Source organism: Brevundimonas sp. NIBR11 (genome assembly GCF_027912535.1).
In the GTDB taxonomy this organism is placed as follows: Bacteria; Pseudomonadota; Alphaproteobacteria; order Caulobacterales; family Caulobacteraceae; genus Brevundimonas.
The window spans coordinates 2,217,069-2,274,739 of the sequence record NZ_CP115465.1; the positions used below are offsets into that span (position 1 = coordinate 2,217,069).

Here is a 57,671-nt window from a genome sequence, read left to right on the forward strand (position 1 = left end):
TCATCGTCGGTGCCAATGACGACGCGGTCGGGACGTTTGAAGTCCTCAATCGCAGCGCCTTCGCGCAGGAACTCGGGATTAGAGACCACGGCGAAGTCCGCTTCCGGATTGACCCGACGGATGATGGCCTCGACCTCGTCGCCCGTGCCGACGGGGACGGTCGACTTGTTGACCACGACGGTGAAGCCCTGCACCAGACCGGCGATCTCCTCTGCGGCGGCGTAGACGTAAGACAGGTCCGCGTGGCCGTCGCCGCGCCGCGTGGGCGTGCCCACCGCGATGAAGACGACGTCCGCCGACCGGATCGCCTCCGCGCCGTCGAGGGTGAACGACAGGCGGCCGGCCTTTACGTTGTCGGCGACCAGGGCCTCGAGACCCGGCTCGAAGATCGGAATCTCGCCGGCGTTCAACCGCTCGATCTTGGACGGGTCCTTGTCGACGCAGACGACGGTATGGCCGAAGTCGGCAAAACAGGCCCCGGACACCAGGCCCACATAGCCCGTGCCAATCATCGTTACGCGCATTCAAATCATCCCCAACGACAGCGGCCTGCCATAGACCAGTCGGCGGGGCGGCGCAAAACGTCGGCGTCCACACCCCGTTAAGCCTGTCCTCTTACCCGATCTTGAGCCTCGGCGAGGCAGTGTTCGTTCATGACCGACAGCCCGTCTCTCAGCTATCGCAACTCGCTGACCGAACGCCGTCGTCGGGCGCGGACTCCGTTCCGCGCCGCCCGCCGCGAGCGCGAACGCGTCCGCCTGCTCGGCCAGGCCGTCGATCTCGTACGCCCGGAAGAGGTGCTGCACCACGTCGAGGCGTGGGTCGAGGCGCGCCGCAAGGTGATCATCGCCAACCACAATCTGAACAGCCTCGCCCTGATGCAGAAGGAGCCCCGGCTGGCGCGCTTCTACGCCCGGGCCGATCTGGTCGAGGTCGATTCCACGCCCCTGATCCATTTCGCCAAGCTGCTGGGTCTGCAAGGCAAGGCGTTTCACCGCTGCACCTATCTGGACTGGCGCGATCATTTCTGGAGCCTTGTCGATCGCAAGGGATGGCGCGTCATGTACATCGGCGGCGCCCCCGATGTGGTCGAGCGCGCGCGCGGTCGCCTGGCTTCGGAATATCCGGGAGCGGACATCCGGGCGCGGGACGGGTTCTTCGTCGCCACGCCGGGCTCGCGGGACAACACGGTCGTGGTCAATGAAGTGAAGGCCTTCGATCCGCACATCCTGTTCGTCGGCATGGGCATGCCCCGTCAGGAGCTGTGGATCCTGGACAATCTGGACGCCCTGCCCGACTGCGCCATCTTCTCGGTCGGCGCCGCCTTCGACTACGAGGCGGGCGAGCAGAGGGCCGCGCCGCGCTGGATGGGACGGATGGGGGTCGAGTGGCTGTTCCGCCTGGTCCATGACCCCAAGCGTCTGGCGCGGCGGTATCTGATCGAGCCGTGGAGCCTGAGCCACCTTATCGTGGCCGACCTTTGGACGGCGTTGCGGGCCAAGCGACTAGGGCGCACAGCCTAGACGGCCGCCAGCGGGCCGGTGGTGATCGCCACCCGCCCGGCCCGGCCCGTCGCCTGGATCACCACGCGGGTGTCGCCTTCCAGGCGTACGGCCGAAAGCACATTGGTGGCATAGGCGCCGGTGTCGACGCCGATGCGCCGCGCATCGGAGTGAACGGCTTCGGTCGGCGTATGGCCGTGCACGACCACCTGTTCGAACGGAGCCGGGTGATCGAGGAAGGGCTGGCGGATCCACAGCAGGTCTTCGGGTGACTGCACCGGCAGGGCGACGCCGGGTCGCGCGCCCGCATGACAAAAGAAGTAGTCCCCGATCGAGACCGACAGTTCCTGAGCGGCCAGCAGTTCGCGATGCGAGTCCGGCAGGGCGTCGCCGAGCGCGCGCGAGGCTTCGGCCCAGGCCCGGGCGTCGCCGCGCATCGGCGGCGGCGCGACGCCGTACGACACCAGGGTGTCCCGGCCGCCGTAGTCGCACCACGATGGCCCGACGAGGGGGTCGTGAAGGAAGGCCTCCATCCGCTCCTCGTGGTTGCCTTTGATGAAATGGACCTCCAACGCCGGGTCGGCGGCGAGATTGCAGAGCTGATTCAGGACGCCTTTCGAGTCCAGGCCGCGATCGACGTAGTCGCCGAGAAAGACCACGACCTTGCGTGAGGCCTCGGCCGCATGGAGGTCGGCGCGGATGGCCTGGATCAGCCGGTCGGCGAGATCCGACCGCCCATGGATGTCGCCTACCGCCCAGATGACGCAGTCCGAGGGCGTGCGAGACGTCCTGCGGGCCGGTCGGTTGGGAAAGAAGCGCGAGAGCATGGAATTCACATGCCCGCTCGCCTCACCGCGTTCAAGCTGTGCGAGACCCCAGGGTCAGGGTCGCCGGACGGCCGGCCTGGGCCGAGGACGTCAGCCAGATGTCGAAGGCGCCCGGCTGAACCGTCGGTGCGCCGTCGGCGCCGACGTATTCCAGCATCGCGCGACGAATGGTGAAGGTCACGGTCTGCGTCTCTCCGGCCGCCAGCGCCACCTTGCGGAAGTCGCGCAGACGCCGGCCCGGCTGGGTCAGATCGGCGACGCGGTCGCGGATGTAGAGCTGCACCGTCTCGACCGCATCGCGGTCGCCGCCGTTGGTCACCTCGACCGAGACCTCGACTTCGCCGGTCCAATCCAGGGTCGCTTCGGCGGGCGTCACCTCTCCATAGGCCACCGCGCCGTAGGTCAGGCCGTGGCCGAACGGATAGAGGGCGGTGTTGGTCGTCTCGCGATAGCGGGCGACGTATTCCTGGGACGCCAGGGCGTTGTTGGCCGGACGGCCGGTGACCTTGTGGTCGTAGCTGAAGGGCTGCTGGCCCGAGCGATGCGGGAAGCTGACCGGCAGGCGGCCCGACGGCGAGGCCTTGCCGAAGACGATGTCGGCGACGCCGTTGCCCATCTCTCCGCCCAGGAACCAGGTGACGACGATGGCCTGGGCGTTCTTGACGGCGCCCGACAGCTCCATGGCGCGGCCGTTGCGAAGCAGGACCACGATTGGCTTGCCGGTCGCGGCCACGGCTTCGGCGAGGGCGCGCTGGGGCGCCGGGATGTCGATCTCGGTGCGCGACTGGGCCTCGCCCGACATGCGCGAGCTTTCGCCCAGAGCCAGGACCACGACGTCGGCTGCAAGCGCGGCCTGCACCGCCTCGTCGATCCCGCCCGCCAGCGCCTCCTCGACGCCGGAACCGCGCGAGATACTGAGGTCCTGCGGGTCGGCCATGGCGGCCCGGAAACCGGTCTCCAGCGATACGCGGGTGTTCTCGTCGCCCCAAATGGTCCAGGGGCCGAAAACATTGTCGACGTCGTCGGCAAAGGGCCCGATCAGCGCGATCTTCTGGCCCTCGCTCTTCAGCGGCAGGAGGTCGCCCTCGTTCTTCAGAAGGACGATGGATTTGACGGCGGCCTCACGGGCCAGGTCGCGGTGCTCGCGCGAACCGACGACCAGACGCTCGCGCACCGGATCGCAGCCACGATAGGGATCGTCGAACAGGCCGAGCGCCGCCTTGGTCATCAGGACCCGGCGCACGGCCTGATCCACGCGAGCCATCGGCACGTGTCCCGTCTCGACCAGGTCGGGGATGTGTTCGAGGAACAGGCCTGACACCATGGACATATCCATGCCGGCCAGGAGGGCGATACGGGCGGCGTCCCGACCGTCGGCGGCGAAGCCGTGGGCGATCAGCTCCTGTTCGGCGGTGTAGTCCGAGACGACGAAGCCGGTGAAGCCCCACTCGTCGCGTAGGATGTCGGTCAGCAGATACGGATTGCCGGACGCCGGAACCCCATTGAGGTCGTTGAAGGCCGTCATCACCGACAGGGCGCCCGCGTCGAACGCGGCCTTGAATGGCGGCAGGAAGGTCCCCCGCAGCGTCGCCTCGGACATATCGGTGGAATTGTACTCCATCCCCGCCAGACCGGCGGAATAGGCGGCGAAATGCTTGGGCGTGGCCAGCAGCGCGTCGCGGTCGGCCAGACCCTTGTCGCCTTGGAAGCCTTGGACGCGGGCGATCGCCAGGATCTCGTTCAACAGGACGTCTTCGCCCGCGCCTTCGACGCCGCGACCCCAGCGCTGGTCGCGCGCCACATCGACCATGGGGGCATAGGTCTGGTGGATGCCCGAGGCCGCGCCTTCCAAGGCCGCCGCCCGCGCCGTACGCCGGGCAAGGTCCGGATCGAACGCGGAGGCCTCGGCCAAAGGAACCGGAAAGACCGTCTTCAGGCCATGGATGATGTCGGCGGCAAACAAAAGGGGGATCCCCAGCCGGCTTTCCTCGACCGCGATGGTCTGGATGCGGCGACCCGCCTCGGCGCCCACGCCGTTGAACAGATTGCCGACCGTGCCATCGCGTATCATCTGCGTCACGCGCGCGGGGTCTCCCTGACCGTCCAGCGGGTTCACATTCATGGGCCGGAAGCGGAAGGGATCGCCCAGCAGGTTCAGCTGGCCGGCCTTCTCCTGAATCGTCATGCGGGCGATCAGGGCGTCCACGCGGTCCAGGTCGGCCGCTTCCTTGGCCGCGGCGCCGCGCGGAGCCGCCACCATGGCCGCGCCGAACGTCGCCAGCCCGGCGGCGGCGGCCAGAATGGCGCGGCGATCAGGCGTGCGGGTGTCCATCATCGTCTGCTCTTCAGTCATGGGCGAACCGATAAGGGGGGATCAGGGCGAAGTCAGGTCACGGCGTGTTTCGCCGGGAAACGCGCCGTTCCGACCATGGATGAGCGGTCTTGTAAACGGTTACTTCGCTTCAGGCGGCAATCGGCACGGATCAGTCGCGGATGAAATGAGGCACGAACTGCGAAGTGTTGCTCGTGATCCGACCCGTGTCATCGCGCACGGACATGCCTGCGGGCTCCTCACCCACGACCCAGGATCCGACGATGGCGTAACGGCCGCCGAACATCGGCGGGGCGTGGACGGCCTGGACGATGGCGCGGCCGTCATAACCGCCGTCATTTCCATGTTCGGTGTGTTCGGGTTCGACGATCGTGACGTTGTCGCCCTCGCGCGAGAACAGGGGTTTGCGCACATGGGCGACCGACAAGGCCGAGGCGCGCGGATCGTCCTCGAAATAGGCTTCCAGCAGGTTGGGGTGCCCCGCGTGGCGCTCCCACAGCAGCGGCAATATGCCTTTGTTGGACAAGATTGACTTCCACGCCGGCTCCAGCACCAGAACGTCTGCGGTCGGCAGGGGCTGGGCGTAGTCGTCGCGCAGCATCTGTTCCCATGGATACAGTTTGAACAGGGCCTGGATCAGCCAGTTTTCCTCGTCCACGAACCGGCCGTCGGCGTTCAGGCCGATGTCGCCGATGGCTACGAATTTTGGATCCAGCCCCGCCTGTTTCGCCAGATCCTCGAGGTAGAGCACCGTCTGGCGATCCTCGACGAAATCCGGATCGGACGAGAAATGCACGAAGCCGCTGTTCGGGAATATCTGGCGGAAACGGGCGACAAGTTTTTCGTGCAGGCTGTTGAACTGGTCGGCGTCGGCCGGGATCGAGCAGTCCGCGATCCGGTCCTCCAGCCACAGCCACTGAAAGGCGCCGCTCTCGTAGATCGAGGTCGGAGTGTCGGCGTTGTACTCATAGAGCTTGGCCGGGCCCGTCCCGTCATAGGCGAAGTCGAACCGGCCATAGAGGGACGGATCGCCCCGCTTCCAGCTGTCGGCCACGTAGTCCCGGAGCTTTTCCGGGATATCGAGTTCAGCCATCAACCGTTCGGACTTCACCGCCTCGTCGACCAGGTCGAGACACATCTGGTGCAGTTCGGCGGTCGGGTTCTCGATACCCGCCTCCACCTGCTCCAGCGTGAGAGCGTAGGCGACGTCGTCGGTCCAGTAGGGCTCGCCCGAGATATGATGCCAGGTGAAGCCCAGACGCTCGGCCTTCGCCTGCCAGTCCGGGCGTTCGGGGAGGATGAGGCGATCCATGGTTGCGGCGGTCAGCCCGGCTCTTTCTCGCCCGGCGTCCCTTGGCCGATGCGCGGCGTCACAACCGTCACATCCGATTGCGTCAGGCGGGCCAGAACGTCGTCGGCCGAGGAGTGGCCCGGCAGGATGCCCGCCTCCTTCAGCTTGGCGTCGAGGTCGGCGCCGGTGCGCTTGTCTTCGAACTCCTGGCCGACGCGCAGCCGTTCCTCCTGCACCGCCTGGCGCTGCTTGATGCGTTGCAGACTGTCGGCGGCCGAGCCGATGCGTGAATGGGCGCCGGCCGATTGCAGGGCGACGGAGGTCTGGGCGCGCTGGACGCTCTCGTTGACCTTCACGATGTCGATTTCGCGACGCAGGGTCTCGATCTTCTGGTCGGTCGAGGCGATGGCGGTGCGCAGGCGGGTCTCCGCCTCCTTCATGCCCTCGATCAGCGGGCCGCGCGTGCCGATCTCGGACTCCAGCTCGGCGATGCGAACGGCCACCTCGCGGGCGAGATCGGTCTTGCCCTGACCGAGGGCAGAGCGGGCCGAGCTTTCGTATTTGGCGATCTGGTCGCGAAAGGAGGTCAGCTCGTTCTCGGCCATGCGGCGGCGAGCGACGAGGCCCGCGAGGTCGTCGCGGGCCTTGCCCTGGGCGGTGTCGGCGTCGCGGATTTCCTGGTCGAGAATCTTCAGGGCGTTCTGGTCGACGACGGACTGGGCCGCATCATGGGCCGTACCGCGGAACAGGGCGGAGAGTTTGGACAGCATGGACATGGGTATCAGGTCTCCGGTTCAGGCGGCGAAAGTGTCGCGCAGGGACGTCGCATCGATGGCGTTCTCGGCCAGGGTCCGCAGTTCGATCAGGATAGTCTGAAGCGTCGTCTTGGACGACAGCTCGCCCATCAGCTCGTAGACGTCCTGATCCCCGACCGTGGTGATGGCGAAGTTCGACAGGGGCACCACGCGCTGGGCCTTCAGCAGGAACTCGTTGAACCGGGCGGTGTCCGACTGCTCCGACACGGGCCACAGCAGAACCGAACAGACGATCTGGGCGCCGCCGACCGAAAGGTAGATCGGCAGATCGCCGTATTCGTGCATGGTGACGAGCAGCACCGGATCGGCCCCCTCCAGCACCCGGGCGGTCAGCTCGCCCTCGCGGACGAGCGAGGTCTCCTCCAGCGCCGCCTTCACGGCGGGAACGGTCCAGGCGGTTTCGATGACGGCGTCCATGTGAGGATCGGCTCCGGTTGACGAAGAAGAAGTGGGACGGGGACGGCGGGGCGCAAGCTCGGGTCCGCGCGTCGAGTCGGTGACGATGGCGTGAACGGCGGCTCGGACATCGTCTCGGCAGGCTTGTGGCACCCAGAACTCGAGCTTGACCTGACCGGCGTCGCGACGCGCCTTTCGCCAGGCGCGGATACGATCCGTGCCAGAGGCGGGCTGAGGAATGTCGGCGGCTTCCGTCATGTACATGTAACGCGTAACATGAACGCTTGACGTGCGGCAAGCGGGATGCGAAATTTCATTCGTGGCTGCGACAATCGCAGCGTAAAGACCGGACCATGTTCAAGCGTCTCTTCGGCGGACAGCCTGCTGCGGAACCGGCCAATCGGCTGGCGGTGGTGAGGAACATCACCGTGGGCCGGACCGTGTCGCTGGACCCTCTGGCATGGCGCCGCCTGCAGCCGGAGACGGTGTTCAATCTCGACACCGACGCGCTGGAGATCACGGCGCAAGGGACGATCGTATTGGACGGCGGCCAGACTGTGCACCGGTTCTATACCGACGAGCACGTCATGCTTCAGGCCATGAGCGACGATGCGACGGGGGCCGAGGCCTATGACTTCTCCCTCTTCATCCCCTGGACCAGCGCCTATCCGCCTGGCGAGCGCGAGCGCCGCCTCTGGCGCGACCGCCTGTCGGAGCCGGTCTTCGACGGCACGCCGGAAGAGGTCGGGGTCTGGCCGCGTTTCTGGTTCGCCGAAAGCGATGCACGGCAGCCGCCGGTGACGATGTGGGAGTCCCTCTGGGACGACCGCACGGCGACCGTTCCCTACGGCCGGATCTTCCAGACCTGCATGCTCTACGCGCGCGAACTGGCGGGCGGACGCGAGCTGATGCTGGCGCTGGAGATGGAGCCCGAAAAGGCCCCCGGAAAATCCGCCGACATCTCGCACGAGATCATGGTCGGCATCCCCCTGGAAGTCGGCGAGTTCACGGCGTGAACCGCGCCGCAAATCTGGAGCACTGAGACGATGGACTGGTTCGCATTCCAGACGGGGGCCACGGCCTTCGTCATCGCCTTCGCCGCGGCGGGCGTCTTCACCTTGGCCTTCAAGCTGATCTACCAGTGGGTGACCCCGTACCATGAGCGAACCCTGATCCGGGACGGCAACCCAGCGGCGGCCATCGCCCTGGGCGGCGCCCTGATCGGCTATGTCCTTCCGCTGGCTTCAGCCCTGTCGCACACGGTCAGCCTGACGGAGTTCGCCGCCTGGGCGACCCTGGCCGGCGTCATCCAGATCGTGGTCTTCGTCATCGTGTCAAAGCTGGCCTTCAAAAACCTGGCCGAGCGGATCGAGAAGGGCGAGGTCGCCTCGTCCATCTATCTGGCCTCGATTTCCATCTGCGTCGGCTTGCTGAACGCCGCCTGCATGACAACGTGAGGGCGACCATGAGTGACACCCCCTCCCCCGCCGCGCAAGAAACGACGACCATCCGCCGGATGAAGCGGTCGAAGACGCTTCAGATCACCAGTCTGATGGCGACGGCCTCCTTCTCCCTGGCCGCCTGTGGTGCGCCCCAGGTCGCCGTGCCCGAGCCGGAACCCGCCCTGGCCTATACCTCGCTGGACGAGTGCAAGGCGGCCAACGACATCACCGACGCCGAGTGCGACGCCGCCGACGCCAATGCCCGAGCCCAGGCCGCTGAGACCGCCCCCCGCTATGCGACCCAGTCGGAATGCGAAGGCCAGTGGGGTCCGGATCAGTGCCGTCCGAACCAGCAGGGCGGCGGCTCGTTCTTCACCCCGCTTCTGACCGGCTTCGTCATCGGCCAGTTGCTGAACGGCGGCGGCTATCGCGGCGGCGGCGCCCTGTATCGCGACCGCGACGGCAACTACCAGAACGGCTACGGCGGCGGCTATCTGAGCCGCGACTACCGCACGGGGCGTCAGGTCGCCAACGGCCGCGACTACGGGACCGACGTCGCGCGTCAGGCCCCGAGCCGCGTGCAGAGCCGCACCACCGTCGTCTCGCGCGGCGGCTTCGGCGGCGGCGGCCGGGGTTACGGGGGCTGAAGCCCTCTCCCGGAGGGAAAGGGAAAAGCCTAGTGCCCGCCCGTCTTCGGGGCTGCGCCGATCGCATGCACCGGCGCGCGCGAGGCGGCGACCGCGAACACCACCAGCAGCACATAACCCGCCAGCGGCACGAAGAACGCCGGATTGATCGTTCCGGCCATGTCCGCCACCCGACCCGCGACGAGCGGCAGGACCGCCCCGCCGATGATGCCGAATACCAGAAGCCCCGAGGTCGCGGAGGCCGGCGCTGTCGAACGCTCCAGCGTCAGGGTGAAGATCGCCGGGAACATGATCGAGTTGAACAGGCCGACGGCCAGGGCGGCGAAGGCCGCTGTCGCCCCGCCTGTCTGGGTGACCACCAGGCAGAGCACCGCCGCCACGGTCGTGAAGACGGCCAGCAGGGGGGCGGCAGGAATGCGGGTCAACAGCGCGCTGCCCGCGAACCGCCCCATCAGGGCGCCGGCCCAGTAGAGGGCGACCAGACGACCGGCGTCGGCGGGCGAAAGGCTGAGAATGCTCCGGGCTTCGAGGAAGTTGGTCATCAGACTGCCGATGGCCACTTCGGACCCGACGTAGATGAAGATGCCGATGGCGCCGAAGATCGCCCATTTCGACTTGAGAGCTTCGAAGGGCGAGGCCCCCTTCTCAGTCGACGCCGAGGTGGAAAGCTTGGAACGGATCAGCCAGATGAAGCCGCCCAGAAGGGCGAAGAAGATGGCCAGGCCGATGAAGACGGTGTCGATGTTGGCCAGGGTCTGGGCGCGCAGCGTCGGATCCAGCACCGGCGTCGCGGCTTCGACCGGAGCGGCGGGCGAGAGGGACGGCGCCAGGCCGCCGATGTAGTTCTGCAGGAAAATCAGCCAGCCGACCGCCAGACCGATCGCGGCGCCCAGCGGGATCCAGCCCTTCAGATCACGACGCAGACCGCCCAGCAGGGCGCCGGCGACCAGGCCAAAGACCACGCCGAGGCCCAGCAGGATCAGGGCGCTGAACGACCCCAGCGCCGTCACCCCGCCCGCGACGAAGATGCCGCCCGACAGCATGACCGTGGCGCCCAGCAGCGGTCCAACCACCGTGCCCAGGGAGTTGAACGCCTGAGACAGAACCAGCCGGAAGTGCGAGCCCTTCTCCGAACCGAGGCTTGCGGCCAGCGGATTGGCCGCGACCTGCAGCAGGGTCACCCCGCCCCCGATCACGAACAGGGCGATCAGCACGCCGGGATAGAAGTCGAGAATGGTCGACAGCGGCACGATCAATGCCCCCAGCACCATGACGCCCAACGCCCCTACGATCGATCGCGCATAGCCCAGTCGCGCCAGGACAAAGGCGGCAGGCAGGGCGAAGACGCCATAGGCCGTGAACCAGGCGAACTGTGTCAGCAGGGCCTCGGTGAAACTCAGCTCGAACACGCCGCGGACCGCCGCGACCAGCGGGTCGATCAGCGAGGTGGCGAATCCCCAGGCGAAGAACAGGGTCGTCACATAGGCGAAGGCGAGACCCGTGCCTTTGGCGGGGGTGGTCGTGGCGTCGGTCATCCTGGCTCCGTTTCCTCTCGGGCGTTGGCCGCCCGTAACCGCTTCATCCCATGCGTCGCCCGGCTGGGCCGCGCCGTCCAGTCCGATCTTCTGCCGCGTAACGAAAAGTGGCCTGACCGGACGCCGACAGGACAGTGGACGGATGGCCTGTCGGGTGGTCTGGTCCGTCCATGACCACGCCCTTCCCCCCTCCCGTTCCAGAACCCGGCCCCGAATGGTGGCGGGGTGCGGTGATGTATCAGATCTATCCCCGCTCCTTCGCTGACACCAACGGCGACGGTATCGGCGACTTGCCGGGGATCACCGCGCGTCTGGACCACGTCGCCTCGCTGGGCGTGGACGGTATCTGGCTGTCGCCCTTCTTCACCTCGCCGATGAAGGACTTCGGCTACGACGTTTCCGACTATGTCGGGGTCGACCCGATCTTCGGCACGATCGACGATTTCGATCGACTGATCACCCGCGCCCACGTGCTCGGTCTGAAGGTCATCATCGATCAGGTCTACGCCCACACCTCCGACGAGCACGCCTGGTTCCAGGAGAGCCGACGCAGCCGGACCGACCCGAAGGCGGACTGGTACGTCTGGGCCGACGCCAAGCCGGAGGGATCGCCGCCGTCGAACTGGCAGTCAGTGTTCGGGGGCCCGGCCTGGACCTGGGACGCGCGGCGCGGCCAGTACTTCATGCACAACTTCCTGGCCTCACAGCCGCAGCTGAACACGGCCCTGCCGGAGGTTCAGGACGCGCTCCTGGACGCCGCGCGGTTCTGGCTGGATCGCGGCGTGGACGGCTTCCGCTGCGACGCCCTGAACTTCGCCATGCACGACCCGGCCTTGACCGACAATCCGGCCGACCAGCGCCCCGGCAAGCGGACACGGCCGTTCGACTTCCAGCGCCACGACCACAACCAGTCCCAGCCCGGCATTCTGGATTTCGTCGGCCGCCTGCGTCGCCTGACCGACAGCTACGACGGCGACCGCTTCCTGCTGGCCGAGGTGGTGGGCGAGAAGGCGAACGAGGAGATGAAGGCCTATACCGCGCCGGGCCGGATGCATTCGGCCTACGGCTTCCTTTATCTCTACGCCGACCGGCTGACGCCCGAACTTGTGGTGCAGGGGCCCGCCCTGTGGTCGGGCGCACCAGGCGAGGGTTGGCCGTCGTGGAGCTTCTCCAACCACGACGCGCCGCGCGCGGTGTCGCGCTGGGCCGAGGGGAGGGATTCCAAGGCCTATGCCGAAATGGCCCTGCTGCTGCTGATCTGTCTGCGCGGCGACGTCTTCCTGTACCAGGGGGAGGAGTTGGGCCTGCCGCAGGCCGAGGTGCCGTTCGAACGCCTGGTCGATCCCGAAGCCATCGCCAACTGGCCCGAAACCCTGGGGCGCGACGGCGCCCGCACGCCGATCCCGTGGAAGGCGACGGCCGATTTCGCGGGGTTCTCGACCGTCGAGCCCTGGCTGCCGATCGATCCGCGTCACCGCGATCTGGCGGCGGACGCCCAAGACGCCGACCCCGCCTCGACCTTGCATCTGGCCCGCCGGATCATCGCTCTGCGCCGCGCCCATCCCGCCCTTCGGCTGGGGTCGATGACGGTGCGTGAAGCGACGGCAGACCTGCTGGTTTTCGAACGGGTCTTCGAGGGCGAGACCCTGCTGTGCGTCTTCAACCTGGGCCACGCCGGCCTCGACTGGACCGCGCCGTCGGGGTGGTCGGTGGTCGAGGCGGTGAACGCGCCCGACCCGAACGCCGGCTGGCTCGCGCCCATGGCCGGGCTGATCCTGTCGCGCGACTAGGCCCCGACGAACGGAGGCGCCCCCCTGGGTGCGCCTCCTCCGGCTTCTGCGGATCAGTCCGGATTTAGAAGAGGACCTTGATCGTGCCTACGACGCGGCCGTCGTAGAGGTCGGAGTTTTCAACGTCGGTGTCGTGATAGCGAAAATCGGCCACGAGATTGTCGGTGAGAGCATAGCCGACGCCGACGTTCCAGGTCGTGTAGTCGTCGCTGAAGTCCAGGAACTGTTTGCCGATTGCGCCCGAGACCGTCCACTTGTCGGCCGGAGCGAACGCCACATTGCCTTCGACGTAGGTGGCTTCGTCATCGAAGCCGAAGAAGTCGGGCGAATAGTAGACCGCGGCTCCGGCGGTGACCGGGCCGATCGCCCGCGAGGCTGCGGCCTTGAACTCGACATAGCCATAACCTGCGTCGGGGATCGAAGGCGAGTTGACGTAGGTGTATCCCACAATCCCGAAGTCGACCGCGAAGCCCTCGACCTCGGTGCGATAGCCGCCATAGAGGTCGATTTCGGCGTCCGTGTCGTCGCCGAAATCGACGTTGGAGGCCCACGCCCCGACGTAGAAGCCGCCGTTCGTGAGATCGACGCCGACTTGCAGCGCCGGATCCTCGCTCGTCTGGCTGACGCCTCGGAACACGTAGTCGGATGTCAGCGCCGCGTTGAAGGCGACGTCGATGTCCTGGGCGGCCGTCGCGCCGGCGGCCGTGAGCGTGGAAAGGGCGGCAGCCATCGCCACGCAGAAGGCATGTGATCTCATCTCGGTATCCCCGTGAATGTGTTGGATCGTCAGGTGATCGCCGGGCACGTGGGAGGACGCGCCCGGCGGGGTTGTCAGTGTTCCAGGGCCTCGCCGTGGAGGGTGGTGTCCAGACCTTCGGCCTCCTGGGCATCCGTCACGCGCAGGCCCGTCGTGAACTTGCAGATGATCAGGATGACGAAGGTGCCGACGGCCGAATAGGCGATCGTCCAGGCCAGGCCCAGGGCCTGGGTGGGGATGTTGGCGCCTTCGCCCAGGCTGTTGATCGCGCTCGAGGCGAACACGCCGGTCAGAAGCGCGCCGATGAGGCCGCCTGCACCGTGGATGCCGAAGGCGTCCAGCGAGTCGTCGTAGCGGAGCAGCTTCTTGATCCACACCGAAGAGATGTAGCAGACCGGTCCGGCGATCAGGCCGATGATGACCGCGCCCTTGGGATCGACAAAACCGGCTGCCGGGGTGATGGCGACCAGACCGGCGACGACGCCACTGAGCATGCCGATCAGCGAGACCTTCTTCTTCTCGATGACCTCGACGATCTTCCAGGTCAGGGCGGCGGCTGCGGCGGCCAGAATGGTATTGAGCAGAGCCACGCCCATGAGCTCGTTGGCCGCGCCCGCCGAGCCTGCGTTGAAGCCGATCCAGCCCACGAGCAGCAAAGAGGCGCCGATCATGGTCAGGACCGGATTGTGCGGGTTGATCGGTTCAATCCCATACCCTTTGCGGCGACCCAGGAAGATGGCGCAGACCAGACCGGCCACACCCGAGTTGACGTGCACGACCGCGCCGCCGGCGAAGTCCAGCACCCCGGCGCCGCCGAGGAAACCGCCGCCCCACACCCAGTGGCAGATTGGTGCATAGATCAGGAGCGACCAAAGGGCGGTAAAGAGCAGCAGGGCCGAATATTTGAACCGCTCGGCGAAGGCGCCGGTGATCAGGGCCGGGGTGATGATGGCGAACGTCATCTGGAAGGAGATGAACAGGAACTCCGGAATGCCTGGCAGCAGACTGTTGGCGGTCTGCAGCGTCACCCCGTCCAGGAACAGGGCGTCGAAGCCGCCGACATAGGGCTGGAGCGCCTCGTTGCCGTTGGCGCTGAAGGCGATCGAATAGCCAGCGATGAACCACACCAGGGTCACCACGGCGAAGACGCCGACCGACTGGGTGATGGTGGCGATGACGTTCTTCTTGCGGACCATGCCGCCGTAGAACAGCGCCAGGCCTGGCAGGGTCATCAACAGGACGAGGGCGGTGGAGACCCCCAGCCAGCTGGTCCCCGCCGCGTCGAGCTCAAGCGCCGCCTGGTGACCCAGAAGCGGAGAAGCCGCCGCCTCCTCGGCGGGGGCGGCGGCTTCTTCAGCGGCGGCGACGGTGGTGGCGGCGGCGCCAGAGCCCGAGGCTTCGACGGCAGCGGGGGCGGCGACCTCGGCTATGGGCGGCGTGGGAGCGGCGTCCTGCGCGAAGGCTCCGCCCGCGCAGAACAGGCCGATGGTTAGACAGATAAGGGCCAGAAGGCCTGGTAGACGGTTAAGCAGCTGCGACATGAAAGCATCCCCTCTGTGATCTCGCAGTTGCGAACTGTTTATCGCAACGCGACATCGCGCAAGAGACTATCTGCGATCAGCGCAATTTTCGTGTTTCTGTCAGCTGCGATGAAACGCGATCGGGGATGGATTTACCTTGGCCGTGCCCTCTGAGCACAGCTTCGGCGGATGGCTGCCTGGATGGGAAAAGGTTAACCCCAGTGCATTTGCACCCGATGGGCGGCGGCCCAGTGGATGGCCTTGATGGCGTCGATGATCGCCTCGCCTGCCGCGCGCGTACCCAGGTCTCCGCCCAGGTCGGCGGTTGTGGCGCCGGCGGCCAGAACCGCCGCGACCGCCGCTTCTATCGACGAGGCTTCGTCTTCAAGATTCAGACTGTGACGCAGCATCATCGCGGCCGACAGAATTGCCCCGACAGGGTTGGCCAGGTCCTGACCCGCGATATCCGGCGCCGAGCCATGGATGGGCTCGAACAGGCCCGGGCCCGACTCCCCCAGCGATGCGGACGGCAACAGGCCGATGGATCCGCCCAGCACCGAGATCTCGTCCGACAGGATGTCGCCGAACATGTTCTCCGTCAGGATGACATCGTAGTCGCGCGGCTTTCGGATCAGGTGCATGGCCATGGAATCGACCAGGGCATGCTCCAACTGGACCTGCGGGAATTCCTCGGCGTGGATGCGGGTCACGACCTCGCGCCACAGGCGGCTGGTTTCCATGACATTGGCCTTGTCGACCGAGGTCACCTTGCCGCGCCGTTGCAGGGCGGTCTTGAAGGCGGCGCGGGCGACGCGCTCGATCTCCGGGACCGTATAGATGCACAGGTCCGAGGCCATGCTGTCGGCGCGGGTCTTCTCCCCGAAATAGACGCCGCCGGTCAGCTCGCGGAACACGATCAGATCGACGCCCTCGACGATCTCTTTCTTCAGCGGCGAACGGTGCGCCAGGACCGGAGAAACCTGCAGCGGGCGCAGGTTGGCGAACAGCCCCATGGCCTTGCGGATGCCCAGCAGGCCCTCTTCCGGACGACGCGTTCCGCCATCCCATTTCGGCCCGCCGACCGCGCCCAGCAGGACCCCGTCCGCCGCCAGACAGGCCGCCGTCGTCTCGGGCGGCAGGGGATCGCCGGTCGCGTCAATGCCCGCGCCGCCGATCAGGTGCTCGGCGAACGCGAACCGGTGTCCATAGAAGTCGCCGATGACGCGCAGCACGTCTCGGGCAGCCGTGGTGACCTCGGGACCGACGCCGTCACCGGGCAACAGGACGATGTTGTAGGTCTGGGTATTGGGCATCACGCGGGCTCCGGCGAGTGGGCTTGTTCGTAAGATTCGATGGCGGGCATGGACTTCATGAGCCAGCCCAGGGTGTCGACGCCGTCCAGCAGACACTGACGGGCGAAGGGCTCGACGGCAAACGGGACGGGCGCATGGTTGCCGCGCCGCACCTCTTCGGCCTCCAGATCGATGGTCACGACCTGTTCGGGATCGGCGACCAGATCGTCCCATGTCGCCTGATCGACGACCACGGGCAGGAAGCCGTTCTTGAGCGCGTTCGACGTGAAGATGTCGGCGATCGACGTAGAGATCACCGCCCGGAAACCGTAATCATACAGGGCCCATGGCGCATGCTCGCGCGACGAGCCACAGCCGAAATTGTCGCCAGCGACCAGGATGCGATGCTCGCTCGGATCGATACGGTTCAGCACGGCTTCCGGCCGCGCGGAGCCATCCGCTTCGTAGCGCCAGTCGTAGAAGGCCTTGGCCCCCAGACCCGTCGTCTCGGTCGTCGTCAGGAAGCGGGCCGGGATGATCTGGTCGGTGTCGATATTGGCCTGGGTCAGGACCAGGGTCCGCGACTGCAGCACTTTCAAAGGCTCAGGCATGCGCGGCCTCCGACAGATAAACGCGCGGATCGGTCAGCACCCCGGCCACGGCCGAAGCCGCCGCCGTCGCCGGACTGGCCAGGATGGTGCGGGCGCCCTTGCCCTGACGGCCTTCGAAGTTGCGGTTCGACGTCGAGACGGCCAGCTGGCCCGGCGCGACGAAGTCCCCGTTCATGGCGATGCACATGGAGCAGCCCGGGATGCGCCATTCGGCGCCCGCCTCGATGAAGACGTGATGCAGGCCTTCGGCCTCGGCGTCGCGACGCACGGCCTCCGACCCCGGCACGACCAGCATGCGGACGCCGGCCTTCAGCTTACGGCCCCGCAGCACCTCGGCGGCGGCGCGCAGATCGGGCAGACGGCCGTTGGTGCAGGAGCCGATGAAGACCACGTCCACGGCCTGCGTCGTCGTCGTCTCGCCGGCCTCGAAGCCCATATAGGCCAGGGCCTTGCGGTCGCTGTCCGACTTGGGCTCGGGCACCCTCGAGCCGATCGGCGAACCCGCATCCGGCGTCGTGCCCCAGGTCGCCATGGGGCGGATGGCCGCGCCGTCGATCACGACCTCCTTGTCGAAGACCGCGCCCGGATCGCTCGCCAGCTTCAGCCATTCGGAGGCTGCCGCCTCATAATCGGCCGGCACATGTTTGCGACCGCGCAGCCAGTCGATGGCGACCGCGTCCGGCGCGATCATGCCCGCCCGCGCCCCGGCCTCGATCGACATGTTGCACAGGGTCATCCGCCCTTCCATGTCGAGCGACCGCACCGCTTCCCCGGCGTATTCGATGACGAAGCCGGTGCCGCCTCCGAAGCCCAGCTCGGCGATGACAGCGAGCGCCACGTCTTTGCCCGACACGCCGGGCGTCAGCTGCCCGGTCACGGTCACCCGCATGGCCTTCGACTTCCGCTGCAACAGGCACTGGGTCGCCAGGACGTGGCCGACTTCGGAGGTGCCGATGCCGAAGGCCAGGGCCCCGAAGGCGCCGTGGGTCGCCGTATGACTGTCGCCGCAGACGACGGTCATGCCCGGCTGGGTCAGGCCCAGCTCCGGTCCCATGACATGGACCACGCCCCGGTCGCCCGAGCCCCAGCCCGCCAGTTCGATGCCGTGGGCGGCGCAGTTGGCCTCCAGCCGGTGTACCTGGGCCTCGGCCTCGGCGGTGACATAGGGTTTCCGCCCGTCCGGTCCGGCCGGCAGGGTCGGGATCGAGTGGTCCAGGGTGGCGAATGTCCGGTCCGGACGACGGACCTTCAGCCCCCTCGCCTCGATCTCGGTGAAGGCCTGGGGGCTGGTGACCTCGTGGACCAGATGCAGGTCGATGTAGAGCACGCCCGGCGTCGCGTCGGTCTCCGGCGTGACGACGTGGCGGTCCCAGACCTTGTCGAACAGCGTTTTAGGCCGCGACATACGCGGCTTCTTTCTGAGCCGTCGCCGTGCAGATGGCGATCAGTTCGGCGTCGTCGATCTCGCCGATCTCGTCGGCACGCGTCTTGAAAGCGGCGAAGGCGTCGTTCAGCCGCTCGCCCGCCAGCGGATAGCCCAGCACCTCGGCCCGCTTCTGCACCGCCGTCCGGCCCGAATGCTTGCCCAAGACGAAGAAGCTGCCGGTGAAACCGACGTCCTCGGGGCGCATGATCTCATAGGTGCGGGCGTCGGCGTACATGCCGTGCTGGTGGATGCCGGCCTCGTGGGCGAAGGCGTTGATGCCGACGATGGCCTTGTTGCGGACGATCGGCGTGTCCGTGATCTGGCTCAGCATCCGGCTGGTTTCCAGCAGCTTGGTCGTGTCGATGCCGGTCGTGACGCCATAGCGTTCGGCTCGCACTCGCAGGGCCATGACCACCTCTTCCAGGGCGGCGTTGCCGGCGCGCTCGCCGATGCCGTTGATGGTCGACTCGACCTGACGCACGCCCGCCTCGACGGCCGACAGGCTGTTGGCGACGGCCAGACCCAAATCATTGTGGCAGTGGGCCGAGAAGATCACGTTCGGGAAACGCGGCCGGACCTTGCCGATCAGGAAACGGTACAGCGATGCGATCTCGTCCGGCGTCGCATAGCCGACCGTGTCGGGCACGTTCAGGGTCGAGGCCCCCGCGCCGGCCGCGGCTTCCAGCACCTCAGCCAGGAACTCCGGTTCGGTGCGGATAGCGTCCTCGGCCGAGAACTCGACATCGTGGAAATGGGTGCGGGCGTATTCGACGGAGCGCACCGCCTGGGCCAGGACCTGATCCGGCGTCATCCGCAGCTTGGCGGCGCGGTGGATCGGGCTGGTGCCGATGAAGACGTGGCAGCGACGGCGTTTCGTCCCGCGCAGCGCGCGATACGAGGCATCGATGTCCGCCTCGTTCGAACGCGACAGGGAGCAGAAGACCGGACCGGAATCGTCCTCGGCTAGTTCGCCGACGACGGCGCGGATGCAGTCCTCGTCGCCAGGAGAGGCGGCGGCGAAACCGGCCTCCATGACGTCGACGCCCAGGGCCTTCAGGGTGCGGCCCATGCGAACCTTGTCGGCGGGCGTCATGGAGAAGCCCGGCGCCTGTTCGCCGTCGCGCATGGTGGTGTCGAAGACGATGACCCGGTTCGGGTCGTTGGTTACTCGCTCGATGATCGGACCGCTCACGCCGCCGCTCCATAGTTCTGGGTCGAGGCCGTGAAGCCCACGCGGGTCGCGCCGATCAGTTTGTCGATCTGGCGGCCCAGGTTCTCGGTGCAACGGCCTGCATCGCGGCCGCGAACCTGCATCTGGACGCGGCGCATGGCGCCCTCGTCCGACAGGCTCATGCCGTCGATGTGGAAGCCGCGACGCTCCACGAGACCGATGAGGCGCTGAAGCGAGCCGTCGGCCCGGTCGATCTGGATATGGATGGTGTCGCTCATCAGATGTCTCCTTCGAAGCGCGTGTCGTGAAGCATTTCGGCGTTGTTCTTTCCCGGCGGGACCAGAGGCCAGACGTTCTCTTTGGGGTCGATCAGGACGTGCATCAGGCACGGCCCCGGCGCGGCCAGCAGACGGGCGATGCCGTCGGTGACCTGATCCCGCTGGTTGATCATGAAGGCCTCGACGCCGAAGGCTTCCGCCACCGCGACGAAGTCCGGGTTGTCCGACAGATCGACCTCGGAATAGTTCTCGGCGAAGAACAGCTCCTGCCACTGGCGCACCAGGCCCAGCGAAGAGTTGTCCAGCAGGACGATCTTCAGGGCGACGCCGTAGCGGCGCAGGGTCGCCAGCTCCTGGATGTTCATCATGAAGCTGCCGTCGCCCGAGACGGTGACGACGTGGGCGTCGGGCTTGGCCAGCTTGGCGCCCAGACCAGCGGGCAGGCCATAGCCCATCGCCCCCAGACCGCCCGACGTCAGGTGGGCTTCGGGGCGGGCGAACTCGCAGTGCTGGGCGACCCACATCTGGTGCTGGCCGACGTCGCAAGCGGCGATGAAGCTGTCACCGGCGGTCTTGGACAGTTCGTTCAGCAGGGCCGGCGCATAGACCCCCTCGCCCGGCGCGTCGTAGCGGAAGGCGTTCCGCTTCGCGTTCGAGGTCGAGCGGATGATCCACGGATCGATGGCCAACGCCTTGGCCGAGACACGGTCGGTCAGGGCCTCGATGCCCGCCTTCAGGTCGCCGACGACCGGGACATGGGCGTTCCGCAGCTTGTTGATCTCGGCCGGGTCGATGTCGAAGTGGACGACCTTCGCATGGGGGGCGAACTCGTTCAGCTTGCCGGTCGCGCGGTCGTCGAAACGGGCGCCGAAGACGATCAGCAGGTCCGCCTCCTGCACCGCCTCGTTCGCGGCCTTCGTTCCGTGCATCCCCAGCATGCCCAGGAAGCCCGGCGCATCCGTGCGGATCGAGCCCAAGGCGTTCAGGGTCGAGACGCTCGGGATGCCGGTCCGCTCGGCGAAGTCGCGCAGGGCCTCGACGGCGCCGGCGATCTTCACCCCGCCGCCGATGTAGATCAGCGGACGTTCGGCGGCGCGGATCAGCTGCTCCGCCTCGGCGATGGCGGCGTGGTCGATCGGCGTCGTCTCGTTCGGATAGTGGAAGCCGAAGTCCTCGGTCGTCGTGCCGACCTGGACGTCCTTCGGCAGGTCGACCAGGACCGGGCCGGGGCGACCCGAACGGGCGACGTGGAAGGCCTCTTCGATCACCGCCGGGACGTCGGCCGGGTCGCGGACGACCCAGGAGTGCTTCACGATTGGCAGGGTGACGCCCAGGATGTCGATCTCCTGGAAGGCGTCGGTGCCCATCAGATGGGTGGCGACGTTGCCGGTGATGCAGACCATCGGCACAGAATCCATCATCGCATTGGCGATGCCGGTGATCAGGTTGGTCGCGCCCGGACCCGAGGTCGCCATGCAGACGCCGACCTTGCCCGTCGCCCGGGCATAGGCGTCGGCGGCGAAGGCCGCGCCCTGCTCGTGGCGAACCAGGATGTGCTTCACGCCCGCGCCGGTAAGGGCGTCATAGACCGGCATGATCGCCCCGCCCGGATAGCCGAAGACCACATCCACGCCCAGCCGATCCAGGGTCTGGACGAGCAGCTGCGCACCGCTCCGGGGAGCGGTTGCGGCCTTGGCGCTGATGGCGGTGGCGATGGCGGACATTGCTGTTCTGGGACTGACTTTTTTGCGGTTGAGCTATGCGGCTTCTGCGGTCTTGGGCGCGTGCAGCCAGGCCATCCGTTCGCGCAAGCCCGCGCCGACCGACTCGATCAGATGCTCGCTGTCGGCCTTGACCAGATCGTCATAGGCGCCCTTCCCGGCTTCGTTCTCGGCGATCCATTCGCGGGCGAAGGTCCCGTTCTGGATTTCCGTCAGGATTTCTTTCATCCGGGCGCGCGTCTCGGCAGTGATGACCCGCGGGCCCGAGGAGACCGACCCCCATTTGGCCGTCTCGGAGATGAACTCGTTCATCTTGGTGATGCCGCCCTCGTAGAACAGGTCCACGATCAGCTTCAGCTCGTGGAGGCATTCGAAATAGGCGATTTCGGGCTGGTAGCCGGCTTCGACCAGGGTGGTGAAGCCGCTCATGACCAACTCCTTGGCCCCGCCGCACAGGACGGCCTGTTCGCCGAACAGGTCGGTCTCGGTCTCTTCCTTGAAGGAGGTTTCCAGCAGGCCGCCGGTCGCACCGCCGATGCCCTTGGCGTAACCCATGGCGCGGTCGCGGGCCTTGCCCGACTTGTCCTGTTCGATGGCGAACAGGGCGGGGACGCCGCGGCCGCGGGCGTATTCACGCCGGACCAGGTCGCCCGGACCCTTGGGCGCGACCAGGATCACGTCCATGTCGGCGCGCGGCGTGACCCGCCCGTACAGGATCGAGAAGCCGTGAGCGAACAGGATGGCCGAGCCCCTCTTGGCGTTGGGCTCGACGATCGTCTTGTAGATCTCGGCCTGGGCCATGTCGGGCGTCAGGATGGCGATGATGTCCGCGCCCTTGATGGCCTCTGAGGGCTCGGCCGTCGCTAAGCCGTCGGCCTGAGCATGCTTCCAGCCCTTGCCGCCCTGACGGACGCCGACGATCACGTCGTGGCCGGAGTCCTTCAGATTCTGGGCGTGCGCGCGACCTTGCGAGCCGTAGCCGATGACGGCGATGCGCTGGCCGGCGATGACCCCGGGACGGATATCGTCGTTGGTGTAGATGTCCATGGCTCAGGCTTCCTGCGTCTGACGGTTTTCCGCACGGACCTGTGCCGGCGGCGGGTTGGGAATGGTGACGGCGCCCTGCGAGGCCGAGGCGACCGAGGCGCGGTATTTGGCGAAGACGCCAGTGGCGGCGTTCAGCGGCGGTTGGGTGTGACCTTCGCGACGCGAGGCCAGGTCGGCGGCGACGTCGATGCGGCGCGCCGTGACGTCGATGGTGATGCGGTCGCCGTCGCGGATCAGGGCGATCGGGCCGCCCGCCGCTGCTTCCGGCGACACATGGCCGGCGACGAAGCCGTAGCTGGCGCCCGAGAACCGGCCGTCGGTGATCAGGGCCACATCGTGAATGCCGCGACCCTTTAGGGCGGCGGTGACCTGCAGCATCTCGCGCATGCCCGGACCGCCTTGCGGACCTTCGTAGCGGATAACGATGACATCGCCCTCGCCGACTGACCCATCCTGGACGGCGTGGAAGGCGTCTTCCTCGCTGTCGAACACGCAGGCCGGGCCCTCGAAGCGGTCGACCTTGTGGCCGGTCAGCTTGATGACGGCGCCGTCGGGCGCGATGTCGCCGTAGATCACGGCGTAGGACCCGCGCGGGCTGAAGGGCTCCGCGACGGTCGAGACGACCTGCTGGCCCGGAGTTTCCTCGGCCTCGGCGGCCTCGGCGAACAGGCTGCGGCCCGAGACGGTCGGGGCGTTCACGATCTTGCCGGCCTCGGCCAAGCGCTGGGTGACCAGACGGGTGCCGCCCGACGCGAACAGATGCGAGGCCAGGAACCGGCCGCCCGGCTTCAGGTCGCAGATGACCGGCGTGTCTTCGCAGGCGGTGTTGCAGTCCTCGACGCCGAATTCGATCCCCGCCTCGATGGCGATGGCGGTCAGGTGCAGGACGGCGTTGGTCGATCCGCCCGAAGCCGAGACCGCGGCGGCAGCGTTCTTCAGCGAGGCGCGGGTGATGTATTTGCGGGCCGTGTCGCCGGCGAAGACACGCTCGACGATCAGTTCGCCGCAGCGGTGACCCTGCGCGCCCTTCATCGGATCGACGGCCGGAACGTCGTTGGCGCCCATCGGCGACAGGCCCATGACCGCCAGGGCCATGGCCATGGTGTTGGCCGTGAACTGACCGCCACAGGCGCCCGCGCCCGGACAGGCCGCGCTCTCGACCATCTTCAGCTGATCGTCATCGATCGTGCCGGCCCCGCGCGCGCCGATGGCCTCGAACACCTCCTGGATGGAGATCTCCTTGCCGCCGATGACGCCCGGCATGATGGTCCCGCCGTAGTAGACCAGACCCGGGATATCCATCCGGGCCAGGGCCATGGCGGCGGCCGGGATCGTCTTGTCGCAGCCGACGATGCAGACGACGCCGTCCAGCTGATGCCCCTGCACCGCCAGCTCGATCGAATCGGCCACGACTTCGCGCGAGATCAGCGAGGCCTTCATGCCCGGCGTGCCCATGGAGATGCCGTCGGTGACGACAATGGTGTTGAAGTCGATCGGATAGCCGCCGGCCGCGACGATGCCGGCGCGCACGTCCTTGGCCAGACGATCCAGATGCATGTTGCACGGCGTGACCGACGACCAGGTGTTGACCACCGCGATCATCGGCTTGTCGAAGTCTTCGTCCTGCATGCCGGCGGCGCGCAGATAGCTGCGCGCCGCCGCACGGTTGGCTCCAGCGGTCACGACCGCGCTGCGTCGCTGAGGCGGCGGCGAGGTGTCGTCCGGGGTGAAATCTTGCGTCATTGCAAAAAGGCGTTCCGAGAGAGGGCTCGGATCGGCGCAACAAAAAACCCGCTTCCTTTCGGGAGCGGGTGGCTGCGGTCGATCCTGACTTTGCTTGGGTTCAGGTCAGTCGCATCCACGCCGCTCCGGAGAGCAGGCCAAGGAATACGGTGAGAATAAGGGTGGTCAGGGCGGCGGGCGTGGGGGCAGGACGCGTCACGACGACAGCGCGAGCCGTGCGGCGGATCGAGGTGGTACGGTTCGACTGGCTCACGGCCAACTCCTGGTTACCGCAATATAAAGCCAGAGATCGCTGCGTCGCACAACTGAAAATGGGAAGAATTTTCCAATGTGGGCGCAAAATAGCCGTCCGAGGGCAATTTCGCCCCTCTGGCGTCAGCCGTCGATCAGGCCCTGCAGGATCACGGCGATGCGTTCGCGCAGCACTTCGCACTGCTCCGGCGTGAGTTCGAGGCCGTGCGCAAGATCGCGGCTGACCGACAACCCCATCATGAATCCGGACATCAGGCGCACCCGCACTGCGGCATCCTCGCCTCCGACCCACTCCACGAACGGCTGATAAAATCCTTCGCGCGCCGATTTCTGGATCACTTCCAGCGCCTTCGGCGACGACGACGAGCGCAGCATGATCAAGAGCCACGCCCACTTGCCTTCCTTGCGCGGGCCATAGACCAGATCCTGGGCCATGCGCGCGCCGAAGGTGGCGCGGTCGCCTTCCATCATGTTGGTGCCGCTGCCGCAGTCGTCGATGACGGCGCGGAACAGGTCTTCCTTTGAGCCGAAATACCGGGAGATGAGGGCCGGATCGACGCCGACGTCCTTGGCGATGTCGCGCATTCCGACCTGGTCATAGCTCTCGCCGGTAAAGCGTTTGCTGGCAGCATCCAGAATGGCGCCGCGGGTGGCGGCGGCGTTCCTCGGGCGCTGGCAGACGGCGAAACTCAACGTGATCTCCAATATGACCTTAGGAATGGTATGGCTATGTCATCGACTGTTGACAAGTGCCGCCGACGGACACAAGTAAGTCATCAGGCGATGACCGGGACCTCCTCCCCCGTGATACTGGTCCCGCCCGACAGGGAATTTGCCCCACAAGGGAGATTGCGCGCATGCGCAGGCTGAAGATCATCGCCGTGTCCGTTCTTGTAACGGGCGCGCTTTACGGCTGTTCACAACGTTCGGAAGCCCAGGGGCCGCCCCCCGCCGCGCCGGTCACCGTGGCGGTCCCGCTCGCCGAGCGCGTCGTCGACTGGGACGACTTCACTGGACGATTCGAGGCCACGTCCTCGGTGGAAGTGCGGGCCCGGGTCGGGGGCTTCATCCAGGCGGTCCACTTCCGCGACGGCGACTACGTCCGTCGCGGCCAGCTGCTGTTCACCCTGGACCCGCGTCCGGCCCAAGCCCAGCTGGCCTCGGCCCGTGCCGCGCTGACCCAGGCCCAGGCGCAGCTGACGCTGGCCCGCACCAACCTGACCCGCTCCGAAGGCCTGTTGGCCTCGCAAGCGGTCAGCCAGGCTGAGGTCGACGCCAACAAGGGAGCGGTCGAAACCGCCTCGGCGACCGTTGCCGCCGCCCAGGCCGCCGTCCGCGCGCGCCAGCTGGATCTCGAGTTCACTCGCGTCACCGCCCCGGCCTCGGGCCGCGTGTCTGACCGTCGCGTCGATCCGGGCAATGTCGTCGCCGGCGGATCGTCGGCCGCCGACGTCCTGACCACCATCGTCTCGTCCTCGCCGATCTACTTCGTGTTTGAAGGCTCCGAAGCCCTGCTGCTGAAGTACCAGCGCGACGCCCGCGCCGGCCGTTCGGCCCCGGTCCGCATCCGCCTGCAGGACGAGAGCGACTTCACGCGTTCGGGCACGCTCGATTTCACCGACAACGCGGTCGACGCCTCGTCGGGCACAATCCGCCTGCGCGCTGTGATCCCCAACGGCGACGGCTTCCTGAAGCCCGGCATGTTCGCCCAGGCGCGCGTCGCTGGCGCCGGCGCCTACGACGCCCTGCTGGTGCCCGATTCGGCCATCGGCACAGACCAGGCCCGCCGCGTCGTCTCGGTCGTCAACGCCGACGGTTCGGTCACCCCGACCCCCGTTCAGCTCGGGCCGCTCGTCGATGGTCTGCGCGTGGTACGCTCGGGCATCCGTCCGACCGACCGGATCATCATCGACGGTCTGCAACGCGCCATGCCCGGCATGAAGGTGGCCCCCACGAACGGCCGGATCACCCGGGCTCCACGCCAGGAATCCGTCCCGACCACCTATGCGCCGCCCGCCGCGACCGGAACCTCGGCCGCCGCCCTGACGCAATCCGTCACCGTCGGCGACTGAGGCCAGACGCATGAACATCTCTCGCTTCTTCATCGACAGGCCGATCTTCGCGGCCGTCCTGTCGGTGTTCATCACCCTCGTGGGAATCTTCGCCTATCCGCTGCTGCCGCTCGCGCAGTATCCGGAGATCGCGCCCCCCACGATCACCATCAACACCGCCTACGCCGGCGCCTCGGCCGAGACCCTCGCCGAGACCGTCGCCGCTCCGATCGAACAGGAGGTCAACGGCGTCGAGGGGATGCTCTACCTCTCCTCGTCCTCGACCTCGGACGGCGCGGTGGCCATCACCGTGACCTTCCAGCCTGGCACCGATCTGGATAGCGCCCAGGTGCTGGTCCAGAACCGAGTGGCCCTGGCCGAGCCTCGCCTCCCCGAAGCGGTCCGCCAGGTCGGCGTCATCGTGAACAAGCAGGAGTCCGGCTTCCTGATGATCCTCGGCCTGACGTCTCCGGGCGGCGTGCTGAACAACGACTACGTCGGCAACTACGCCAACTCGGTGCTGCGAGATCGTCTCCTGCGGATCGAGGGCGTCGGTAACGTCACCGTCTTCGGTGGCGGCAACTATTCGATGCGCGTCTGGATCGACCCGGCCAAGGCGGCGGCGCGCGGTCTGAACGCCTCGGACATCATCACGGCCCTGCGCGGCCAGAACATCCAGGCCGCGGCGGGTTCCATCGGCCAGCCTCCGTTCGCCACCAACGCCTCCGCCTTCCAGCAGCCGATCCAGGTCCAGGGCCGTCTGTCCAGCCCGGACGAGTTCGCCCAGATCGTCATCAAGACCGACGCCGAGGGCCGGGTCACGCGCGTCAGCGACGTCGCCCGGGTCGAGCTGGGCGCCCAGGATTACGGCATCCAGGGCTATTTCGACGGCCAGCGCGGCGTCGGCATCGCCATCGTCCAGCAGCCCGGAGCCAACGCGCTCGGCACCGCCGAACGGGTCATCGCCGAGATCGAGAACATCAAGGCCGACGCGCCCCAGGGTCTGGAAATCGGCATCCCCTACAACCCGACGGAGTTCGTGGCCGCCTCGGTCGAGTCGGTCCAGCACACCCTGATCGAGGCGATCATCCTGGTTGTGCTCGTGGTGTTGATCTTCCTGCAGTCGTGGCGTGCGGCGATCATTCCGATCGTCGCCATCCCGATCGCCCTGGTCGCCACTTTCGCGGTCCAGCTGGCGCTCGGCTATTCGATCAACTCCCTGTCCCTGCTGGCCCTGGTGCTCGCTGTCGGCATCGTGGTCGATGACGCCATCGTCGTGGTCGAGAACGTGGAGCGCTATATCCGCGAGGGCCTGTCGCCCAAGGACGCCGCCTACAAGTCCATGCAGGAAGTGTCGGGCGCCCTGATCGCCATCGGTCTGGTGCTGGTCTCGGTGTTCATTCCGACCATGTTCGTGCCCGGTATTCCGGGCATCTTCTATCGTCAGTTCGCCGTGACCATCGCGGCGGCCTCGGTGACCTCTCTGTTTGTCTCTCTGACCCTGTCGCCGGCCATGGCCGCTCTCTTGCTGCGGCCGCACGAGCACCATGACGAGACGGCCGCACGTTCCACCACCCTGTTGGGCCGCGCCAAATATTACGGCGGCTGGGCGGGCCGGAAGTTCAACGAGGGCTTCGACTGGCTGTCGTCCAACTACGGCCGCCTGACCGCGCGTCTGGTGCGGACGGTGATGATGGTGCTGATCGTCTACGTCGGCCTGCTGGGTCTCACGGCCTGGCGTCTGATCGACACGCCGTCGGGCTTCATTCCGGACCAGGATCAGGGCTTCCTGATCGGCGTCATCCAGCTGCCGGCCGGCTCCTCGCTGGAGCGGACCAATGCGGTGATGACCAACGCGCGTCAGATCATCGAGAAGACCGAGGGCGTCGACGGCACCGTGGCGTTCTCGGGTCTGGACGGGACGAGCTTCTCGTTCGGCTCGAACGCGGCGACCATCTTTGTTCGCCTGAACGCCTTCGACGACCGGACCACGCGCGAGACGACGGCGGCCGCCCTGGCCGGCGCCATCACGGGCGCGGCACAAGGCATCCAGAACGCCAATATCTTCGTCATCGCCCCGCCGTCCATCCAGGGCCTCGGCACCGGCAACGGCTTCTCGATGATGATTCAGGACCGGACCGGAGCGGGTTACGGAGCGCTCGAGGGCGCCACCTTCGCCATGATGGGGGCGGCGGCCCAGAAGCCGACCGAGGTGACGCAGGTCTTTTCGACCTACAACACCGCCTCGCCGCGCGTGGACGCCGACGTCGACCGTGATCGCGCCCTGATGATGGGCGTCCAGCCTTCCGACGTCTTCTCGACGATGGGGATCTATCTGGGTTCGTCCTACGTCAACGACTTCAATATGTTGGGTCGCACTTTCCGGGTGACGGCGCAGGCGGAGCCGGCCTATCGCGACGACATGGCCGATATCGCCAACCTCAAGGTGCGTTCGGCCTCGGGCGCCATGGTGCCCCTGGGGTCGGTGGCCACCTTCCGCGAGAGCTCAGGTCCGTCCCGGATCGTACGCTACAACCTGTTCCCGGCGGCCGAACTGCAGGGTCAGGGCGCGCCGGGCGTCTCGTCCGGCACGGCGATCGGCATCATGGAAGACATGGCGGCGTCCACCCTGCCTCCGGGCTTCTCCTACGAATGGACCGGCCTGGCCTTCCAGGAGAAACAGGCTTCGGGCGGCGCGACGATCATCTTCGTGGTCGCGGTGCTGCTGGTCTTCCTGGTGCTGGCCGCCCAGTATGAGGCGTTCACGCTCCCGCTCGCCGTCATCCTGATCGTGCCGATGTGTCTGCTCGCGGCCATGCTGGGGGTGAACGCTCTCGGCCTCGACAACAACATCCTGGTCCAGGTCGGACTGGTGGTGCTGATCGCGCTCGCGGCCAAGAACGCCATCCTGATCGTGGAGTTCGCCAAGCAGAACGAGGACGAGCACGGCCTGGACCGCTGGGACGCCGCCGTCGCGGCCGCCCGGACGCGCCTTCGCCCGATCCTGATGACGTCCTTCGCCTTCATCCTGGGCGTTCTGCCGCTGGTGTTGTCGGAAGGCGCCGGCGCCGAGATGCGTCGCTCCCTCGGGGCGGCGGTGTTCTTCGGCATGATCGGGGTGACCGTCTTCGGCCTGCTGTTCACGCCGGTCTTCTACGTTATCTGCCGGGGCCTGGCCTCGAAGATCCCGCAGCGTCCCTCGGCTCCGAGCGTCACCCCGACGACCGGCGCGCCCTCGGACGAGGCCATTCACTCACAGCCCACGCCGGCGCTTGCAGCGCCGCGCTCGGGAGACGCCACATGACCACGCTTCCCAAGACGGGTCTTTTCAAGACCCTTAGGCTTGCCCCCCTCCTGACCGCGTGCGCAGCCTCCGCCCTGCTGGCCGCCTGCGCGGTCGGGCCGAGGGCGCCCGACACCCCTCTCCCCCCCTCGGCGTCGGGCGCCTTCGTAAGTTCGCCTCTGGGCAGCGCCAACGGCGCGACCACGACGGCGGAGGCGCGCAGCGACTGGTGGCGGCTCTATGCCGATCCCACGCTGGACGGCCTCATCGAACAGGCCTTCGCGCAGAACAACGAGCTGGAAGCCGCCGTCGCCAATCTTCGCGCCGTGCGGGCCAGCCTGTCGGAAGCACGCTCGGGTCTGTTGCCGTCGACGACCACGTCGGCCGCCGCGAGCCGCAGCCGGGCTTCGGCCGCCGTCACCCCCGGCGTTCCCGCCGGTGAAAACGCGCCCGAGATCGACACCTACGACGTCGGGCTCCAGGCCTCCTACGAGATCGACCTGTTCGGCCGGGTCGCCTCGACGATCCGCGCCGCCAACGCCGATGCGGACGCCCAGGCGGCCGCTCTGGACGTCATCCGCGTCTCGGTCGCCGCCGAAACCGCCCGCGCGTATGCTGACGCCTGTTCCGCCAACGCCCAGATCGCGGTCGCCGAACGCACCCTTGGTCTGCAGCAGTCGACCGCCGACCTGACCCAGCGTCTGCTGGAAGGCGGCGCCGGCACACGGCTGGACACCGCGCGCGCCCAGGCCGCCCTGGCCTCGACCCGCGCCCAGCTGCCGAGCCTTCGCGCCGCACGCGACGGGGCTCTCTACCGTCTCGCCACCCTGACGGGCGTCACCCCGGCCGAGGCGTCGCAAGCCGCCCGGTCGTGCCAGCGTCCGCCCCAACTGTCGCAGCCGATCCCGACCGGCGATGGTGCGGCCCTGCTGGCCCGCCGTCCCGACATCCGTCAGGCGGAGCGCGCCCTCGCCGGCGCCGCTGCCCGGGTCAACGTCGCCACCGCCTCGCTCTTCCCGACCATCTCGCTGGGCGGATCGATCGGTTCGACGGCGCTGGAGGCCGGCGATCTCAGCGACGACACCTCCTATCGCTTCTCGTTCGGCCCGCTGATCAGCTGGAGCTTCCCCAACATCCTGGCGACCCGTGCCCGGATCGAGGCCGCCGACGCCCGCACCGACGCGGCGCTCGCGACCTTCGACCAGACGGTTCTGCTGGCTCTTCAGGAGACCGAGACGGCCCTGACGAACTACGCCAACGAACTGGACCGTCGCACGGCTCTCACAGAGGCGCGGGATCAGGCGGCCGACGCCGCCCGTCTGGCCCGCCTGCGACGCGACGCCGGCGCCGACAGCCTGTTCACTGTCCTGGACGCCCAGCGCACGGAAGCCGCCGCCGAGGCCGCCCTGGCCCAGTCGGACGCTCTGGTGACCACCTACCAGATCGCCCTGTTCAAGGCGCTGGCGGGCGGCTGGAACCAAGGCTGACGACGCAATAATAATTGGCGATCTGCCCTCGATTTGGGTCATATCATGCTCTTGATGCATGATCTGACCTCATCTTGGGGAAATCATTTGCGCTGACGCCCGGTCACGGCTTTATATGTTGCCATGCAACAGAAAAGCCCGTCCGGACCCCAAGGGTTCGTCGTTCAACCGCGCCGCCTGCCCAAGGCGGAAGCGTCCGTGCGCGTGCAGGATTTCGGCGAGATCATCGTCAAACCGACCACGGAGAATGTCGAGGTCCAGGCCGGCCGCTGTACTGACTGCGGCGTGCCCTTCTGCCAGAACGCCTGCCCGCTGCAGAACAACATACCCGACTGGCTGGGTCTCTCCGCCGAGGACGAGATGCGCGAGGCCTGGCGCATCGCCTCGGCCACCTCGACCATGCCAGAGATCTGCGGCCGCATCTGTCCGCAGGATCGTCTGTGCGAAGGCTCCTGCACCCTGAATCAGTCCGGCTGGGAAGCCGTGACCATCGGCTCGGTCGAAGCCTTTATCGGCGACACCGCCTTCGATAACGGCTGGGTCGAGCCGATCCGCCCGCTGCATGAGCGCGGCCAGTCCGTCGGCATCGTCGGCGCGGGTCCCGCCGGCATGGCCGCCGCCGACCGCCTGCGCGAACAGGGCTATCAGGTCACCGTCTACGACCGCCATGACCGGCCGGGCGGCCTGCTGACCTACGGCATCCCCGGCTTCAAGCTGGCGAAGCGCGTCGTCCAGCGCCGCGTCGATCGTCTGATCGACGGCGGCGTCCAGTTCGTCACCCACTGCGACGTGGGCAAGGACGTGACCCTGGCCGAGCTGCGCGAGAAGCATGACGCCGTCCTCCTGGCGATGGGCGTCTATCAGGCCCGCGCGCTCCAGGCGCCCGGCGTCGGCCCCGGCTCGACCATCCCGGCGCTGGAGTTCCTGATCCACCAGAACCGCCGCGACCTCGGCGAGCAGGACAACGACACCTGGCACCACGCCAAGGGCCGCAACGTCGTCGTCATCGGCGGCGGCGACACGGCCATGGACTGCGTCCGCACCGCCATCCGTCAGGGCGCCGCCTCGGTCACCTGCCTCTATCGCCGCGACCGCGAGAACATGCCGGGCTCGGCCCGCGAGGTCGCCAACGCGGAAGAGGAAGGCGTCGTCTTCGAATGGCTGGGCTCGCCCAAGGCCCTGATGTCGCGCGATGGCTCGACCTCGGCCGTCCGCGCCGCCCGCATGACCCTGTCCGAGCCCGAGTTCGGCAAGCGCCGCGACATCGTCGCCGTGCCCGGCGGCGACTTCGACCTGCCCGCCGATATGGTGATCGAGGCCCTCGGCTTCCTGCCCGAAGCATTCGCCGCCCATCATGATGATCTGTCCGTGACCGAATGGGACACGGTCGCCGTCGCGCGCGGCGGCTTCGCCACCTCCCTGCCCGGCGTCTATGCGGCGGGCGACGCCGTCCGCGGCGCCTCCCTCGTCGTCTGGGCCGTCCGCGATGGTCAGGACGCCGCCGCCGAGATCGACCGCTACCTGCGCACCCAGACCCAAGAAGCCGCCGCATGACCTGGCTGGACCAATATCAACGCGACCGCCAACGCCTGATCGACGCCGGCGCCTATGAGCCTTCCTCGGAGAAGGACGCCTGTGGTGTGGGCCTCGTCGCCGCCATCGACGGCAAGCCGCGCCGCGAGGTGGTGGTCCACGCCATCCAGTCTCTGAAGAACGTCGCCCACCGCGGCGCGGTCGATCCCGACGGCCTGTCGGGCGACGGCGCCGGCCTGATGGTCGAGGCGCCCCAGGCCTTCTTCGCCGAACAGGTGCGGATGATCGGCCAGACCCTGCGTCCTGGCCCCATCGCCATCGGCCAGATCTTCCTGCCGCGCACCGACCTGGGCGCCCAGGACCGCGCCCGCGCCATCGTCGAGACCGAAGTCCTGCGCGCCGGGTTCACCATCTACGGCTGGCGCCAGACGCCGATCGACCTCGCCGTCGTCGGCTCCAAAGCCGACGCCACCCGGCCCGAGATCGAACAGATCATGCTGGCCGTCCCCGCCGACCTGGCCGATGACGGCGAGACGCTGGAGCGCGAACTCTACCTGATCCGCCGCCGCATCGAGAGCGCGGTCGCGGCCGAAGCCGTGCCCGGCTTCTACATCTGCTCCCTGTCCGCGCGGTCGCTGATCTACAAGGGCATGGTCCGCGCCGAGCTGCTGGATCAGCTCTATCCCGACCTTCTGGATCCGACCTTCCAGTCAGCCTACGCCATCTTCCACCAGCGCTATTCGACCAACACCTTCCCCGAATGGCGGCTGGCCCAGCCGTTCCGGATGCTGGCCCACAACGGCGAGATCAACACGCTGAAGGGCAACCTGAACTGGATGCGGTCGCACGAAATCCGCATGACGGCCCAGGCCTTCGGCGACCACGACGAGGCCGTGAAGCCGGTCGTCCAGGCGGGGGGGTCCGACTCGGCCGCTCTCGACAACGTCTTCGAGGTCCTGGTTCGCGCCGGTCGCCCCGCCCCCATGGCCAAGGCCCTGCTGATCCCCGAGGCCTGGGCCCGCGACGAAGGCTTGATGAAGGCCGAGCACCGCGCGCTCTACGCCTACTGCAACGCAGTGATGGAGCCGTGGGACGGTCCGGCCGCCATCTGCGCCACCGACGGCCGCTGGATCGTCTGCGGCAAGGATCGCAACGGCCTGCGTCCCCTGCGCGCCATGGAGACTCACGACGGCCTGCTGCTTGCCGGCTCGGAAGCCGGTCTGGCCGGACTGCCGGAAAGCCGCATCAAGCGCCGCCTGCCCATCGGTCCCGGCCGCATGATCGTCGCCGATCTACAGACCGGCGTCCTGCTGGACGAGGCCGAGGCGATCGACGCCCTGGCCGCCGACCACCCGTATACGGAATGGCTGGAGAACATGGTCGACCTGGAGCCGATCATCGGCCCCGGGCCGGAGCCGCGCGCCGCGACCGGGGAGGCCCTGACCCGTCGCCAGATCGCCGCCGGCTTCAGTCGCGAAGACCTCGACCTGCTGCTCGATCCGATGATCAAGGACGGCAAGGAAGCGGTCGGGTCCATGGGCGACGACACCCCGCCAGCCGTGCTCTCGGACCTGCCCCGACCGCTGGCCCACTACTTCCGCCAGAACTTCTCACAGGTCACCAACCCGCCCATCGACCCCCTGCGTGAAGCGGGCGCGATGAGCCTGAAGACCCGATTCAAGAACCTCGGCAACATCCTCGCCGAGGAAGAGGCCCAGACGAACGTCTTCGTCCTCGACAGCCCCGTCCTGACCACCGGCATGTACGAGCGGATGCTCGACGTCGTCGGCGCCGGCTCGACCGTCGTGATCGACTGTTCCTACCCTCTCCCCGCCGAGAGCGACCGTCCCGGTGCCGGCCTGCGCGCCGCGCTGGACCGGATCAAGGATGAGGTCGAGGCCGCCGTGCATGGCGGCTCAAGTCTCGTGGTTCTGACTGACGAGCGCGCTTCAGAAGGGCGTCTCGCCGTCCCGATGATCCTGGCCACAGCCGGGGCGAACGGACGCCTGACCGACAAAGGCCTCCGCAGCTTCGTCTCCATCGTCGTCCGCTCGTCGGAGGTGCTGGACCCGCACGGCTTCGCCGTCTTGGTCGGCGTCGGCGCCACCGCCATCAACCCGTGGCTGGCGCAGGAGATGTTCCAGGAGCGTCTGGATCGCGGGGCCTATCCTGGTCTGGCGCTGCGCGACGCCTGTCTGAACTACAAGGCCGCGCTCGAGGCCGGGCTGATGAAGACGCTCGCCCGCAAGGGCATCAGCGTCATCTCCGCCTATCGCGGCGGCTGCGAGTTCGAGGTCCTGGGCCTGTCGCGCGCCGTCACGGCCGAGTTCTTCCCGGGCGCCCCGTCGCGCATCTCGGGCATCGGCTTGGCCGGTCTGGAGCGGGCCGCCCTGCAGCGCCACGCCCAGGCCTGGACCGAGGCGACGCCCTCCCCCGCCGTCGGCGGCTTCTTCCGCATCCGCGCGGGACAGGAGGCCCACGCGCACGACGCCAAGACGATCCACCTGCTGCAGGACGCCTGCAATCGCGGCGACTACAAGCGCTTCAAGCAGTACTCCGAGGCCGTCCGCGAACAGCCCGACAACGCCCCGCGCGACCTGCTCGACTGGCGCGAGGGCCTCAAGCCAGTCCCGGTCTCCGAGGTCGAATCCGTTTCGGATATCCGCAAGCGGTTCCTGACCCCGGGCATGTCGCTGGGCGCCCTGTCGCCCGAGGCGCACGGGGTCCTCAACGTCGCCATGAACCGCATCGGCGCCCGCTCGGTGTCAGGCGAGGGCGGCGAGGATCCGGAGCGCTACGCCACCCGCCCGGACGGCGACAACATGAACTCGGCGGTCAAGCAAATCGCCTCGGGCCGCTTCGGCGTCACCGCCGAATATCTGAACCAGTGCCGCGAGATCGAGATCAAGGTCGCACAGGGCGCCAAGCCCGGCGAGGGCGGCCAGCTGCCCGGCTTCAAGGTCACCGAGTTCATCGCCAGGATGCGTCACTCGACACCCGGCCAGACCCTGATCTCGCCCCCGCCGCACCACGACATCTATTCGATCGAGGACCTGGCCCAGCTCATCTACGACCTGAAGTCGATCAACCCCGACTGCCGCGTCACCGTGAAACTGGTCTCCGCCTCGGGCATCGGCGCCATCGCTTCGGGCGTCGCCAAGGCGAAGGCCGACGCCATCCTGATCGCGGGTCACAACGGCGGCACGGGCGCCTCGCCCCAGTCGTCGATCAAGCACGCCGGCCTGCCGTGGGAGATCGGTCTGGCAGAGACCCATCAGGTGCTCAGCCTCAACAATCTGCGCAGCCATGTCGTGGTCCGCGCCGACGGCGGCATGCGGACGGGCCGCGACATCGTCATCGCCGCCATCCTGGGCGCCGAGGAGTTCAACATCGGCACGGCCAGCCTGATCGCCATGGGCTGTCTGATGGTGCGCCAGTGCCATTCCAACACCTGCCCGGTCGGCGTCTGCTCCCAGGACGAACGGCTGCGCGAGAAATTCACCGGCACGGCCGACAAGGTCGTGAACCTGTTCAGCTTCATCGCCGAGGAAGTCCGCGAATACCTGGCCATGCTGGGCGCCCGCAGTATCGACGAGATCGTCGGCCGAACCGACCTGCTGCGTCAGGTCCGTCGCGGCGGCTCGCACCTGGACGACCTCGACCTCAACCCGCTGCTGGTCCGCGTCGAGGCGGCCGAGAAGAAGCTGTGGGCCGAGAAGGGCCGCGCCGAGGTGCCGCCGACGCTGGACACCCGCGTCCTGAACGACGCCTGGGCCTTCCTGGATCGCGGCCAGACCTCGGAGCTGGCCTATCCGATCTCCAACGTCATGCGCACCATCGGCGCCGGCATCTCCTCGGCCATCGTGCGCCGCTGGGGCCCGACCGGTCCGACCGGCGTCCTGACGCTGAAGCTGAACGGCTCGGCGGGCCAGTCCTTCGGCGCCTTCGGCGCCAAGGGTCTGAAGCTCGAACTGACCGGAGAGGCCAACGACTATGTCGGCAAGGGCCTGTCCGGCGCCGACATCGTGGTCAAGCCGATCGAGTGGCGCGAGCACCAGCCCGCCATCGGCAACACGACGCTCTACGGCGCCACCTCCGGCCGACTGTTCGTCGCCGGCTCGGCGGGCGAGCGCTTCGCGGTGCGGAACTCGGGCGCCCAGGCCGTGGTCGAGGGCGCCGGCGCCCACGCCTGCGAATACATGACCGGCGGCCGCGTCGCGATCCTGGGTCCGGTCGGCTGGAACCTGGCCGCCGGCATGTCGGGCGGCGAGCTATTCGTGCTGGACGAGGCAGGCCGCACGGGTCTGGCGCTGAACGGCGACCTGGCCTCCTTCGCCCCGATCAAGGCGGCGGCCGGCGAGCGTCTGAAAGCTCTGATCGAGGCCCATCTGGCCGCGACCGGATCGCCGCTCGCGCGTCGTCTGCTGGGATCATGGGGCGACAGCCTCAAACGGTTCGTGCGCATCGTCCCGACCCCGGTCGCCGAGGCAGAGCGTCAGGTCGACGCCGGAGAAGCGGTGCCGGCCTAAGAGGATCGCGTCCCTCTTCCCTTGCGGGAGAGGGTGAGGCCGCAGAGCGCAGCGATCCGCCTTGGTTGAAAGGGTGCGGGGTTTCGCTGCCCTCACCCGTCAAGCCGGTGTGACCCTTCCCCCGACCGCGCCAGAACGGATGCTTGCGCATCCGTGCGCGGGCTCTCTCTCCCGCAAGGGGAGAGGGGCGCAATCTCAATCCACCTTCCGCACGTTGTCGTCGGAGTTGCGGTCGATCCACTTGTTGTACGGATCGGCCCCCGCGAAGGCGGGCTTCTCCGCCGTGGTGAAGCGGAAGGTCTGCGTTCCCGACCGCAGGGGACGGCGCTCGAACAACAGGACGTTCGAGGCGTCGAACGCGCCCTTGCCTGGCTCGGCCGAGAACAGGCCGATGTCGAAGGTCTCGTTCAGCGGGCTCTCGGTCTCTTCTCCCTTGCCATCGGCATAGAGCTTGCGCGCCTCGACCGTGACGATGACGTCCCAGCGGCCGTCGCGGCGGCGGGTCGCCGTCGCCTCGGTCGTCTTGACGTCATACAGGGTGATCTTCTCGAACAGGTCGGTGATCAGGGCCTGTTTGTCGGCGGGCGCATTGGCCCGGAACAGAGCGATCAGATCCGTCGAGCGCGGATAAGGCGCAGACTTGAAAGCATGGGCGGCCAGGAACTGGGACAGGGCCCGGTTCACGTTCGCCTCACCGATCTGGTCGGCCAGCAGGTACATGACCACCGCGCCCTTGCGATAGTGGATGTACTGCTGGTTCTCCATCCGGTTCAGCGGCAGTTCTTCGATCAGCTCCGTCCCGCGCGAGCGCAGATACCGGTCCAGCTCGAACTTCAGGAAGCGCCGGATCTTGTCGGGTCCGTACATCTCCCTCATCACCATCAGGGCCGAGTACTGGGCGAGCGTCTCGGACATAAGGGTCGCGCCCTGCATGTTCGCCCCCACGACCTGGTGCGCCCACCATTGGTGCGCGAACTCGTGCGCCCCGATGTAGGTGACGTAGTCGATCTTGGTCTCGTCTCGCAGGTCGGCGATAAAGCCGAGGTTCTCGGACCAGGCGAAGGTGTTCGGCATCGACTGGGCGAAGGAACCGTAGGGGAACTCGCTGATCCGGGCCTGACGGAACTGGTAGGGCGAGAAGTTCGCCTGGAAGTAGTCGAGCGAATTCTCCAGCGCCGTCATCATGCGCGGGACGTTGCGGCCGTGCTGCTCGTCGTAGAAGACCACCATCTCCACGCCGTTGTGCATCTGGCGCGCGATCTCGTAGCGCATGGACTGAACCGAGAGGAAATAGAGCACCGGGCTCTCGGTCACGAACCGGACGGTCCGGCGACCATTGGCCGTCGTGTCGCTGCGGACCTGACCCGGCGCCAGCGGCGTCTGGTCGGCGTCGGTGGTGACGGTGACGTCGGCGGTGACCCAGTCGGCGCCGATGTAGTTGCGGCCCGTCGCGGTCATGTCCTCCAGCTTGGCGGGACGCAGTTCGGCCGGCAGGCCGTGCTTGCGACGCTTGGACCGGTCCTGGAGCAGGCCGTTGGAGCGATCCATTCCGATCAGCGGCGCGAACTCCATGTTATTCACGAAGGTGCCGTTGTCGACCAGCCGGGTGGTGTTGCCGCTGTTCTTGAAACCGCGCTGTTCCAGCACGGTGTCAAAGCTGACGGTGCGCCGCTCGCCCGGCGCCATCGGCGTGTCGAAGCGATAGATGCGGTAGTCGAACTCAGGCCACTCGCGCACCATCCGCGCGCCCTGGACGGCCAGGGCCTTCATCTTCAGCTCGTCGTTCCAGCGCAGGTGCATTTCCGACAGCGGCGCGCCGGTGCGGTTCTCGACTACATAGGTCCCGGTCGTCTCCAGGCGCGGCGCATGCGGGTGCAGGTCGAGGTTCAGCTTCACATCGACCAAGGTCGGCTGTGGCGTGGTCTCGAAGCGCAGCAGGGTCTTCTCATATTCGGCCTGCAGCTTCTCTTGGTCGCCCTGGCTGCGGTACTCGTTCCAGACGTTGGTGTTGGTGTAGATAAAGGCGCCCAGGCCGATGAAGGCGACCAGGGCAAGCCCGCCGACGACTCCCGCCGGTCCGATCAACCGATGCGGCAGACGCTTGAGGCGCGGCATTAGACGGGTCTCGGTCCCGCGCCGCCACAGGGCGTAGCCAAGGACCAGCAGGATGACGGCGCCCGCAGCCCAGTAGCCGTCGGTCCAGGCCGCGAAACCGGCGAAATCACCCCGCCCGTTGATGTCCGACAAGGGACCGCTGATGCCGCCGCCGTAGCGATACAGCACATGGTCGAAGCCCATGTTCCGGGCCACGATCGTGGAGATCATATAGACCACCATGATCGCCCAGCCGACGAACTTGTTGGGCGCCAGCGACTGCACGAAGATGGCCAGCACCGCCAGGATCGCGAAGTTGATCGTCTGCGGAATGACGTACCAGAACAGGTATTTATCGAACTCGAAGTTCGTATAGCCCTTGAAGGTCTGGACCGCGACGCCGGCCACGACGCCGGCGATCGAGATCGACGCCAGCACCAGGATCAGGGCGAAGGTCTTGGGAATCAGGAAGGTCCAGTCGGGCGTCGACGAGGCGTCGATGATCTCGTGCACCTTGCGCTCGCGATCACGCCAGACCAGCTCGCCCGAGTAATAGATCGCCACGATCATCGCGATCAGGCCGAATGGCAGGGAGTCGATGACCACGCGGGTGACCAGCAGAACCGGCGCGCCATAGATCTCGCCGATGACCAGAAGGGTGGTGACCGCGAAGGCGAAGCCCAGCAGGATCAGGACGACATAGGCCGGGCTCTTGAAGACCAGGCTGGTCTCGAAGGCCGTGCGCGAGGCCAACCGGGTCCAGCCGGCGGCGAATCCTTCGGTCGGGGATGGCAACGTCCGGTTGGTCGGGGCGACGGCCGGGGCGGCTTCCGCGAGCTTCCTTAGCTTGTCGGTCTTGCCGGCCTTGGCGCCGCGAATGGAGGGGCGATAGAGCGCATAGGCCGCGCCGAGGATGGCGACGCTGATGCCCAGCCACAGCAGTCGGTTCCACAGGAAGACGCCTTCCAACGGCACGTTCTGACTGTTCTTCTCGAAGGCCGTCCAATATTTGGTGACAAGGCCGAATGCGGCGGCGCCGAAGGGCTCGCCCCAGGCCATGGCCGTCTCGAGCTCGGGCTTGTTCCCCAACACGCCGGACGCGGCGAGATAAAGGATGAAGACCGCCACCACGCCGACATAGGTCGCCATCATCGATCGGGTCACGGTCGCCAGGGCGAAGAACAGGGCCGAGGTCAGAAGCACCCCCGGCAGGCCCAGCACGAGGTAGTTGTAGATGTAGTCCCAGGGCCGGAACGCCCCGACCGTCTCCTTGTCGATCCAGGGCGCCAGCGTCCCCGCCATGACACCCAGAGAGATCACCAGGAAGCACAGGGCGGTGGCCAGGAAGGCCCCGGCGAACCGGCCGTAAAGGTAGTCGAACTTGGTAATCCGTGAGGCCTGGATCATCGGCCCGAAGCCCGTCTGGACGTCGCGCACGACGACGTTGGCGACGATCGCTGTGGTCGCCAGCATGAAGAACATCGACATGATCGAGTTGATCGCGGCCAGGGCATAGGGCGCGTTCTTGTGGACGTTGCCGCCCGAGCCGATGGAGATGTTGTCAGAGGCCGCGACCGAGCCGAAGGCGAGCAGACCGAAGACGATGGCGATGACCCAGAAGGCCGGCTGGCGCAGCTGGTAGCGGAATTCGAAGGCGGCGATTTTCCCGAACATCGTCTTACGCCGCGACCTTGCGGGAGGCCGACAGGGTCGAGAAGTAGACGTCTTCCAGACCGCCAGGGACGGGTTCGAAGCCTTCGCCCGGACGGCGGTCCGCGAGAACGTGGATGACGGTGCGACCGGCGAACAGGCGGGTGGAGATGACCTCGTATTTGGCGCGATGGTCGTCCAGCGCCTCCTTGTCGATGGTCTTCTTCCAGACGCGGCCGTTGAGGCGATCCATCAGCTCGGCGGGCGCGCCTTCCAGCTGAATCTTGCCGCCCGCCAGCACGGCCATGCGGGGGCAGAGGTCGGCCACGTCCTCGACGATGTGGGTCGACAGGATGATGACGACGTTGTCCGCAATCTCCGCAAGCAGGTTCAGGAAGCGGTTGCGCTCCTCGGGGTCGAGGCCGGCGGTGGGCTCATCGACGATGATCAGCTTCGGATTGCCGATCAGGGCCTGGGCGATGCCGAAGCGCTGGCGCATGCCGCCCGAGAAGCCGGCGATGGCCTTGTTGCGGACGCTCCAGAGATTGGTCTGCTGCAGCAGGGTCTGGACCGTCTCCTTGCGGTCCTTGCCCGAGGCAATGCCTTTCAGCACCGCCATGTGATCCAGCATGTCGTAGGCCGAAACGCGCGGATAGACGCCGAAATCCTGGGGCAGATAGCCGAGCGTCCGACGCAGCTTTTCCGGGTCCTTGATGACGTCGATGCCGTCGAAGTCGATGGAGCCCGAGGTCGGGGTCTGCAGCGTCGCGATCGAGCGCATCAGCGTCGACTTGCCCGCGCCGTTGGGGCCCAGAAGGCCGAACATGCCGTTCGGCACGGTCAGCGAGACATCATCCAGCGCCCGCGTCCCGTTGCTGTAGACGTGGACGAGATTCTTGATCGTAAGCATGAGCGGCCCCTCTGACAGTCAAGGGAACTTGTCACGCGGGACGGGGGCTCGGCAAGTTACGATTGCGTCACGAAAGGCGGGAAATGCAGGAACTGCCGTGCGCCGGATAGTCGGTGGTGATTTCGGCTACGCAAACACCGCCGTCCGCCGATGATTTCGACGAGGATGGCTAGGGCGATTCCTGCAGGTTGCGGCAAAGACCGCAGTCGGGTCAGGCTACCGGCGCCCGCGCCAGGGTGAAACCGCCCGACGTGGCCTCAAACGTATCGTTCCCGCTGCGGCGGAACGTCAGCACCACCGTCCCGTCGGCGCCCAGAATCTCGAACCCGTTGGCCGTGGCGCGCCAGCTCTTGCCCCGCGTGGCCGCCGGAATGGCGCAGTTCTCGACCAGCACCGGCCGGACCCCGTCGATCAGAAGGTTGGCGAGGGAGACCTCGCACCGGGCTCCGTCAGGACCGCGCAGGGCCCAGAAGCCGGCGACCTGATCGATGGCGAGGGTGGGACCCTGGGGTTCGGACGAGGCAGGCGACGGCGCGCAGCCGCTCATCAGGATCGCTCCAGCGGCGGCGGCGAGCAGGGTTGATCGGTCACGGGTCAGGCTCCTCATGAGGAGAGCTTCCGCCGTGATCGGGGCGGAGGCAAGGCCGCCTCACCCTCTTCTTTCGTCATCCTTCGGCGCGAAGCGACCGGGGGACGACGAAGAGGTGGGTGTCAACCCGCCTTCACCCTCAGCCGGAACGCGTGCAGCAGCGGCTCGGTGTAGCCGTTGGGCTGCTCCACCCCCTCGAACACCAGCGCCCGCGCCGCCTCATAGGCCAGCGACCCTTCCGGGTCGGACGCCATCGGTCGGTAGAGAGGATCGCCCGCGTTCTGGCCGTCGACCTTGGCGGCCATGCGGAGGAAGGCGGCGTCGACCTGCTCCGGCGTACAGACCCCGTGCAGGAGCCAGTTGGCGATGTGCTGGGACGAAATCCGCAGGGTCGCCCGATCCTCCATCAGGCCGACGTCGTGAATGTCGGGCACCTTGGAACAGCCGACGCCCTGGTCGATCCAGCGGACGACATAGCCGAGGATGCCCTGGGCGTTATTGTCCAGTTCGTCCCTCACCTCCTGCTCGGACCAGTTGGCGCCGTGGGCGAGCGGCGGGGTCAACAAGTCTGCGAGGCCGGGGGTAGGGCGGGCCGCGACGTCCTTCTGGACCGCGAAGACATCGACCGCGTGATAGTGCAGCGCGTGAAGCGTCGCGGCGGTCGGCGACGGAGTCCAGGCGGTGTTGGCGCCGGTCCTCGGGTGGCCGATCTTCTGCTCGAGCATGTCGGCCATGCGGTCGGGCGCGGCCCACATGCCCTTGCCGATCTGGGCGCGACCCGACAGGCCGCACGACAGGCCGATGGCGACGTTGCGCGCCTCATAGGCCGCGATCCATTTCGAGGTCTTGATCTCGGCCTTGCGGACCACCGGGCCGGCCTGCATGGCTGTGTGGATCTCGTCGCCGGTGCGGTCGAGGAACCCCGTATTGATGAAGACGATCCGGTCCTTCACCGCATGGATGCAGGCGGCGAGGTTGGCCGAGGTGCGGCGTTCCTCGTCCATCACCCCGACCTTGAGGGTGTGTCGTTTGAGGCCCAGAAGGTCCTCCACCGCGTCGAACAGACGGTTGGTGAAGGCCGCCTCGTCGGGGCCGTGCATCTTGGGTTTGACGATGTACACGGAACCGGCGCCGGAGTTGGTGAAGTCGCCCAGCCCCTTCAGATCGTACATCGCGATCAGCGACGTCACGATGGCGTCGAGGATGCCCTCGGGCGCCTCCGATCCGTCCGGCAGGTGGATGGCCGGATTGGTCATCAGGTGGCCGACGTTGCGAACGAACAGCAGGCTGCGGCCTTTCAGCGTCACCGCGCCGCCGGTCGGGGCGGTGAAGGTGCGGTCGGCCTCGAGCGTGCGGTTCAACGTCTGGCCGCCCTTCTGGAAGCTGGCGGCGAGGTCGCCCTTCATCAGGCCCAGCCAGTTGCGGTAGGCGGCGACCTTGTCCTCGGCATCCACGGCGGCGACGGAGTCTTCCAGGTCGCATATGGTCGACAGGGCGCTCTCCAGCACGACGTCGGAGAGGCCCGCCGGGTCGCTGGCGCCGATGGGGCTGGAGCGATCGATGACCAGCTCGATGTGCAGGCCGTTGTTGACGAGAAGGATCGACGTCGGGGCCGAGGGCTCGCCGCGGTATCCGACGAACTGGACCGGGTTCTTCAGGCCTGGCCTCAGCTTGCCGGCCTCGATCGACCAGCCCGTGACCTGGGAATAGGAGCCGATCTCCAGCGGGGCCGCCTCGTCGAGGAACGCCTTGGCGCGCGACACCACGCGGGCGCCGCGCGCCGTGTCGTAGCGACCCTCGGGCGGCAGGTCGCCCAACGCGTCTGTGCCGTAGAAGGCGTCGTAGAGACTGCCCCACCGCGCGTTGGCGGCGTTCAACAGAAAGCGGGCGTTGAGAATCGGCACGACCAACTGCGGACCTGCGAGGCGGGCCAGTTCGTCGTCGACGTTCTCTGTCGTTACGGAGAAGGGCGCCGGTTCGTCGACCAGATAGCCGATGTCGCGAAGGAAGCCTTCGGTCGCCGCCGGGTCGTGCGACTGGCCCTTGCGGTCGCGATACCAGGCGTCGATGCGCGCCTGAAGGTCGTCGCGGCGCTGGAGCAGTTTGCGATTTTCGGGCGCTAAACGGGCGAAGATGTCCGCAACGCCCGTCCAGAAGCCGTCCGCTCCAAGACCGATCCCAGGCAGGACTTCGTCCTCGATGAAGCTTGCCAGCTCGTCGGCCACGGACAGGCCGGCGCGGTCGTGATGGGGCATGCGGCTCTCCAGCGCAGACCGGTCGGGGAGGCGGCCTGTAACAATGCGTGATCGCACTGAATACGAGGCTTTGCTGCGCCGCAAGGGGGCTTTGGGCTGACACCGGTGACACGAAGGCGGGACGCGGCCTAGTCTTTCAAAAAACCAGAGGACTCGCCGTGGCTTCCCGACTTCTCATCTCCAAACGGAGCCTGCTGATCGCTGGCCTGTCCCTGGCCGCCCTGCCCGCAATCGGGCAAGAGGCGCACCCCGTCGTCACGACGACGAACGGCCCGGTGCGGGGTCAGACGGATGGGGGCGTCGCCGTGTTCAAGGGCGTGCGCTACGGCGCCGACACCGGGCCGCGCCGGTTCCAGCCGCCGGTTCCACCGACCGCATGGACGGCGCCCGCCGACGCCTTCGCCTATGGCGCGGCGAGCCCGCAGGGCGGCGCGGAGACGAACCAGTCGGAGGACTGTCTGTTCCTGAACGTCTGGTCGCCGGGGCTGGATCGGGAGCGGCGGCCGGTGATGGTCTATATCCACGGCGGCGCCTATTCGAACGGGTCGGGATCCAGTCCGCTGTACGACGGGACGCGGCTGGCGCGGCGGAACGACGTGGTGGTGGTGACGGTGAATCACCGGCTGAACCTGTTCGGATACGCCTTCCTGCAGCGGATCGCCGGCGATCCTTTCCGCGACAGCGGCAATGCGGGTCAGCTGGACCTGCACCTCGCGCTGGAATGGGTGCGGGACAATATCGCGGGCTTCGGCGGAGATCCGGGGCGCGTCATGGTCTTCGGCCAGTCCGGAGGCGGGGCCAAGATCGCGACCATGATGGCGACACCCGCGGCCGCCGGTCTGTTCCACCGCGCCGCCACCATGAGCGGGCAACAGGTGACGGCGTCCGGTCCCTGGAATGCGACGCGCCGCGCCGAGGCCTGGCTGGATGCGCTGAGCCTGCCCAAGGACCGGGCGGCGGAGGCGGCGACGATGCCGGTGGAGACCCTTCTGAAAGCGGCGGAAACGACTGATCCGGTGCTGGGCTTCGGCGGCCTGTATTGGGGGCCGGTGCTGGATGACCGGACCCTGAGGCGGCATCCCTTTTACCCCGACGCGCCTTCGCAATCGGCCCACATCCCCATGATCATCGGCAATACCCATGACGAAACGCGCGCCTTCCTCGGCGGGGATCTGGCGAACTTTGAGCTGACCTGGGAGGACCTGCCCGGCAAGATGACGGGACGGGAGATGCGCATCGACGTAGCGCCCGAGCCGGTGATCGCCGCCTATCGTCAGATGTATCCGCACTACTCACCCTCCGACGTGTTCTTCGCCGCGACGACGGGGGCGCGGAGCTGGCGTGGGGCCGTGATCGAGGCGGAGGCGCGGGCGGCGTCCGGGTCTCCGGCCTGGGTCTACCAGCTGGACTGGCGCTCGCCGATCAACGGCGGGCGGCGCGGGGCGATGCACACCGACGACATTCCCCTGGCGCTGGATAATGTCGCCGCGACCGGCAGTCGGGCCCAGGGGCCGGAGGCGCAGCCGATGGCGGATCGACTGTCGAAGGCATTCGTGGCGATGGCCCGCGACGGAAACCCGAACCACACCGGTCTGCCGGCCTGGGACCGCTATGACCTGGCGCGCCGCCAGACGATGATCATGGACGAACCGCCCCGGATGGAGGACGATCCGCGCGGCGGGGAGCGCCGACTGTTCGCCGCCATCCCCTACGTCCAGCCCGGAACCTGATGGCCCAGCCGCCCGCCCCGCCCCCAGCCCGCCCGCCGTTCCGCGTGCTGAGGCTGCACGGCGCGCTTCTGGTCAGTCTGGGTCTGGCGGCCGTCATCGCCCTCGCCGCCCCGCACGAGTGGCGCTGGACCGTACGGCTGGCGGCGGGATGGGACGCGGGCGTGGGCCTGTTCCTGATCCTGACCTTCCTCAAGCTGGCGCGCACACAATCCCTCGACGCGATCCGCGCCCGCGCCGCCGAACTGGACGAGGGCGGGGCGCTGGTTCTGCCGCTCAGTTTGATCGCGGCGGCGGCCAGCGTTGTCGTGGTCATCTCCGAGGCCGCTGCGGGATCATCCGGCGCGAACCGAGCCGTCGAGGCCGCCCTGACGCTGGGCACGGTCGCGGCGTCCTGGCTGTTCGTGCATGTGCTGTTCGGCCTGCACTACGCCCATCGCTTCTATGCGCCGGTCGCGAAGGGCGATCGCGGCGGGCTGTTGTTTCCCGGCGAAAGCGAGCCGGACTACTGGGACTTTCTGCACTTCTCCCTGATCATCGGCGTGGCGTCCCAGACCGCCGATGTGCAGATCGCGGACCGGAGCCTGCGAAGGCTGGCGAGCGTGCACAGCCTGACCGCGTTCATATTCAACACGGTGCTGGTGGCGCTGGCGGTCAATCTGGCGGTGAGCCTGATCTAGGCCTGCCTTGACTTCGCCGTACTCCGCGCCCATTTGCGCTGCGTCGCACAACTGCGACCTCCGGCGCCTCCAGCGCGTGTGGGTCTTCACTTTCTACCGAAGACCTGACTGGTAGCCGTCGCCGGACCCTCAAGAGTCATTCGCTGCCCGGACACGCGGGGCGGCGCCCGATCCACCCCGAAGGCTCCATCCAGGCGCCCCATCGGGACTGGCGGTGCGCGGCCTTACAGGCGTTGAGCCAGGGCTGATGCGCGTCGCCGCATACGCGAAAGAACACCGCTCCCATGAGCACTACCTTCGAATCCTTCGGCCTCAACAAGGCCCTGCTGCAGGCCCTCACGACCGAGGGCTACATCACCCCGACGCCGATCCAGACCCAGGCAATTCCCTCGGTCATGTCCGGCAAGGACCTTCTCGGCATCGCCCAGACCGGCACCGGCAAGACCGCGGCCTTCGCCCTGCCGATCCTGCATCGCTTGGCCGAGAACCGCACCGTCGCCCTGCCCCGCACGACGCGCTGCCTGGTCCTGTCGCCCACCCGCGAACTGGCCACCCAGATCGCCGACAGCTTCAAGGCCTACGGCCGTCATCTCGGCTTCAAGGTCGCGGTCGTCTTCGGCGGCGTGAAATACGGCCCGCAGGAGCGCGCGCTGCAGGGCGGCCTCGACGTTCTGGTCGCCACGCCGGGCCGCCTGCTGGACCACATGCAGCAGAAGACCCTGGACCTGTCGTCGACCGAGATCTTCGTCCTGGACGAGGCGGACCAGATGCTGGACCTCGGCTTCGTCAAGCCGATCCGCCAGATCGTCGCCAAGATCCCGGCCAAGCGCCAGAACCTGTTCTTCTCGGCCACCATGCCGTCGGAGATCGGCAAGCTGGCCGGCGAGCTTCTGAAGGAGCCCGTCAAGGTCCAGGTCACGCCGCAGTCGACCACGGTCGAGCGCATCAACCAGTCGGTCATCCACATCGAACAGGGCCGCAAGCGCGCCCTGCTGACCGAGATGTTCGCCGATCCGAACTACACGCGCTGCCTGGTCTTCACCAAGACCAAGCACGGCGCCGACAAGGTCGCGGCCTATCTGGAAGCTGGCGGCGTCCAAGCCGGCGCGATCCACGGCAACAAGTCCCAGCCCCAGCGTGAGCGCACCCTGGCCGCCTTCAAGGCCGGCAAGCTGCGCGTCCTGGTCGCCACCGACATCGCCGCGCGCGGCATCGACGTGGATGGCGTCTCGCACGTCGTGAACTTCGAACTGCCCTTCGTGCCGGAAGCCTATGTCCACCGCATCGGCCGTACGGCCCGCGCAGGCAAGGACGGCTCGGCCGTGTCGTTCGTGGCCGGCGACGAGATGAAGCTGCTGCGCGACATCGAGAAGGTCACGCGCCAGAAGATCCCGGCCTCCGACCGCCGCAACGACAAGTCGCTGGGCCTGCTCGACCAGTCGATCATGGCCTCGGGCGTGGCGTCGAAGGCCTCCATGCCCGACGATGGCCGCGGGGACCGTCAGCAGAAGCGCGGCCCGCGCAACCCGCACCGGGACGGGGTCAAGAAGGACCACGGCGGCCAGCCGCACCGCGTCCGCAAGGGCGGCGCCGGCGCTCAGCGCGACCGTACGCATCACGCCGACCGTGGCGATCGTCCGCTGGCCTCGACCCAGCCCTTCGATCCGTTGGCGGCCGATCGCGCCCGTTCGGCAGCTGCAGCCAATCGTCCGGTGTCGAGCCATCAAGGTGGCGAGGCTAAGCCCGACGGTGAAATCCGCCGTCGCCCGCGCGGCCGCCGTCCCTCGAACGGCGGCAAGGGCTACGCCGGCGCCAAGGGCTGAGCCCTTCGGCAAACTGAAATGAAAACGGCGGGCCCCGCGAGGGACCCGCCGTTTTTCTTTGCCGATCCGCTCGGGATCAGAACGCCCAGCGCGCTCCGATGGAGGCGGCGATGCCCTGACCCGAGGCCCGGCCGCGCAGGCGGCTGGTCGTGTCGGCGGCCGTGCCGGCGTAGAAGGTGCGATCCACTGCGATGTCGCTGTCGTCCAGCGCGATGTAGGTCAGGGCCGTGTCGACGGTGACGCTGTCGGTCGCCTTGATCGACAGGCCGCCCGAATAGAGCATGCGGTCGCCATCGGGGATGCGGCCCGTACGCTCGCCGGCCTGTGTCGGCGTCGGGTCGTAGGCGATCCCGCCGCGCGCCGTGACGCGCTCGTTGACGACGTAGTCGAAGCCGACCGAACCGCCGGTCGTGTCCTTGTAGTCCTGGACGATCGTGTCGCCGCCGGCGCCGTAGCGGACGCGGATGGCGTCGAACTCGGACCAGCCGACGCGGTTGACCTGGCCGTTCAGGGTCAGGCGATCGTTGACGGCATAACGCACCGAAGCCGAGGCGAACCACGGGGTCGAAAATGTCGCTGTGCCGCCCGTCGAGACGTTACCCGCCGCGATCGGGCCCAGCAGGCCCGAGATGTTCACGTCGCCGTCCAGCTCGTGCTCGATGGCCGAGCGATAGCTGAGGCCGAGGTCCCAGGGCCCCTTGTGCGCCTGGACGCCGGCATTCCAGCCATAGTCGACGCCGTCGCCCTGCAACGTCGAGCGGCCGTCGGGCAGGAGGGGCGACAGGTTCGGCAGGCTGGAGGTCAGGGTGGCCTCGACGTACTGGATGTCGAGCCCTGCGCCGATGTCGAGCCAGTCGTTGACCCGAAGCGCCGCCGTCAGGCCCACGTTGCCTGAACGCAGCTCCGACGTCAGGGCGTCGTAACGGGTGAAGGAGCCTGGCTGATATTTGGTCGTGAAGTTGTAGGGCGCAGCGACGCTGATCCCCACGGCGAACCGGTCGCCGATGGGCATGGCGAAGGCGAAGTTCGGCACGATCCCGCTCTCGATCGGATCGCCGTTGTGATTGCTCCCGACGGGGCCATTGACCGGCACGACCGTCCCGCCCGGATAGACGATGGACGAGCCCGCGTTGTCAACGTCGGAATCCAGCAGGATGCCGTGCAGGCCGACATAGACCTCGCGGCCGCTACGGGCGATCGAGGCCGGGTTCCACCACAGGGACGACACGCCCGTGTCCGCCGTTTCGCCCGAATACGCCCGCCCGGCGCCGCGCACCGACTGTTCCTTCAGATAGAAGCTCTCGGCGAACGAGGGGGTGGCCACGGCCGCGAGGGCCGCGGCGCAGACGGCGAGGCGAAGACCGCCGGCGAGGGTCGGACATGTGGGCATGGAGCATCCTTTTCGGGCGCGTCGGTATGGGCGCCGCCGCTTGAAGTCGGGAAGAAGAAGGCGGGGAGGCCTCCGTTGATCCTCAAGTGCGCCTCGGGGCAAGGCGTTGCAATGTAACCGGTCACAGAGGGGTAATTTTCTGACCGATCAGCGATCACTTGTCTCACATGGTCAAAGATGGACGACCATGAGGTTGTAATTGCCGTTTCGTCAGCGTCAGCGCGCTTTTTCCGGCCACAGTTTCGCCGAACGCCGTCCGGGCGCCCTAAATCCGCTTGAGGTTCCGTGCTAGGATCGCCATCTGCTGGCCGAAACGGTCAGTCCTGACCCGACGCTTGAGACCCTGCACGATGTACGAGACCCCCGAGCTGGACGCCGAGACCTGGACCCGGACCAGCGCCATTCGCCTTTATCAGTCCGAGGATTTCGAGGGCATGCGGGTCGCCGGCCGTCTGGTCGCCGAGGCGCTGGACATGATCACGCCCTATGTCGTGCCCGGCGTGACGACCCAGGAGATCGACGACCGCATCCGCCAGTTCACCCTGGAGCGCGGCGGCCTGCCGGCCTGCCTCGGGTACAAGGGCTACATGAAGACGGTCTGCACCTCGATCAATCACGTGGTCTGCCACGGAATTCCGGGCGACCGCGTGCTGAAGGACGGAGACATCGTCAACATCGACCACACCGTCATCGTCGACGGCTGGCACGGCGATTCCAGCCGCATGTACGCGGTCGGGAACCTCGCCCCCCGCGTGAGGAAGCTGATCGACGTGACCTATGAATCGCTGGCCCTGGGCCTCGAGCAGGTGAAGCCCGGCAATACGTTCGGCGACATCGGATTCGTGATCCAGCGCCACGTCGAGGCCGCGCGCATGTCGGTGGTGCGGGACTTCTGCGGACACGGCATCGGCCGCCTGTTCCACGACAGCCCCAATGTCCTGCACTATGGCCGCAAGGGCGAGGGCGCCGTGCTGAAGCCCGGCATGTTCTTCACCATCGAGCCGATGGTGAACCTGGGCAAGCCGCATGTGAAGGTGCTCTCGGACGGTTGGACCGCCGTGACCCGCGACAAATCCCTGTCGGCCCAGTGCGAGCACACGGTCGGCGTCACTGAGGACGGCGTCGAGATCTTCACCGCCAGCCCGACCGGCCTCTTCCGCCCGAACTAGCGTCGCGCGCGGGACTGCAGGCGGGCGAGGCCGACGAACGCCAGACCGATGACGCCGGCCAGCGCCGTCATGCCCAGGCTGAAACCGAGCACGCCGATCCATCCGACTTTCGCCGGGTCCATGAACGGATAGGGCCAGTCGCCGGCCGAGACGCTGCGGACGACGGCGTAAGCGAAATAGGTCGCCGGGTAGATCAACCAGCGCGCCGCCGCCTTCAGATCGATTCCAGGCGGCCGGACGAAAGCAACCCAGAACACCAGACAGGCCCAGGGCGTGACGACATGGGTCAGGATGTCCGTCAGCGCCTTGTCCGCCAGTCCCGACCATCCGCCGAGGGCGGCGTAGCCGATCCCGACGGCCAGAAGGATGGTCACGCCGACGCCGAGCGCCGCGCCGCGCTGGAACTGCGGCACGCCAAGGGCCGCTCCGGCGAACAGAAGGGCGACCGCGACGTTCGACCAGTCGGTCAGATAGGCCGCAATCTCCCACAGGGCGGCCAGCCGATCGCCGCCGACCACGGCGCGATTGGCTTCGAAGAACAGCACCTCCCCCGTGATGGCCGCCAAGGCGATCAAACCGGCGACGACCCGGGCTGCCGCGGGGAAGCGGAGACCGGACGTCATCGCGTCCGCGCCCAGCGCACGGCCGCGCCTGCATCCAGCAGCGGCAGGGTCGAGCCGTTCTCGCCGTGGGCCGTGGCCAGCAGGCCCTCGATGACCTGGACCGGGGTCAGATCGGGATTCACCGCCAGCATCGAAGCGGCCGCCCTCGCGGCCATCGGCGCCGCGTATGAGGTGCCTGACCGACGCAGCACCTGGCCGCCCGGTCCGCGCAACAGATTGCCTTCGGCCAAGGCGAACAGCCTGACCCCGTCGCCGTAGGTGGTGAAGGCCGCCGCGCCCCCGGCTGTCCCCGCCCCGCCGATGACCAGCAGATTAGGCAGGTCCAGCGTCTGGGGAATAGCCGCCTGGCTGTCATCGGACTGGTCGGTGTTGCCGGCGCCCGCGACGAAGAGGATGTCGGGGCAGTCCCGGATGACGCCTTCGACCGCCCGACCGATCGTGTCGGCGATGACGCGCCCACGGGCGGTCGCGCGCTCCGGATCGGTCTCCTTGCCCGTCGTCAGCAGGTTTTCGGCCCATTCGTCGGCCATGGAGGCCCAGCTCATATTGACGACACGAACCCCGGCCGCGCGCATGCGGGCCGCCGCCGCCGGCAGGATCGCCGCCATCCGCACCGCATCGGCCTCCTCCACCGCGACGACGTCCGGGTCGCGGGCGAAAGGCAGGATGTTGAAGGCATAAAGTCGGACGAAGGGGGCCGGGTCCGCGATCACGCTGGCCACCCAGGTCGGATGCGCCCAGTAGTCCCATTCCTCCGCCACGCGGACATCGGCCAGCTGTTCGTCCGCCGTGGCTTCGCGCGAGCGCTGCGCCGCGAAGCGGGCCTCGGGCGTATCCAGCCCATAGCCGATGTCCGTCAGGCCCTTTTGCAAAGCCGTCTGCAGACCCAGCCGCGCCGCTAGCTCGGGCGACGGGGCCAGCATGCGCTGCTGGGTCGGATGAAGCCGGCGGTCGTAGGTGGGGCCGAAGGCGTCGTCGATCACGCCGTTGCCGTCATTGTCCCGGCCGTCAAGCGGCTCGGCGGGATCGATGGCGATCTGGGCGGAGAACAGGGACGGGTCGAACCCCGACTCCCAGAGCGCGACGGTGACGGGCCGCACGCCGGAGAGGTCTTCTGACGAAGGTTCGCGCGCCGGCCAGATGTCCGTCGGTCGGTGCGCAGGGTCGTCGATCCAGCCCTGCAGGGCGGCGGCGACCTCGGAGCGACAGGCAGGAATGGCCTCGGCCTCGAACCGCATGTTCGCCAGATTGAGCCCGCGCAGCACTCCGATCGATCCCTGCGCCTTCGCCTCCGGATCGGCGATCAGAGCCGCGCTGCCGATATGGTAGGCGGGGCTGACGAGCTGGATCTGGCCATAACGCAGCAGGACTTCGTCACGCACGAGAAGTGGATCGGCCGCAGCGATCATCTCCAGAGCATGGCGCGCGACGGTCGCGCAGCGCTGCGCCGGCGCCGCGGTCAGGCCCGTCGCGAACGACTCTCTGAGCAGCTGGCCGATCGCTCGGAGCTGCGGCTTGGTCTCGGTCGCGCGCTGAGCCGTGGTCAGGGCGATGGCGTCTTCAGGCCGATCCTGCAGCCAGGCGATGCTGGCGAGCCCGGCGCGCATCAAGCCGGCGATGCTCGGATCGCGAACGTCGTAGTCCGCCAGTATCCGCTCCGCTTCCGCGCGGATCAGCGGCAGCGTCTGCGTCACGAAGGCGTCGGTCATGACGATCTCGCTGGGCGCCTGAGGCATCGGAAAGCGCGTGGGCGGCAGGTCGGCTTCGGAGGCGATGACCGGTGGCGCCGACTGGGCCTGGGCCGCCTGACCGGCGAGGAGGGCGCCGACCGTCAACGCGACGCCCAGTCTTTTGTACATCGATCATCCCCGTCCTTCGGACGCCCATGGCGCCTCGCGCGCCGGCCGCTGTCAACCTGGAATGATCGCCGTTCGATCGAGACGAACGGTCTGATCGTCAGGTCTTGAACGCAGCCCTCCGTCGGTTAGCCTGCGGTTGTGCCAACAGGGGGCGGCGTGACGGATCAGGGCGATCAATCGACGGCGACGCCGAAGCCCCCGCCCCACCATGCGGGCCATCGGGAGCGTCTGCGCCATAGGGCGCGGACGGCGGGGCTGCATCACCTGCCCGACTATGAGCTTCTGGAGCTCTTCCTGTTTCGCAGCCAGCCGCAGGGGGATGTAAAGCCGATCGCCAAGGCGCTGCTGGCGCGCTTCGGGTCGCTGGCCGCCGTCCTCGCCGCGTCGGTCGAGGACCTGATGACCGTGAAGACGCAAGACACCAGGGGCCGCACCAAGTCGGTGGGCATGGAGACGGCGCTCGATTTGGCGGCCCTGCACGAAGTGGCCCAGAGGGTGGCCAAGGAGCCGGCGACGAAGCGGCCGGTGATCTCGTCCTGGACGGCGCTGCTCGCCTATGTCCGCGTCGCGCTCCAGCACGAGCCGCGCGAACAGTTCCGGGTGCTCTATCTGGACAAGAAGAACCAGCTGATCCTCGACGAAGTCCAGAATCGCGGCACGGTCGACCATGCCCCCGTCTATCCGCGCGAGGTCGTGCGGCGGGGTCTGGAGGTCTCGGCGGCGGCCATGATCCTGGTGCACAATCACCCCTCCGGAGATCCGACGCCCAGTCGCGCCGATATCGACATGACCAAACAGATCGTCCGCGCGGCCCAGTCCCTGGGCGTCGAGGTCCACGATCATCTGATCGTCGGCCGCGAGGGCGTGACCAGTTTCAAGCAACTCGGGCTGATGTGATGCCGTCCAGACGCGACCTTCTGATCGCCGCCGGCGTCGCCGCGACCCCCGCCCCGGCCCTGGCGCAGGACGCCGCCGCGGCATGCGTCGTCTCGACCTGGGACTTCGGCGCCGCCGCCAATGCCGAGGCCTTCGCCCGGCGGCGGGCGGGCGGCACGGCGGTGGACATGGTCGAGGCCGGGGCCCGTGTGCCGGAGGCTGATCCGACCAACCACTCCGTGGGCCTCGGCGGCTATCCGGATCGAGACGGCCACGTGACGCTCGACGCCGTCATCATGGACCAGTCCGGCAACGTCGGCGCCGTCTGTGCGCTCGAGGATGTGGTCCACGCCGTCTCCGTCGCCCGCGCGGTGATGGAGAAGACGCCCCACACCATGCTGGTCGGGGTCGGGGCGCGGTCGTTCGCCGTCGATCAGGGCTTCGAGACGACCAGTCTCCTGACGCCAGAATCCGAGGCGGCTTGGCGCGAATGGCTGGTCACCGCCGACTATCGACCGCGCGCCAACAGCGAGAACACCGACTGGCGCTGGACGCCCGGCAGCGCCGGCAATCACGACACCATCGGCATCCTGGCGATCGACGGCGAGGGCCGTCTAGGCGGGGCCTGCACGACCTCGGGCATGGCGTTCAAGATGCGCGGCCGGGTCGGCGACAGCCCGTTGGCGGGGGCCGGCCTATGGGTCGAGCCGGGCGTGGGCGCGGCGACCGCGACCGGCGTCGGCGAGGACGTGGTCCGGATCGCGGGGTCGCATTCGGTCGTCGAGGCCATGCGCGCGGGCGCGGCGCCGACCGACGCCTGTCGTCAGGTGCTGGAGCGTCTGGTCCGGCTGCGCGGAACGGCGCTCGCCGGGCATCAGGTGGCGCTTCTGGCCCTGGATGTGCGCGGACGGGTCGGCGGGCTCGCCCTGCTCCCCGGTTTCACCTATGCCGTGACCGACACCCGCGGCGCGACACGGATTGAGCGGGCGGGCGCCATCTTCCCGGATCCGGCATGAGCGGCCCGGTCCTGACCACCGAACGCCTGACCCTGACGCCGGTCGAGCTATCGGACTACGACGACCTCTGCGTCCTGTGGCGGGACGAGGCGTTCACACGCCACATCACGGGCCGGTGTTTGTCGGCGGAAGAGGTCTGGTTTCGGGTGCTGCGCGACATCGGCCACTGGGCGGCGATGGGGCGTGGCAACTGGTCGATGCGGCTGAGGGAAACCGGCGCCTATGTCGGGTCGGTCGGGGTGCTGGACTACCACCGCGACGTCTCGCCGCCGATGGATGCGCCCGAGCTCGGCTGGGGCATCGGCGGGGCGTTTCATGGTCAGGGACTGGCCGCCGAGGGGGTGACCGCGGCGCTGGCCTGGGCCGACACGGTGTTGAAGGCGCCGCGCACCGTCTGCATGATCGGACCGAGCAATCTGGCGTCGCTACGGCTGGCCGGGCGGCTGGGGTACGTGCGGTACGCCGACGGGACCTATCACGGCGAGCCGACGATCCTGCATGAGCGTGTCGCCCCCGGACCCAAGTAGCGCCTCCACGCGATAGCCCGGCGGGAATGTAGCCTCACATTAAGCTTTACGCGGCATTCTTCACGCCATGCCCATGCCTGTCGACACCCTGCACGCCTATCTGATCGAGGCGTTTCCCGACGCGGAGATCGCGATCGACGATCTCGCGGGCGACGGCGATCACTATAGGGCGCGCATCGTCTCGACGGCCTTCGCCGGGCTTTCGCGCGTGAAACAGCACCAGCTCGTCTACGCCGCGCTCAAGGGCCACATGGGCGGCGAACTGCACGCCCTGGCGCTCGAAACCTCCGCCCCCTCCACGACAGGCTGATCACATGCGCTATCGCCCCTTCGGCGCATCCGGCGCCGCCATCTCGACCCTGACGCTGAGCCTCGGCGTCGACACCCTGTCGCGCGGCGTCGACGCCGCCAACGACCTGATCTTCTCGGCGCTGGAGGCCGGCATCAACTCCTACCGGCTGGAAACGGCCGATCCGGTGCTGGCTGAGGTCGTGGGCCAGGCCCTGTCCAACGTCGATCGGAAGCTCCTGAACGTCAGCCTGGAGCTGGGCGCCGGCGACGGCCGCCGCGGCTCGCAGCGGGACTTCTCGGCCGAGGGCATGACCGGCGCCATCGACCGCTGCCTGCATGTCTCCGGCCTCGGCTGGATCGATGTCGCCCTGCTGGAAGAGCCGGGCGAGGACGAGCTGCCGCAATCCTCGCTGAATGCGCTCAAGGCCCTGCGCGCCACCGAACGCGTCCGTTACCTCGGCGTCTCGGGCGAGGGCGAAGTGATGGACGCCTATGTCTCGACCGGCGCCTTCGACGTTCTGGGCACGCCGTTCCACGTCAACGTCGACTGGAAGATTCGCTCGCGCGTCCGCGCCGCGCGCGAGAAGGACATGGCCATCCTGGCCTATGACTATTTCCCTTCGGAGCTCGACACCGAGAAAAAGACCATCGCGCTGAACCAGCCCAAGAAGGGTCTGTTCAGCTTCGGCAAGCCGAAGGCGGCGCCTGTCGCCCAGGCGAGCACCTTCGCCTTCCTGCATCGCACGCCCAACTGGACGGCCGAGGCCATCTGTCTGGCCCATGCCATGACCGATCCAGCCATCTCCAGCGTCCTGGTCAGCGCGCGCGACGCCGAGCGCCTGAACGCCCTCGCCTCCGTGCCCGAGCGGGACATGCCGCCGGGGCTCTCGGCCCAGATCGAGATGGCTAGAGTC

General features: G+C 67.7%; 45 protein-coding genes (2 of these 45 cut by a window edge). 19 read left to right on the forward strand and 26 right to left on the reverse strand.

What is annotated here, in order from left to right:
• Positions 1 to 524, reverse strand: the 5' portion of a protein-coding gene (locus O5O43_RS11190) for a UDP-glucose/GDP-mannose dehydrogenase family protein (RefSeq protein ID WP_271083963.1). It extends 781 nt beyond the left edge of the window; the window shows 524 of its 1,305 coding nt (coding positions 1-524); its start codon is at positions 522 to 524; its stop codon lies off the left edge, out of view.
• A gap of 129 nt (positions 525 to 653) precedes the next feature.
• Here O5O43_RS11190 and O5O43_RS11195 point away from each other — a divergent pair, with 129 nt between their 5' ends.
• Complete coding sequence (locus O5O43_RS11195) at positions 654 to 1,523, forward strand: WecB/TagA/CpsF family glycosyltransferase (protein ID WP_271083964.1); 870 nt, start codon at positions 654 to 656, stop codon at positions 1,521 to 1,523.
• On the opposite strand, the gene O5O43_RS11200 is transcribed toward O5O43_RS11195, so the two are convergent.
• The 5 genes from O5O43_RS11200 to O5O43_RS11220 form a co-directional block, all read right to left on the reverse strand.
• Positions 1,520 to 2,329: a metallophosphoesterase family protein gene (locus tag O5O43_RS11200; protein ID WP_271083965.1), complete on the reverse strand. Its 810-nt coding sequence runs from the start codon at positions 2,327 to 2,329 to the stop codon at positions 1,520 to 1,522. The genes O5O43_RS11195 and O5O43_RS11200 overlap by 4 nt on opposite strands.
• Before the next feature lie 31 nt (positions 2,330 to 2,360).
• Positions 2,361 to 4,664 (reverse strand): glycoside hydrolase family 3 N-terminal domain-containing protein, encoded by a 2,304-nt coding sequence (locus O5O43_RS11205; RefSeq protein WP_271083966.1) that lies wholly within the window; start codon positions 4,662 to 4,664, stop codon positions 2,361 to 2,363.
• A gap of 148 nt (positions 4,665 to 4,812) precedes the next feature.
• Positions 4,813 to 5,973, reverse strand: coding sequence for a glutathionylspermidine synthase family protein (locus O5O43_RS11210; protein WP_271083967.1), 1,161 nt, complete (start codon positions 5,971 to 5,973; stop codon positions 4,813 to 4,815).
• An 11-nt stretch (positions 5,974 to 5,984) separates the two neighbouring features.
• Positions 5,985 to 6,728: a PspA/IM30 family protein gene (locus tag O5O43_RS11215; RefSeq protein WP_271083968.1), complete on the reverse strand. Its 744-nt coding sequence runs from the start codon at positions 6,726 to 6,728 to the stop codon at positions 5,985 to 5,987.
• A gap of 18 nt (positions 6,729 to 6,746) precedes the next feature.
• Entirely contained in the window at positions 6,747 to 7,184 is a 438-nt protein-coding gene (locus O5O43_RS11220; RefSeq protein WP_271083969.1) for a YjfI family protein, read from the reverse strand.
• Between the two features lie 332 nt (positions 7,185 to 7,516).
• Here O5O43_RS11220 and O5O43_RS11225 point away from each other — a divergent pair, with 332 nt between their 5' ends.
• Genes O5O43_RS11225 through O5O43_RS11235 form a run of 3 tightly spaced genes read left to right on the forward strand, consistent with a single transcriptional unit; the run spans position 7,517 to position 9,252 of the window.
• Positions 7,517 to 8,179 carry a YjfK family protein gene (locus tag O5O43_RS11225; protein ID WP_271083970.1) on the forward strand — a complete coding sequence of 221 codons (663 nt, stop codon included), beginning with the start codon at positions 7,517 to 7,519 and terminating at the stop codon, positions 8,177 to 8,179.
• Between the two features lie 30 nt (positions 8,180 to 8,209).
• The gene (locus O5O43_RS11230; protein ID WP_271083971.1) at positions 8,210 to 8,620 is read left to right on the forward strand and encodes a DUF350 domain-containing protein; all 411 of its coding nucleotides are present in this window, start codon (positions 8,210 to 8,212) and stop codon (positions 8,618 to 8,620) included.
• Between the two features lie 8 nt (positions 8,621 to 8,628).
• Positions 8,629 to 9,252 carry a DUF1190 domain-containing protein gene (locus tag O5O43_RS11235; protein WP_271083972.1) on the forward strand — a complete coding sequence of 208 codons (624 nt, stop codon included), beginning with the start codon at positions 8,629 to 8,631 and terminating at the stop codon, positions 9,250 to 9,252.
• A 29-nt stretch (positions 9,253 to 9,281) separates the two neighbouring features.
• Here O5O43_RS11235 and O5O43_RS11240 read toward each other — a convergent pair whose 3' ends face one another.
• Positions 9,282 to 10,787, reverse strand: a complete 1,506-nt coding sequence (locus tag O5O43_RS11240; RefSeq protein WP_271083973.1) for a glucose/galactose MFS transporter — start codon at positions 10,785 to 10,787, stop codon at positions 9,282 to 9,284.
• Positions 10,788 to 10,957: 170 nt separating this feature from the next.
• Here O5O43_RS11240 and O5O43_RS11245 point away from each other — a divergent pair, with 170 nt between their 5' ends.
• Complete coding sequence (locus O5O43_RS11245) at positions 10,958 to 12,577, forward strand: alpha-glucosidase (RefSeq protein WP_271083974.1); 1,620 nt, start codon at positions 10,958 to 10,960, stop codon at positions 12,575 to 12,577.
• Between the two features lie 64 nt (positions 12,578 to 12,641).
• Here the strand turns inward: O5O43_RS11245 and O5O43_RS11250 are convergent, their stop codons facing one another.
• The 12 genes from O5O43_RS11250 to O5O43_RS11305 form a co-directional block, all read right to left on the reverse strand.
• Positions 12,642 to 13,334, reverse strand: a complete 693-nt coding sequence (locus tag O5O43_RS11250; RefSeq protein ID WP_271083975.1) for a TorF family putative porin — start codon at positions 13,332 to 13,334, stop codon at positions 12,642 to 12,644.
• Between the two features lie 74 nt (positions 13,335 to 13,408).
• On the reverse strand, positions 13,409 to 14,875 hold the full coding sequence (locus O5O43_RS11255; protein ID WP_271083976.1) for an ammonium transporter: 1,467 nt from the start codon (positions 14,873 to 14,875) through the stop codon (positions 13,409 to 13,411).
• 191 nt (positions 14,876 to 15,066) lie between these two features.
• Positions 15,067 to 16,167, reverse strand: a complete 1,101-nt coding sequence (gene leuB / locus O5O43_RS11260; RefSeq protein WP_271083977.1) for a 3-isopropylmalate dehydrogenase — start codon at positions 16,165 to 16,167, stop codon at positions 15,067 to 15,069.
• Entirely contained in the window at positions 16,167 to 16,757 is a 591-nt protein-coding gene (gene leuD / locus O5O43_RS11265; RefSeq protein WP_271083978.1) for a 3-isopropylmalate dehydratase small subunit, read from the reverse strand. The genes leuB and leuD overlap by 1 nt, the downstream gene beginning before the upstream one ends.
• Positions 16,750 to 18,162: a 3-isopropylmalate dehydratase large subunit gene (gene leuC, locus O5O43_RS11270; protein WP_271083979.1), complete on the reverse strand. Its 1,413-nt coding sequence runs from the start codon at positions 18,160 to 18,162 to the stop codon at positions 16,750 to 16,752. Before leuC ends, leuD begins: the two co-directional genes overlap by 8 nt.
• Complete coding sequence (locus O5O43_RS11275) at positions 18,149 to 19,375, reverse strand: 2-isopropylmalate synthase (RefSeq protein WP_271083980.1); 1,227 nt, start codon at positions 19,373 to 19,375, stop codon at positions 18,149 to 18,151. The genes leuC and O5O43_RS11275 overlap by 14 nt, the downstream gene beginning before the upstream one ends.
• On the reverse strand, positions 19,372 to 19,632 hold the full coding sequence (locus O5O43_RS11280) for an ACT domain-containing protein (RefSeq protein ID WP_271083981.1): 261 nt from the start codon (positions 19,630 to 19,632) through the stop codon (positions 19,372 to 19,374). Before O5O43_RS11280 ends, O5O43_RS11275 begins: the two co-directional genes overlap by 4 nt.
• On the reverse strand, positions 19,632 to 21,356 hold the full coding sequence (gene ilvG / locus O5O43_RS11285) for an acetolactate synthase 2 catalytic subunit (RefSeq protein WP_271083982.1): 1,725 nt from the start codon (positions 21,354 to 21,356) through the stop codon (positions 19,632 to 19,634). The genes O5O43_RS11280 and ilvG overlap by 1 nt, the downstream gene beginning before the upstream one ends.
• Before the next feature lie 33 nt (positions 21,357 to 21,389).
• A complete protein-coding gene (gene ilvC / locus O5O43_RS11290) occupies positions 21,390 to 22,400 on the reverse strand; it encodes a ketol-acid reductoisomerase (protein WP_271083983.1) in 1,011 nt (336 codons plus the stop codon).
• Positions 22,401 to 22,403: 3 nt separating this feature from the next.
• Positions 22,404 to 24,143 (reverse strand): dihydroxy-acid dehydratase, encoded by a 1,740-nt coding sequence (locus O5O43_RS11295; RefSeq protein WP_271083984.1) that lies wholly within the window; start codon positions 24,141 to 24,143, stop codon positions 22,404 to 22,406.
• Positions 24,144 to 24,243: 100 nt separating this feature from the next.
• Positions 24,244 to 24,396: a hypothetical protein gene (locus O5O43_RS11300; protein WP_271083985.1), complete on the reverse strand. Its 153-nt coding sequence runs from the start codon at positions 24,394 to 24,396 to the stop codon at positions 24,244 to 24,246.
• 122 nt (positions 24,397 to 24,518) lie between these two features.
• Positions 24,519 to 25,088, reverse strand: coding sequence for a TetR/AcrR family transcriptional regulator (locus tag O5O43_RS11305; protein WP_271083986.1), 570 nt, complete (start codon positions 25,086 to 25,088; stop codon positions 24,519 to 24,521).
• A 164-nt stretch (positions 25,089 to 25,252) separates the two neighbouring features.
• On the opposite strand from O5O43_RS11305, the gene O5O43_RS11310 reads away from it, so the two are divergent.
• The 5 genes from O5O43_RS11310 to gltB all read left to right on the forward strand — a co-directional run bounded on the left by O5O43_RS11310 (position 25,253) and on the right by gltB (position 37,278).
• Entirely contained in the window at positions 25,253 to 26,467 is a 1,215-nt protein-coding gene (locus tag O5O43_RS11310; protein WP_271083987.1) for an efflux RND transporter periplasmic adaptor subunit, read from the forward strand.
• Between the two features lie 10 nt (positions 26,468 to 26,477).
• Complete coding sequence (locus O5O43_RS11315; protein ID WP_271083988.1) at positions 26,478 to 29,750, forward strand: multidrug efflux RND transporter permease subunit; 3,273 nt, start codon at positions 26,478 to 26,480, stop codon at positions 29,748 to 29,750.
• Entirely contained in the window at positions 29,747 to 31,216 is a 1,470-nt protein-coding gene (locus O5O43_RS11320; RefSeq protein ID WP_271083989.1) for a TolC family protein, read from the forward strand. The genes O5O43_RS11315 and O5O43_RS11320 overlap by 4 nt, the downstream gene beginning before the upstream one ends.
• Before the next feature lie 123 nt (positions 31,217 to 31,339).
• The gene (locus tag O5O43_RS11325; RefSeq protein WP_271083990.1) at positions 31,340 to 32,770 is read left to right on the forward strand and encodes an NAD(P)-dependent oxidoreductase; all 1,431 of its coding nucleotides are present in this window, start codon (positions 31,340 to 31,342) and stop codon (positions 32,768 to 32,770) included.
• Complete coding sequence (gene gltB, locus O5O43_RS11330; RefSeq protein ID WP_271083991.1) at positions 32,767 to 37,278, forward strand: glutamate synthase large subunit; 4,512 nt, start codon at positions 32,767 to 32,769, stop codon at positions 37,276 to 37,278. Before O5O43_RS11325 ends, gltB begins: the two co-directional genes overlap by 4 nt.
• Before the next feature lie 195 nt (positions 37,279 to 37,473).
• Here the strand turns inward: gltB and O5O43_RS11335 are convergent, their stop codons facing one another.
• From O5O43_RS11335 to O5O43_RS11350, 4 genes are all read right to left on the reverse strand, one after another.
• Entirely contained in the window at positions 37,474 to 41,046 is a 3,573-nt protein-coding gene (locus O5O43_RS11335) for a M1 family aminopeptidase (protein WP_271083992.1), read from the reverse strand.
• Between the two features lie 4 nt (positions 41,047 to 41,050).
• Positions 41,051 to 41,932, reverse strand: coding sequence for an ABC transporter ATP-binding protein (locus O5O43_RS11340; protein WP_271083993.1), 882 nt, complete (start codon positions 41,930 to 41,932; stop codon positions 41,051 to 41,053).
• Between the two features lie 211 nt (positions 41,933 to 42,143).
• On the reverse strand, positions 42,144 to 42,539 hold the full coding sequence (locus O5O43_RS11345) for an AprI/Inh family metalloprotease inhibitor (RefSeq protein WP_271083994.1): 396 nt from the start codon (positions 42,537 to 42,539) through the stop codon (positions 42,144 to 42,146).
• A 104-nt stretch (positions 42,540 to 42,643) separates the two neighbouring features.
• Entirely contained in the window at positions 42,644 to 44,776 is a 2,133-nt protein-coding gene (locus O5O43_RS11350) for a malate synthase G (protein ID WP_271083995.1), read from the reverse strand.
• Between the two features lie 158 nt (positions 44,777 to 44,934).
• Between O5O43_RS11350 and O5O43_RS11355 the strand changes: the two genes are divergently transcribed.
• From O5O43_RS11355 to O5O43_RS11365, 3 genes are all read left to right on the forward strand, one after another.
• Positions 44,935 to 46,506, forward strand: a complete 1,572-nt coding sequence (locus tag O5O43_RS11355) for a carboxylesterase/lipase family protein (RefSeq protein WP_271083996.1) — start codon at positions 44,935 to 44,937, stop codon at positions 46,504 to 46,506.
• Positions 46,506 to 47,183 (forward strand): DUF1345 domain-containing protein, encoded by a 678-nt coding sequence (locus O5O43_RS11360; protein WP_271083997.1) that lies wholly within the window; start codon positions 46,506 to 46,508, stop codon positions 47,181 to 47,183. The genes O5O43_RS11355 and O5O43_RS11360 overlap by 1 nt, the downstream gene beginning before the upstream one ends.
• A 284-nt stretch (positions 47,184 to 47,467) precedes the next feature.
• Positions 47,468 to 49,006: a DEAD/DEAH box helicase gene (locus tag O5O43_RS11365; protein ID WP_271083998.1), complete on the forward strand. Its 1,539-nt coding sequence runs from the start codon at positions 47,468 to 47,470 to the stop codon at positions 49,004 to 49,006.
• A 76-nt stretch (positions 49,007 to 49,082) separates the two neighbouring features.
• On the opposite strand, the gene O5O43_RS11370 is transcribed toward O5O43_RS11365, so the two are convergent.
• A complete protein-coding gene (locus tag O5O43_RS11370; RefSeq protein WP_271083999.1) occupies positions 49,083 to 50,396 on the reverse strand; it encodes an outer membrane protein transport protein in 1,314 nt (437 codons plus the stop codon).
• Positions 50,397 to 50,746: 350 nt separating this feature from the next.
• Here O5O43_RS11370 and map point away from each other — a divergent pair, with 350 nt between their 5' ends.
• Positions 50,747 to 51,565, forward strand: coding sequence for a type I methionyl aminopeptidase (gene map / locus O5O43_RS11375; RefSeq protein WP_271084000.1), 819 nt, complete (start codon positions 50,747 to 50,749; stop codon positions 51,563 to 51,565).
• Here map and O5O43_RS11380 read toward each other — a convergent pair.
• Together O5O43_RS11380 and O5O43_RS11385 are read right to left on the reverse strand one after the other, a co-directional pair.
• On the reverse strand, positions 51,562 to 52,188 hold the full coding sequence (locus O5O43_RS11380; RefSeq protein WP_271084001.1) for a Pr6Pr family membrane protein: 627 nt from the start codon (positions 52,186 to 52,188) through the stop codon (positions 51,562 to 51,564). The genes map and O5O43_RS11380 overlap by 4 nt on opposite strands.
• Positions 52,185 to 54,047, reverse strand: a complete 1,863-nt coding sequence (locus O5O43_RS11385) for a S8 family serine peptidase (protein WP_271084002.1) — start codon at positions 54,045 to 54,047, stop codon at positions 52,185 to 52,187. Before O5O43_RS11385 ends, O5O43_RS11380 begins: the two co-directional genes overlap by 4 nt.
• A 156-nt stretch (positions 54,048 to 54,203) precedes the next feature.
• Between O5O43_RS11385 and radC the strand changes: the two genes are divergently transcribed.
• From radC to O5O43_RS11410, 5 genes are all read left to right on the forward strand, one after another.
• Positions 54,204 to 54,944, forward strand: coding sequence for a DNA repair protein RadC (gene radC / locus O5O43_RS11390; RefSeq protein ID WP_271084003.1), 741 nt, complete (start codon positions 54,204 to 54,206; stop codon positions 54,942 to 54,944).
• Positions 54,944 to 55,939 carry a N(4)-(beta-N-acetylglucosaminyl)-L-asparaginase gene (locus O5O43_RS11395; protein WP_271084004.1) on the forward strand — a complete coding sequence of 332 codons (996 nt, stop codon included), beginning with the start codon at positions 54,944 to 54,946 and terminating at the stop codon, positions 55,937 to 55,939. Before radC ends, O5O43_RS11395 begins: the two co-directional genes overlap by 1 nt.
• Positions 55,936 to 56,466 (forward strand): GNAT family N-acetyltransferase, encoded by a 531-nt coding sequence (locus tag O5O43_RS11400; RefSeq protein WP_271084005.1) that lies wholly within the window; start codon positions 55,936 to 55,938, stop codon positions 56,464 to 56,466. The genes O5O43_RS11395 and O5O43_RS11400 overlap by 4 nt, the downstream gene beginning before the upstream one ends.
• A gap of 67 nt (positions 56,467 to 56,533) precedes the next feature.
• Positions 56,534 to 56,776 carry a BolA family transcriptional regulator gene (locus O5O43_RS11405; RefSeq protein WP_271084006.1) on the forward strand — a complete coding sequence of 81 codons (243 nt, stop codon included), beginning with the start codon at positions 56,534 to 56,536 and terminating at the stop codon, positions 56,774 to 56,776.
• Between the two features lie 4 nt (positions 56,777 to 56,780).
• Positions 56,781 to 57,671: the 5' portion of an aldo/keto reductase gene (locus O5O43_RS11410; RefSeq protein ID WP_271084007.1), read on the forward strand. Its footprint extends 9 nt past the window's final position; the window shows 891 of its 900 coding nt (coding positions 1-891); its start codon is at positions 56,781 to 56,783; the stop codon falls past the right edge of the window.

Bases quoted from the DNA above. Each gene is read 5' to 3' on its own strand.
- O5O43_RS11195 (WP_271083964.1), top strand. From the start codon at position 654: ATGACCGACAGCCCGTCTCTCAGCTATCGCAACTCGCTGACCGAACGC.
- O5O43_RS11200 (WP_271083965.1), bottom strand. From the start codon at position 2,329: ATGCTCTCGCGCTTCTTTCCCAACCGACCGGCCCGCAGGACGTCTCGC.
- O5O43_RS11205 (WP_271083966.1), bottom strand. From the start codon at position 4,664: ATGATGGACACCCGCACGCCTGATCGCCGCGCCATTCTGGCCGCCGCC.
- O5O43_RS11210 (WP_271083967.1), bottom strand. From the start codon at position 5,973: ATGGATCGCCTCATCCTCCCCGAACGCCCGGACTGGCAGGCGAAGGCC.
- O5O43_RS11215 (WP_271083968.1), bottom strand. From the start codon at position 6,728: ATGTCCATGCTGTCCAAACTCTCCGCCCTGTTCCGCGGTACGGCCCAT.
- O5O43_RS11220 (WP_271083969.1), bottom strand. From the start codon at position 7,184: ATGGACGCCGTCATCGAAACCGCCTGGACCGTTCCCGCCGTGAAGGCG.
- O5O43_RS11225 (WP_271083970.1), top strand. From the start codon at position 7,517: ATGTTCAAGCGTCTCTTCGGCGGACAGCCTGCTGCGGAACCGGCCAAT.
- O5O43_RS11230 (WP_271083971.1), top strand. From the start codon at position 8,210: ATGGACTGGTTCGCATTCCAGACGGGGGCCACGGCCTTCGTCATCGCC.
- O5O43_RS11235 (WP_271083972.1), top strand. From the start codon at position 8,629: ATGAGTGACACCCCCTCCCCCGCCGCGCAAGAAACGACGACCATCCGC.
- O5O43_RS11240 (WP_271083973.1), bottom strand. From the start codon at position 10,787: ATGACCGACGCCACGACCACCCCCGCCAAAGGCACGGGTCTCGCCTTC.
- O5O43_RS11245 (WP_271083974.1), top strand. From the start codon at position 10,958: ATGACCACGCCCTTCCCCCCTCCCGTTCCAGAACCCGGCCCCGAATGG.
- O5O43_RS11250 (WP_271083975.1), bottom strand. From the start codon at position 13,334: ATGAGATCACATGCCTTCTGCGTGGCGATGGCTGCCGCCCTTTCCACG.
- O5O43_RS11255 (WP_271083976.1), bottom strand. From the start codon at position 14,875: ATGTCGCAGCTGCTTAACCGTCTACCAGGCCTTCTGGCCCTTATCTGT.
- leuB (WP_271083977.1), bottom strand. From the start codon at position 16,167: ATGCCCAATACCCAGACCTACAACATCGTCCTGTTGCCCGGTGACGGC.
- leuD (WP_271083978.1), bottom strand. From the start codon at position 16,757: ATGCCTGAGCCTTTGAAAGTGCTGCAGTCGCGGACCCTGGTCCTGACC.
- leuC (WP_271083979.1), bottom strand. From the start codon at position 18,162: ATGTCGCGGCCTAAAACGCTGTTCGACAAGGTCTGGGACCGCCACGTC.
- O5O43_RS11280 (WP_271083981.1), bottom strand. From the start codon at position 19,632: ATGAGCGACACCATCCATATCCAGATCGACCGGGCCGACGGCTCGCTT.
- ilvG (WP_271083982.1), bottom strand. From the start codon at position 21,356: ATGTCCGCCATCGCCACCGCCATCAGCGCCAAGGCCGCAACCGCTCCC.
- ilvC (WP_271083983.1), bottom strand. From the start codon at position 22,400: ATGGACATCTACACCAACGACGATATCCGTCCCGGGGTCATCGCCGGC.
- O5O43_RS11295 (WP_271083984.1), bottom strand. From the start codon at position 24,143: ATGACGCAAGATTTCACCCCGGACGACACCTCGCCGCCGCCTCAGCGA.
- O5O43_RS11310 (WP_271083987.1), top strand. From the start codon at position 25,253: ATGCGCAGGCTGAAGATCATCGCCGTGTCCGTTCTTGTAACGGGCGCG.
- O5O43_RS11315 (WP_271083988.1), top strand. From the start codon at position 26,478: ATGAACATCTCTCGCTTCTTCATCGACAGGCCGATCTTCGCGGCCGTC.
- O5O43_RS11320 (WP_271083989.1), top strand. From the start codon at position 29,747: ATGACCACGCTTCCCAAGACGGGTCTTTTCAAGACCCTTAGGCTTGCC.
- O5O43_RS11325 (WP_271083990.1), top strand. From the start codon at position 31,340: ATGCAACAGAAAAGCCCGTCCGGACCCCAAGGGTTCGTCGTTCAACCG.
- gltB (WP_271083991.1), top strand. From the start codon at position 32,767: ATGACCTGGCTGGACCAATATCAACGCGACCGCCAACGCCTGATCGAC.
- O5O43_RS11335 (WP_271083992.1), bottom strand. From the start codon at position 41,046: ATGTTCGGGAAAATCGCCGCCTTCGAATTCCGCTACCAGCTGCGCCAG.
- O5O43_RS11340 (WP_271083993.1), bottom strand. From the start codon at position 41,932: ATGCTTACGATCAAGAATCTCGTCCACGTCTACAGCAACGGGACGCGG.
- O5O43_RS11345 (WP_271083994.1), bottom strand. From the start codon at position 42,539: ATGAGGAGCCTGACCCGTGACCGATCAACCCTGCTCGCCGCCGCCGCT.
- O5O43_RS11350 (WP_271083995.1), bottom strand. From the start codon at position 44,776: ATGCCCCATCACGACCGCGCCGGCCTGTCCGTGGCCGACGAGCTGGCA.
- O5O43_RS11360 (WP_271083997.1), top strand. From the start codon at position 46,506: ATGGCCCAGCCGCCCGCCCCGCCCCCAGCCCGCCCGCCGTTCCGCGTG.
- O5O43_RS11365 (WP_271083998.1), top strand. From the start codon at position 47,468: ATGAGCACTACCTTCGAATCCTTCGGCCTCAACAAGGCCCTGCTGCAG.
- O5O43_RS11370 (WP_271083999.1), bottom strand. From the start codon at position 50,396: ATGCCCACATGTCCGACCCTCGCCGGCGGTCTTCGCCTCGCCGTCTGC.
- map (WP_271084000.1), top strand. From the start codon at position 50,747: ATGTACGAGACCCCCGAGCTGGACGCCGAGACCTGGACCCGGACCAGC.
- O5O43_RS11380 (WP_271084001.1), bottom strand. From the start codon at position 52,188: ATGACGTCCGGTCTCCGCTTCCCCGCGGCAGCCCGGGTCGTCGCCGGT.
- O5O43_RS11385 (WP_271084002.1), bottom strand. From the start codon at position 54,047: ATGTACAAAAGACTGGGCGTCGCGTTGACGGTCGGCGCCCTCCTCGCC.
- O5O43_RS11395 (WP_271084004.1), top strand. From the start codon at position 54,944: ATGCCGTCCAGACGCGACCTTCTGATCGCCGCCGGCGTCGCCGCGACC.
- O5O43_RS11400 (WP_271084005.1), top strand. From the start codon at position 55,936: ATGAGCGGCCCGGTCCTGACCACCGAACGCCTGACCCTGACGCCGGTC.
- O5O43_RS11405 (WP_271084006.1), top strand. From the start codon at position 56,534: ATGCCCATGCCTGTCGACACCCTGCACGCCTATCTGATCGAGGCGTTT.